General features: G+C 44.5%; 56 protein-coding genes, 1 tRNA gene and 1 pseudogene (2 of these 58 only partly in view). 36 read left to right on the forward strand and 22 right to left on the reverse strand.

The annotated features are described in order from the left end of the window. From OCV11_RS07385 to OCV11_RS07395, 3 genes are all read right to left on the reverse strand, one after another. Positions 1-1,923, reverse strand: partial view of a LuxR C-terminal-related transcriptional regulator gene (locus OCV11_RS07385; protein WP_261895998.1) — the 5' portion only. 438 nt of this gene lie to the left of the window's left edge; 1,923 of the gene's 2,361 nt are visible here — the first part of the coding sequence; the start codon lies at positions 1,921-1,923; the stop codon falls past the left edge of the window. Between the two features lie 136 nt (positions 1,924-2,059). Continuing rightward, positions 2,060-2,215, reverse strand: coding sequence for a hypothetical protein (locus OCV11_RS07390; RefSeq protein ID WP_261895999.1), 156 nt, complete (start codon positions 2,213-2,215; stop codon positions 2,060-2,062). Between the two features lie 4 nt (positions 2,216-2,219). Beyond that, positions 2,220-3,860, reverse strand: coding sequence for a sugar porter family MFS transporter (locus tag OCV11_RS07395; RefSeq protein WP_261896000.1), 1,641 nt, complete (start codon positions 3,858-3,860; stop codon positions 2,220-2,222). An 833-nt stretch (positions 3,861-4,693) separates the two neighbouring features. Here OCV11_RS07395 and OCV11_RS07400 point away from each other — a divergent pair. The 7 genes from OCV11_RS07400 (at position 4,694) to OCV11_RS07430 (ending at position 9,331) form a co-directional block, all read left to right on the forward strand. Then, entirely contained in the window at positions 4,694-5,719 is a 1,026-nt protein-coding gene (locus tag OCV11_RS07400; RefSeq protein ID WP_261896001.1) for a Gfo/Idh/MocA family protein, read from the forward strand. A gap of 164 nt (positions 5,720-5,883) precedes the next feature. Next, positions 5,884-6,675, forward strand: a complete 792-nt coding sequence (locus OCV11_RS07405) for a helix-turn-helix domain-containing protein (protein WP_261896002.1) — start codon at positions 5,884-5,886, stop codon at positions 6,673-6,675. 127 nt (positions 6,676-6,802) lie between these two features. Continuing rightward, entirely contained in the window at positions 6,803-7,378 is a 576-nt protein-coding gene (locus OCV11_RS07410) for an NAD(P)H-dependent oxidoreductase (RefSeq protein ID WP_261896003.1), read from the forward strand. Between the two features lie 156 nt (positions 7,379-7,534). Next, complete coding sequence (locus OCV11_RS07415; RefSeq protein ID WP_261896004.1) at positions 7,535-8,002, forward strand: GNAT family N-acetyltransferase; 468 nt, start codon at positions 7,535-7,537, stop codon at positions 8,000-8,002. Positions 8,003-8,227: 225 nt separating this feature from the next. Then, positions 8,228-8,710, forward strand: coding sequence for a DUF2127 domain-containing protein (locus tag OCV11_RS07420; RefSeq protein WP_261896005.1), 483 nt, complete (start codon positions 8,228-8,230; stop codon positions 8,708-8,710). A gap of 52 nt (positions 8,711-8,762) precedes the next feature. Next, positions 8,763-9,074, forward strand: a complete 312-nt coding sequence (locus OCV11_RS07425; protein WP_261896006.1) for a cupin domain-containing protein — start codon at positions 8,763-8,765, stop codon at positions 9,072-9,074. 181 nt (positions 9,075-9,255) lie between these two features. Next, positions 9,256-9,331, forward strand: a tRNA-Thr gene (locus OCV11_RS07430). A 115-nt stretch (positions 9,332-9,446) separates the two neighbouring features. Here the strand turns inward: OCV11_RS07430 and tyrS are convergent. Both tyrS and OCV11_RS07440 read right to left on the reverse strand, forming a co-directional pair. Next, positions 9,447-10,709 carry a tyrosine--tRNA ligase gene (gene tyrS / locus OCV11_RS07435; protein WP_261896007.1) on the reverse strand — a complete coding sequence of 421 codons (1,263 nt, stop codon included), beginning with the start codon at positions 10,707-10,709 and terminating at the stop codon, positions 9,447-9,449. An 81-nt stretch (positions 10,710-10,790) separates the two neighbouring features. Further along, positions 10,791-11,600 (reverse strand): helix-turn-helix transcriptional regulator, encoded by an 810-nt coding sequence (locus OCV11_RS07440; RefSeq protein ID WP_261896008.1) that lies wholly within the window; start codon positions 11,598-11,600, stop codon positions 10,791-10,793. A 308-nt stretch (positions 11,601-11,908) separates the two neighbouring features. Between OCV11_RS07440 and OCV11_RS07445 the strand changes: the two genes are divergently transcribed. Further along, on the forward strand, positions 11,909-12,700 hold the full coding sequence (locus OCV11_RS07445) for a class I SAM-dependent methyltransferase (protein ID WP_261896009.1): 792 nt from the start codon (positions 11,909-11,911) through the stop codon (positions 12,698-12,700). Between the two features lie 49 nt (positions 12,701-12,749). On the opposite strand, the gene OCV11_RS07450 is transcribed toward OCV11_RS07445, so the two are convergent. Further along, on the reverse strand, positions 12,750-13,652 hold the full coding sequence (locus OCV11_RS07450; protein ID WP_261896010.1) for a DMT family transporter: 903 nt from the start codon (positions 13,650-13,652) through the stop codon (positions 12,750-12,752). 132 nt (positions 13,653-13,784) lie between these two features. On the opposite strand from OCV11_RS07450, the gene OCV11_RS07455 reads away from it, so the two are divergent. Together OCV11_RS07455 and OCV11_RS07460 are read left to right on the forward strand one after the other, a co-directional pair. Continuing rightward, a complete protein-coding gene (locus OCV11_RS07455; protein WP_261896011.1) occupies positions 13,785-14,696 on the forward strand; it encodes a LysR family transcriptional regulator in 912 nt (303 codons plus the stop codon). Between the two features lie 380 nt (positions 14,697-15,076). Continuing rightward, on the forward strand, positions 15,077-15,454 hold the full coding sequence (locus OCV11_RS07460) for a hypothetical protein (RefSeq protein WP_261896012.1): 378 nt from the start codon (positions 15,077-15,079) through the stop codon (positions 15,452-15,454). A 123-nt stretch (positions 15,455-15,577) separates the two neighbouring features. On the opposite strand, the gene OCV11_RS07465 is transcribed toward OCV11_RS07460, so the two are convergent. Then, on the reverse strand, positions 15,578-16,354 hold the full coding sequence (locus OCV11_RS07465) for a ferredoxin--NADP reductase (RefSeq protein ID WP_261896013.1): 777 nt from the start codon (positions 16,352-16,354) through the stop codon (positions 15,578-15,580). 61 nt (positions 16,355-16,415) lie between these two features. After that, complete coding sequence (locus tag OCV11_RS07470; RefSeq protein ID WP_261896014.1) at positions 16,416-16,967, reverse strand: class I SAM-dependent methyltransferase; 552 nt, start codon at positions 16,965-16,967, stop codon at positions 16,416-16,418. Between the two features lie 503 nt (positions 16,968-17,470). On the opposite strand from OCV11_RS07470, the gene OCV11_RS07475 reads away from it, so the two are divergent. From OCV11_RS07475 to OCV11_RS07485, 3 genes are all read left to right on the forward strand, one after another. Beyond that, entirely contained in the window at positions 17,471-19,000 is a 1,530-nt protein-coding gene (locus OCV11_RS07475) for a DUF1593 domain-containing protein (RefSeq protein ID WP_261896015.1), read from the forward strand. Between the two features lie 426 nt (positions 19,001-19,426). Beyond that, entirely contained in the window at positions 19,427-20,086 is a 660-nt protein-coding gene (locus OCV11_RS07480; protein WP_261896016.1) for a restriction endonuclease, read from the forward strand. Positions 20,087-20,189: 103 nt separating this feature from the next. Further along, positions 20,190-20,966, forward strand: a complete 777-nt coding sequence (locus OCV11_RS07485) for a hypothetical protein (protein WP_261896017.1) — start codon at positions 20,190-20,192, stop codon at positions 20,964-20,966. 141 nt (positions 20,967-21,107) lie between these two features. Here the strand turns inward: OCV11_RS07485 and OCV11_RS07490 are convergent, their stop codons facing one another. Together OCV11_RS07490 and OCV11_RS07495 are read right to left on the reverse strand one after the other, a co-directional pair. Next, positions 21,108-21,410 carry a type II toxin-antitoxin system RelE/ParE family toxin gene (locus OCV11_RS07490; RefSeq protein WP_261896018.1) on the reverse strand — a complete coding sequence of 101 codons (303 nt, stop codon included), beginning with the start codon at positions 21,408-21,410 and terminating at the stop codon, positions 21,108-21,110. A 17-nt stretch (positions 21,411-21,427) separates the two neighbouring features. Next, on the reverse strand, positions 21,428-21,670 hold the full coding sequence (locus tag OCV11_RS07495) for a type II toxin-antitoxin system Phd/YefM family antitoxin (protein WP_261896019.1): 243 nt from the start codon (positions 21,668-21,670) through the stop codon (positions 21,428-21,430). A 213-nt stretch (positions 21,671-21,883) separates the two neighbouring features. Between OCV11_RS07495 and OCV11_RS07500 the strand changes: the two genes are divergently transcribed. Continuing rightward, positions 21,884-22,282, forward strand: a complete 399-nt coding sequence (locus OCV11_RS07500; protein ID WP_261896020.1) for a hypothetical protein — start codon at positions 21,884-21,886, stop codon at positions 22,280-22,282. 147 nt (positions 22,283-22,429) lie between these two features. On the opposite strand, the pseudogene OCV11_RS07505 reads toward OCV11_RS07500, so the two are convergent. Continuing rightward, a pseudogene (locus OCV11_RS07505) lies at positions 22,430-22,648 on the reverse strand (CcdB family protein); the annotation flags it as partial. A 213-nt stretch (positions 22,649-22,861) separates the two neighbouring features. Here OCV11_RS07505 and OCV11_RS07510 point away from each other — a divergent pair. Continuing rightward, complete coding sequence (locus OCV11_RS07510; protein WP_261896021.1) at positions 22,862-23,566, forward strand: hypothetical protein; 705 nt, start codon at positions 22,862-22,864, stop codon at positions 23,564-23,566. Positions 23,567-23,669: 103 nt separating this feature from the next. Here OCV11_RS07510 and OCV11_RS07515 read toward each other — a convergent pair whose 3' ends face one another. Continuing rightward, the gene (locus OCV11_RS07515) at positions 23,670-24,002 is read right to left on the reverse strand and encodes a winged helix-turn-helix transcriptional regulator (RefSeq protein ID WP_261896249.1); all 333 of its coding nucleotides are present in this window, start codon (positions 24,000-24,002) and stop codon (positions 23,670-23,672) included. Positions 24,003-24,022: 20 nt separating this feature from the next. On the opposite strand from OCV11_RS07515, the gene OCV11_RS07520 reads away from it, so the two are divergent. From OCV11_RS07520 to OCV11_RS07535, 4 genes are all read left to right on the forward strand, one after another. Beyond that, a protein-coding gene (locus OCV11_RS07520) for an IS3 family transposase (RefSeq protein ID WP_373332800.1) occupies positions 24,023-25,134 on the forward strand; the annotation gives its coding sequence in 2 pieces (ribosomal slippage) (positions 24,023-24,284 and positions 24,284-25,134; 1,113 coding nt in all). 208 nt (positions 25,135-25,342) lie between these two features. Next, positions 25,343-25,762 (forward strand): DoxX family protein, encoded by a 420-nt coding sequence (locus tag OCV11_RS07525; RefSeq protein ID WP_261896022.1) that lies wholly within the window; start codon positions 25,343-25,345, stop codon positions 25,760-25,762. Continuing rightward, positions 25,755-26,498, forward strand: a complete 744-nt coding sequence (locus OCV11_RS07530; RefSeq protein ID WP_261896023.1) for an SDR family NAD(P)-dependent oxidoreductase — start codon at positions 25,755-25,757, stop codon at positions 26,496-26,498. Before OCV11_RS07525 ends, OCV11_RS07530 begins: the two co-directional genes overlap by 8 nt. Before the next feature lie 65 nt (positions 26,499-26,563). Beyond that, positions 26,564-27,199: an NAD(P)-dependent oxidoreductase gene (locus OCV11_RS07535; RefSeq protein WP_261896024.1), complete on the forward strand. Its 636-nt coding sequence runs from the start codon at positions 26,564-26,566 to the stop codon at positions 27,197-27,199. 142 nt (positions 27,200-27,341) lie between these two features. Here the strand turns inward: OCV11_RS07535 and OCV11_RS07540 are convergent, their stop codons facing one another. From OCV11_RS07540 to yghU, 5 genes are all read right to left on the reverse strand, one after another. Next, the gene (locus tag OCV11_RS07540) at positions 27,342-28,085 is read right to left on the reverse strand and encodes an SDR family oxidoreductase (protein ID WP_261896026.1); all 744 of its coding nucleotides are present in this window, start codon (positions 28,083-28,085) and stop codon (positions 27,342-27,344) included. Between the two features lie 127 nt (positions 28,086-28,212). Continuing rightward, positions 28,213-29,379 (reverse strand): MFS transporter, encoded by a 1,167-nt coding sequence (locus OCV11_RS07545; RefSeq protein WP_261896027.1) that lies wholly within the window; start codon positions 29,377-29,379, stop codon positions 28,213-28,215. A 164-nt stretch (positions 29,380-29,543) separates the two neighbouring features. Continuing rightward, on the reverse strand, positions 29,544-30,701 hold the full coding sequence (locus OCV11_RS07550; RefSeq protein WP_261896028.1) for an iron-containing alcohol dehydrogenase: 1,158 nt from the start codon (positions 30,699-30,701) through the stop codon (positions 29,544-29,546). Positions 30,702-31,046: 345 nt separating this feature from the next. Beyond that, positions 31,047-32,201 (reverse strand): NAD(P)-dependent alcohol dehydrogenase, encoded by a 1,155-nt coding sequence (locus OCV11_RS07555; protein WP_261896029.1) that lies wholly within the window; start codon positions 32,199-32,201, stop codon positions 31,047-31,049. A gap of 72 nt (positions 32,202-32,273) precedes the next feature. Further along, positions 32,274-33,134 carry a glutathione-dependent disulfide-bond oxidoreductase gene (gene yghU / locus OCV11_RS07560; protein ID WP_261896030.1) on the reverse strand — a complete coding sequence of 287 codons (861 nt, stop codon included), beginning with the start codon at positions 33,132-33,134 and terminating at the stop codon, positions 32,274-32,276. 306 nt (positions 33,135-33,440) lie between these two features. Here yghU and OCV11_RS07565 point away from each other — a divergent pair, with 306 nt between their 5' ends. Next, complete coding sequence (locus tag OCV11_RS07565) at positions 33,441-34,322, forward strand: LysR family transcriptional regulator (protein ID WP_261896031.1); 882 nt, start codon at positions 33,441-33,443, stop codon at positions 34,320-34,322. A 52-nt stretch (positions 34,323-34,374) separates the two neighbouring features. Here OCV11_RS07565 and OCV11_RS07570 read toward each other — a convergent pair whose 3' ends face one another. The 4 genes from OCV11_RS07570 to OCV11_RS07585 all read right to left on the reverse strand — a co-directional run bounded on the left by OCV11_RS07570 (position 34,375) and on the right by OCV11_RS07585 (position 38,834). Continuing rightward, positions 34,375-34,956, reverse strand: coding sequence for an acyltransferase (locus OCV11_RS07570; protein ID WP_261896032.1), 582 nt, complete (start codon positions 34,954-34,956; stop codon positions 34,375-34,377). Between the two features lie 133 nt (positions 34,957-35,089). Beyond that, positions 35,090-36,307 carry an MFS transporter gene (locus OCV11_RS07575; protein WP_261896033.1) on the reverse strand — a complete coding sequence of 406 codons (1,218 nt, stop codon included), beginning with the start codon at positions 36,305-36,307 and terminating at the stop codon, positions 35,090-35,092. Between the two features lie 306 nt (positions 36,308-36,613). Then, positions 36,614-37,696, reverse strand: coding sequence for a LacI family DNA-binding transcriptional regulator (locus OCV11_RS07580; RefSeq protein ID WP_261896035.1), 1,083 nt, complete (start codon positions 37,694-37,696; stop codon positions 36,614-36,616). A gap of 31 nt (positions 37,697-37,727) precedes the next feature. Then, positions 37,728-38,834: an ABC transporter ATP-binding protein gene (locus OCV11_RS07585; protein WP_261896036.1), complete on the reverse strand. Its 1,107-nt coding sequence runs from the start codon at positions 38,832-38,834 to the stop codon at positions 37,728-37,730. A 343-nt stretch (positions 38,835-39,177) separates the two neighbouring features. Between OCV11_RS07585 and OCV11_RS07590 the strand changes: the two genes are divergently transcribed. From OCV11_RS07590 to codB, 8 genes are all read left to right on the forward strand, one after another. After that, entirely contained in the window at positions 39,178-40,356 is a 1,179-nt protein-coding gene (locus tag OCV11_RS07590; protein ID WP_261896037.1) for an extracellular solute-binding protein, read from the forward strand. 64 nt (positions 40,357-40,420) lie between these two features. Continuing rightward, on the forward strand, positions 40,421-41,725 hold the full coding sequence (locus OCV11_RS07595) for a sugar ABC transporter permease (RefSeq protein ID WP_261896038.1): 1,305 nt from the start codon (positions 40,421-40,423) through the stop codon (positions 41,723-41,725). 6 nt (positions 41,726-41,731) lie between these two features. After that, positions 41,732-42,580 carry a sugar ABC transporter permease gene (locus OCV11_RS07600; RefSeq protein ID WP_261896040.1) on the forward strand — a complete coding sequence of 283 codons (849 nt, stop codon included), beginning with the start codon at positions 41,732-41,734 and terminating at the stop codon, positions 42,578-42,580. Positions 42,581-42,611: 31 nt separating this feature from the next. Next, complete coding sequence (locus OCV11_RS07605) at positions 42,612-43,841, forward strand: glycoside hydrolase family 53 protein (protein WP_261896041.1); 1,230 nt, start codon at positions 42,612-42,614, stop codon at positions 43,839-43,841. Positions 43,842-43,852: 11 nt separating this feature from the next. Next, on the forward strand, positions 43,853-45,922 hold the full coding sequence (locus OCV11_RS07610) for a beta-galactosidase (RefSeq protein ID WP_261896042.1): 2,070 nt from the start codon (positions 43,853-43,855) through the stop codon (positions 45,920-45,922). 295 nt (positions 45,923-46,217) lie between these two features. Further along, positions 46,218-47,480 (forward strand): maltoporin LamB, encoded by a 1,263-nt coding sequence (gene lamB, locus OCV11_RS07615; protein ID WP_261896043.1) that lies wholly within the window; start codon positions 46,218-46,220, stop codon positions 47,478-47,480. A 318-nt stretch (positions 47,481-47,798) separates the two neighbouring features. Next, positions 47,799-48,797, forward strand: a complete 999-nt coding sequence (locus OCV11_RS07620; RefSeq protein ID WP_261896044.1) for a glycoside hydrolase family 53 protein — start codon at positions 47,799-47,801, stop codon at positions 48,795-48,797. A gap of 211 nt (positions 48,798-49,008) precedes the next feature. Then, positions 49,009-50,271, forward strand: coding sequence for a cytosine permease (gene codB, locus OCV11_RS07625; RefSeq protein WP_261896045.1), 1,263 nt, complete (start codon positions 49,009-49,011; stop codon positions 50,269-50,271). A gap of 172 nt (positions 50,272-50,443) precedes the next feature. Here codB and OCV11_RS07630 read toward each other — a convergent pair whose 3' ends face one another. Further along, positions 50,444-51,601 carry a XylR family transcriptional regulator gene (locus tag OCV11_RS07630; RefSeq protein ID WP_261896046.1) on the reverse strand — a complete coding sequence of 386 codons (1,158 nt, stop codon included), beginning with the start codon at positions 51,599-51,601 and terminating at the stop codon, positions 50,444-50,446. Between the two features lie 253 nt (positions 51,602-51,854). Here OCV11_RS07630 and OCV11_RS07635 point away from each other — a divergent pair, with 253 nt between their 5' ends. The 8 genes from OCV11_RS07635 to OCV11_RS07670 form a co-directional block, all read left to right on the forward strand. Continuing rightward, positions 51,855-53,258, forward strand: a complete 1,404-nt coding sequence (locus tag OCV11_RS07635; RefSeq protein ID WP_261896047.1) for a glycoside hydrolase family 30 protein — start codon at positions 51,855-51,857, stop codon at positions 53,256-53,258. Between the two features lie 281 nt (positions 53,259-53,539). Continuing rightward, the gene (locus tag OCV11_RS07640; protein WP_261896048.1) at positions 53,540-54,238 is read left to right on the forward strand and encodes an SDR family NAD(P)-dependent oxidoreductase; all 699 of its coding nucleotides are present in this window, start codon (positions 53,540-53,542) and stop codon (positions 54,236-54,238) included. Positions 54,239-54,282: 44 nt separating this feature from the next. Beyond that, positions 54,283-54,663, forward strand: a complete 381-nt coding sequence (locus OCV11_RS07645) for a nuclear transport factor 2 family protein (RefSeq protein ID WP_261896049.1) — start codon at positions 54,283-54,285, stop codon at positions 54,661-54,663. A gap of 124 nt (positions 54,664-54,787) precedes the next feature. Then, positions 54,788-55,258 (forward strand): 2TM domain-containing protein, encoded by a 471-nt coding sequence (locus tag OCV11_RS07650; RefSeq protein ID WP_261896051.1) that lies wholly within the window; start codon positions 54,788-54,790, stop codon positions 55,256-55,258. Positions 55,259-55,555: 297 nt separating this feature from the next. Beyond that, positions 55,556-56,296 carry an energy-coupling factor ABC transporter ATP-binding protein gene (locus tag OCV11_RS07655; RefSeq protein ID WP_261896052.1) on the forward strand — a complete coding sequence of 247 codons (741 nt, stop codon included), beginning with the start codon at positions 55,556-55,558 and terminating at the stop codon, positions 56,294-56,296. Continuing rightward, positions 56,271-56,891: an energy-coupling factor transporter transmembrane component T family protein gene (locus OCV11_RS07660; RefSeq protein ID WP_261896053.1), complete on the forward strand. Its 621-nt coding sequence runs from the start codon at positions 56,271-56,273 to the stop codon at positions 56,889-56,891. Before OCV11_RS07655 ends, OCV11_RS07660 begins: the two co-directional genes overlap by 26 nt. Before the next feature lie 3 nt (positions 56,892-56,894). Then, complete coding sequence (locus OCV11_RS07665) at positions 56,895-57,443, forward strand: biotin transporter BioY (RefSeq protein ID WP_261896055.1); 549 nt, start codon at positions 56,895-56,897, stop codon at positions 57,441-57,443. A 24-nt stretch (positions 57,444-57,467) separates the two neighbouring features. Then, positions 57,468-57,671, forward strand: partial view of a BPL-N domain-containing protein gene (locus OCV11_RS07670; RefSeq protein WP_261896056.1) — the 5' end (the start) only. Its footprint extends 543 nt past the window's final position; only the first 204 of its 747 coding nucleotides appear in the window; it begins with the start codon at positions 57,468-57,470; its stop codon lies off the right edge, out of view.

Genomic DNA, 57,671 nt, shown 5'->3' on the forward strand with positions numbered 1-57,671 from the left:
CTGCACCAAAAACTGAATTTCGTTGTATGGGTATTGAAATAACTCATTGTGCGGCAGATCGTTAGCGCCTTTGTGTTGGTGAATGCAGATAAGCCCAACTTGGTTGCGCCTCTTTAGCCACAGATGAAACAGGTGGTAGTTGCCAGCGACCGCATAGTTGCTTTGCGAAATGGCATCAAGATGTTGCTGGGCTTCAACCCAACGTTCCTGCTGCTGCAAAATCAGCACGGTGAGCAAGCGATAGAAGATAGTGGCATGGTCATCGGCAAAGTTAGAAAAATATTCGTAACGCAGCTCATCAAGCAATAACGCTGCGCCTTCAATATCACGGGTGAGTAATTTGGTGGTGATGCCAAATAGGTGAATCTGACTTAAAAACTCTGGCCATATTTCCGAGTGTTGGCGCAATACGCTGACCCGTTTCCAATCAACTTGAGCAGCATGAATGTCGCCTTGGTTTAGGGCAATCATGCCTTGAGCCAGCGTGACGAAGTTTAACTCGTAACTAAGATGTGAGCTAAAGGTAGTTCGTTTAAGGGCTATTTCGGCTTGTTCAACATGGTGCGCCGATTTTTGCGGATAACCCATGCGCAGGTTTAAGCGCGCCATATTGAAATGGCAAAAGAAGATCAAATAGGGCACTTTGTATTGGGTGGCGAGCAGCAGCTCTTTCTCTAGTAGTAGCGAGGCCTTAAACCATTCTCCAATGTTGGAGTGATAAATCGATAAGGTGCCGTAATAGTTCATCAGCGCACCAGGGTTGCTCGCCAGCCAGCTCTCTAATTGAGTAAATTGCTTCAGCTGCGCCGCCTCGGTATTGGAGCGAAAATAGGCAAAATATTTGCTTTTAATTAAGGTGAAAATGCCGCGCTCTTCATCGGATTCAAAATGCGTTTTGTTCTGCTGCGGCAGATGTTCGATAAAGCTGCGTGCAGCGAGAAACTTCTGACGTTTAAACAGCAAGATCACATTTGCCCACGCAAGGGAAAGTTCTTGATTAAGTAGCATGGTGGGGAAATGGCGCAGAATATCTTCGAGCTCATCAAAACCATGATGATAGCCGTACACACCACCGCCGCTTTCGTTAAACCAGCGCAACGCCAAATCAAAGTGGTTACTTTGCAGCGCGGTAGTGATGGCTTTGACTCGCTCGCCATTGAGATAGTAGTGCCGTGAGACTAACCGCATCGCGTCTTGATATAGGCGAGTCTCTTGTTTGGCAATGGTTTGTAAAATTGGGCGCAGAAACGGAACGCCAAGCGCAAACTCATTGTGTTGCGTGAGTTCGATGAGCGGCTCTAACGCTTCTAAATGCAAGGTGTCGGTCGTGATGGATTGGCGATGAATCGTGGTTTCAAAACCGAGCGCAACCAGTAGCCTTTGTTCGTGAAATGGCAGCAGCGGCATAATGCGGTTACGCACAAAATCGGTCCAAGAGTGCATGATGCGCTCTTCACCACGCTTTTCCCAGTTGGCGGCGAGCACTGCCCAGCCGCGGGTATCACGCCAAATTGTCTGAGCGTCACTGTGTGGATACGCTTCACCAATATCGTGTTCGGTCAGCATCAAATGGCGCTGCTCTACCAAGGTGATTTTTTCATAGAGTAGGGCGTTGGTCAGCCACTGCGTCTCCCCCACCCAAGCGGCGCTCATTATTAGGGTTTGGCTACGTTGCTCAAGGGCTGGAACCAAATCCATCACTTGCTGCAGATGCAGTTGAAAGCTTTGACCTGCAGGATCCCAAATCAATAGCTCGCCGACAGGAACATCGGCGGGATTGGGCAGAGTGCTAAACACCTGCTGGTGGCGCTGCTTGGCAAGTTGTTTTAGCAGCGTGGATTTGCCTGTGCCCGGCAAGCCGTTGATGATCACCACTGGTGTGTTTAAGGTGCTGATGCGATGCAGTAAAGAGAGTCTTAACATCCAAGTTGTTTCTGTATTACGTCCATGTGCCACCACGTTAACACGGATTCGCTAATATTGGGTATTCAATCAACACTCCGTATTAACAGGGTAGTTTTTAACAGAGTCATTGCGACGTAACGACTCATTAAGCGCTCTAACGTAAATCCGCGTCACTGTATTCATCCAATAAACGTTCACTGCCTTTAAACGGGCGCAGTGCCTGGCCTGATTGAGCGACCCAACCAAGAAGCGTTAAGCCCATTTTGATGGCCAGGTGTTTAAGCATGGTTTTGATGGTGTTCAACTTCATTGTCTTATTCTCCTGTGGTTAAACGGCTGCGTGATAAACGGCTTGCCCCATACCTTGGATTGGCGATGCTGCTTTTCGCTAAACGGCTATTGGCAAAGCCAGTACCTTTAACAGAGTGACCGTAATTGAGGCGATTTTTGCTCTCACGACTTGGCTTAGTTTTCGCAGTGCGTGGTTTGTAAGTGCCTTTATCCAGCTCTGGCGTGTTGGATGGGCGATGAAGATAGTTCATCACGTGCTCTTCCATTTTTTCTAACTGCACGCCTTTGGTTTCTGGTAAGAAACGGAAGGTAAAGAGCGTTGCTAGGACCATAATGGCGGCGAAGATCCACATTGGAAACGCGCCATGGAAATGAGAGGTTAACCACGCATTCTCATTCAGGATTGGGAATACTAAGCCAATGATAAAGTTAGTAATCCACATCATGGTGATCGCTAAAGACATACCGACGGCACGCATACGGTTCGGAAAAATCTCTGAGATAACAATCCATGCACCTAACCCCCAAGAGAGCGAGAAAAACAGCATAAAGACCAACATGCCCATCAAGGTGTAGTAACCGCTGGTTAAAGCGGCAGTGCCAGTTACACCACTGCTGTGGTACATGAAGTAAGAGGTGAGAAGTAAACCTATTACTGCACCGACCGAACCCACTTTAAGCAGTGGTAGACGGCCAATTTTGTCCATAAGCATAGAACCGATGACAGTACCAATCAGCTGGAACACACCAATCCAAATGGTTAAAAACATCGCGGTATCCGTGTTGCCCGTCACTTTTTCTAACACGACAGGGGCAAAGTACATCATCACGTTAACGCCACTGGCTTGCTGAATGAATGCTACCGTACAGGCCAAAAAGGCAAATAACCAAAAGCGACGTTGATGGAGCAAATGTTTCTTCTCAGCTTTGCTCTGTTTACTTTGATGGTCTTGTGTTAATGAATCTTCAATATTAGCGAGGGTTTGCTGCGCGTAGTGCGTCCCCCCAATTTTTTCTAAAATCGTAAAAGCTTCTTGCTGACGTTTTACTGCTACTAACCAGCGTGGTGATTCAGGGATGAACAGAACAAACAGACAAAAGGCGATGCACGGGATCACTTCAGAACCAATCATGACACGCCAGCCCATTGACGAGAGCCATTGTTGCGACGCGCCTTGCGCGATAAAAAAGTTAACGACAAAGATCACTACTTGCCCACCAACAATCGCGAAGTTTTGCATACTCAGTGCCCGGCCACGAATTTCTTTGGGCGACACTTCACTCATGTACATGGGGGATATTGCCGATGCAAGACCAACGGCTAAGCCACCCAGCATGCGATAGGCGATAAACCACGCAAAGGAATCAACTAATGCTGCACCCAGTGCAGAGATGGTAAAGAGGAGGGCGGCGATAACGAGCGCCTTTTTACGCCCCACTTTATGAGCTAATGAGCCTGAGGCAAATGCCCCGATAATACAGCCGATAGCGACGTTGGAAACTGCCCAACCCACACCAACGGAATCGAGATGAAAGTAGTGTTTGATGGGATTGATTGCGCCGGAAATGACCGCCGTGTCATAACCAAACAGTAATCCACCCAGTGCGGCAACGCCGCAGATCATCGATATGTACTTTAAATTGTAATGCTGACTGACAGACATAACTGACTCCTTATCTTGCTAGAGTTTTGGAGTAGATATGTTCGGAATGTATTGAAAAATCGAAGGTAAAAAACGCTATCCGAATATCTACTCTTGTAACCAACACCTCAAATAAGGCGCTAGTAGAACGGGATAATCAGAGAGAAAAGTCAAGAGTGTAAATAGGTGCAAATAAAACGAGAAAATGACCTGAAAATATCTAAGTTTGATGGTGTTTTAATTCTGTTGTGTTTATGCGTTCGAGAACTCAAAACAACACTCCTTTATTGATTTTGATGCAAGTAGACTAACATGAAATAGTGCGAGAAACAAATCGACAAGAAGTTTACGTATTTATTACTCAAGAGGTTCTTGCGGTATTTATATTATAACTCATTGATTTTTATGCAAAATATCTAAAATATTTAATTATTAATCAATGGGTTGTATTTGTTGTTTATGTCTGATTTTCTGACGTTGTTTCTGCCAGGATATAATCTGAATTTTTAGATAAAAATAGTAATTGTGATTCGATAATATATTCTTCATTATCCGTATTATATGAGCCTGAGTTAGAGAGGAAATAGTTTTCTTTGTTTCCATTTCATGAGTGGTATTATTCCTTAATCTTCATGTTTTTTGCTATAGATTATTTTAATTACTTCTTGTACGAAATAATTATCTTTTGTTATGCAGACTATCAACAAATGCTAAGGTGGTAATTACCTAGTTTGAGGTGTAGTCTGGTTTTACAACAACTTGTTGCAAAGCGTTAGTCATCCCCAATAACAACGCCAAAGAACAACACATGGCCAAAGGACGACAAAGGGCCAAAGAAAAAGGAGAGCTCAGTCATGCGAATTGGATTAGTCGGTTATGGTGATGGTGGTCGATACTTTCACGCTCCATTTATTGCAGCGGCCAGCAAAGTTGAGTTGGTTGGTATTGTGGCGCGTTCACCTGAAAAAATCGCCGCGATTGAACAGGATTTTCCTGGTACGCCCATCTTTGATAGCTTAACGAGCATGATCAAAGCGGGTAATCTCGATGCTGTGACCATCTCTACACCTCCCGATACGAGACGCGATTTAGTGTTAGAAGCGCTGGAAGCGGGTTTGCATGTGGTATCTGATAAGCCGTTTGCACCTAATGCTGAAGTGGCTAAGTCACTGCTTGATCAGGCTAAAGCGAAAGGGTTAGTTCTGTGTGCGTTTCATAATCGCCGTTTTGATACGGATCTGCGTACCATCCAAAAGGTGTTAGATTCCGGTAAGTTAGGCAAGTTATGGCGCATGCATGCAAGGTTGGAGTATGACGCCCCTCATACGCTTGAACCAGGACCTAAAGGCGGCTTACTGCGTGATTTAGGCAGTCATTTAGTGGATCAGGCGGTCTATTTGATGGGGCCGGTTGAGTCGGTTTATGCCCATATTGATGAAGTCGAATTGCCTGAAGGTCCAACCAATGCGAGTTTTGTTCTGACGTTGCAACACACCAGTGGCGTGACATCGTATCTGGCCGCCAGCAAGTTAAACCATGTTGAGATGAAAGAGTTTCTGATTTACGGGGATTTGGGGAGTTTGCATTCGCAAATGACTGATGTTCAGGCTCAAGCGGTGTTTGCTGGTCAGCGTCCAGTGGATGATCCAACACATTGGGGTTATGAAGTTAAGGAGCGTTGGCCGATCTTGAAAACAGCGGCAGGAGATGAAGTTATTCCATCTGAACAAGGCGCTTATTTCGATTATTATCAGCAGTTTGCTGATGCAGTCACTTTAGGTAAAGAACCACCAGTGAAAGGTGATGAAGTGATTCAAGTACTGAAAGTGCTTGATGCCGCCGTGATTAGTGCCAAAGAAAAACGCATTGTAATGATTTAAACAACTAAACTAAGATAAGACTTCCTAGTGGGTAAATCCCTCGCTGACGGTTAACTTTAGGGTTAATGTGTCGACGAGGGATTTATCTTTGGGGGAAACCAAGTGACCACCGCCACAAATAATCGCTATTCTTGGCGAATTATCATTAACCCAAGGGATGGAGTATGACTAAGCCACCTTATCAAGGCGAGCGAATGGAAGTGCCGAGTGAGTTACAAGGCATCTATACCCATTTCTATTTTGCGCAGAACGATTCAGACCAGGTGCTTGAGTTTACGTTTGTCCCGTCATTTCAAGTGATGTTGATTTTTAGTCTGGGTACGCCGATAAGTTTAGTGATTCATGATCAACCAGAAGTGGTCATAGAGCGCTATTTTATTATAGGGCCAGTAAAGCAAGCTTTTAATTACCGACTGCCACCGGGTGCCAAGGTGGTGGTGGTGAATTTTGCTAACGACGGCTTTCATCGCTTGTTTGGCGCAGCAACGGCTCAGTCGTCGCACTTTGAACAACTTGATGAAGACTGTTTTTCCGCCATTCATCACGCTCTGCAGCAACAGGATTCAGCGGCACAGCAGCGTGATTTACTGCTGGCAGTTGGTAAGGATTATTTGCAAAGCTCGGCTCGGCTTGAGCTTGATACGCAAGAGATGGTGCATCAAACGGTTCACGAGCAGGCCCAACTCAAAGGTAAACATGCTCGCACGTTGCAAATGCACTATAAAAATCGCTTAGGCTATAGCGTGAAAGAGTACACGAGGTATCACCGTTTTATGCAGATGATCACCTTAGTGCAAGAGAGCTTAGCTAGCCAACGAGAAGTGGATTGGGCCGATGTGGTGTTTACCTGTGGTTATTACGATCAAAGCCATTTGATTCGAGATTTTAAGCATTATCTAATGATGAGCCCTTCGCAATATCTCAAGCTTTCACAACAGATGTGCACTAGCCGTTAGTCATCCATTTTCATCAACGACTAAGCCACTAATACGCAGCAATGCTGTGATCCGTTTTCGTTTTCGTACAATCATCTTTTCTTCTAGCACGTTACAGTAGGCTCAACGTCTTAGAGGAAACATCATCATGAAACATCTTATTATTTTTGCCCATCCTAGCGAGCAGAGCCTTAACGCCAGCATCAAAGATCATTTGGTTAGCTCTTTGAGTGGTGAACATGAAGTAGAAATTCGCGACCTCAACCAAATGCAGTTTAATCCGGTACTTTCCCAAGAAGATATTGCAGGGCAGCGCCGTGGCGAGGTAGCAAACGATGTTAAAGTTGAGCAGAAATGGGTGCGCTGGGCCGATTGCATTACCTTCGTTTACCCAATTTGGTGGGTAGGGATGCCAGCGATCCTCAAAGGCTATATTGATCGTGTATTTAGCTATGGCTTTGCTTACCGTTATGTGGAAGGGCAGCAGCAAGGGTTACTGACAAACAAGCAGGTGGTTATCATCAATACGTTGGGAAAATCTCATCAGGAATATCAAACCCTTGGCTTTGATAAAGCGATAGCACTGTCAGTCGATAGCGGCATCTTTTCTTACTGCGGCTTAACCGTTAACGCGCACCTCTATCTTGACCGTGCTGAGCGCGCCACCGGCGAACGTGTGGTCGGGTGGAAAGCAGAAATAGAGACACTTTACGCTAAGCAATAACGTATGGTTAAGCTTCCTATCGGCCAAGTTAAATAAGAGTCCAAGTAAATTTAGGCATCAAGTAAAATCGGCTTTCCGTGCAGTAAGAGTGTGGTAACGTGATAAGCGTTGCCACACTTTTTGTTTAAGGCGAGTGGTTGTTGCTAAGGAATATGAATGAAGATTGATTGCAGAATGCTAAAACCAACAGATGCGCAAGATTACCGCCGAATTCGTCTAGAAAGTTTACAGTGTTTTCCCGAATGTTATGGGGCTTGCTACGAGCAAGAGAAGGACAAACCTGAGCTCTTTTTTGAGCAGAAGATTCAAGAGCAAAGTGAAGACGCCTTGATGCTGGGAGCATTTGTTGATTCGGAGCTAATTGGCCTTTGCGGCCTAATTGCCAAGGATTCAACCGAATATATTTTGGTGCAGATGTACGTCAAACCCGCCTATGCAGGCAATAGAGTGGGTCAACAACTGCTAGCTAAGGCAAAAGAGACACTTCGTCACCTCAGTGCCGCGACTTTGACTCTTACGGTCTATGACCAAAACACCGCTGCGATTCGCAGCTACCAAAAAGCAGGATTTATTGAGCGCGAGCGAGTCGCAAATGAAATTAGTATGGTGTTTAGCTTGAACTAACATAAGGCGGATAGAGTCTACTTTAACGACTACGCGCTTCACCAAGCCAAGGTTTTACCTTGGCTTTCTGCTTGTCGCATAGAATTAATTTGACACCTTTCACTGGCAACACCAGAATCGAAAGTAGTGCTATCTGCTTCTATTATCGATTATTAGCAGGTTAGCAACAGAGCTAGCCATGTTCTAAATGTCGGGCTTAACGCTGGATTAAGCTTGGGAGGTTACTTGAGCAAATCGACAAAAGGTTTAAAGGCAGTGGCTTCGCTTGAAGCGTGCAAAGGTGTGCTCTCCTTATTGGTCGGGCTCGGGTTACACGTATTGGCGGGTAAAAATCTCGAGCATGTTGCGGTCAGCTTGGTGCACCATGCGCATTTAAATCCAGCGAGTCATTATCCGAGTATCTTTATCCATGCAATGACGCAAGTGTCTGATGGTAAGATTAAATTGCTTGCTTTTGGCGCTTTGGTTTATGCATTAATTCGTTTTGTCGAAGCGTATGGTTTGTGGAAAGCGCTGGTGTGGACGGAGTGGTTTGCGCTGGTTAGTGGGGCCATTTATTTGCCATTTGAGCTGTATGAAATGGTCACTAAGCCGAGTCTTCTTGGTGTGGGCGTGTTTGTTATCAATATTGTGGTTGTCGCTTATATGGCCAGCTTGATTTTTGGAAAACATCATCTGCAAGAGACGGATAAAGCAAGTTCTGAATAACGCTGCCGCTTTGTTTTATCGAGAGAAATGATTATTTAACAGGATCATATGAATGGAAATCACCAGAAGCAAACAGTTCACAGCAGATAAAGCATGGGGTGCAAAACTCATCGCCAATATGGATGGGATCACCACGCGCTTGCACTGGACCAATGAACCGTATATCTGGCACATCAACGATGGACAAGAGGTGTTTGTGGTTCTCGATGGGGTGGTAGAAATGTGGTTTAAGGTCGATGGCTTGCCGCAATCAACGCTGCTCGAAGCGGGTGATATCTTTTATGCCAGTGTCGGAACTGAGCATGTTGCTCACCCACAAGGAGAGGCGAGGATTCTGGTGATAGAAAAAGAGGGCAGTGTTTAGCTTACCCTCGATGTTCATTTGGTACTTTGGTTGACTAAAGGCGTCTTTTTGACCGTTTCTCTAAAAAATCTTCGAATGATTTCATTGAGTTAGCGCAAAATATTTTTGCTTTTAATTAAATTGTTCGATTGCTATGGTGTCTCGCTGGATATAAAATGAGTTTCGTAATCTGAAGCGAGATGCCGACTTAGCTCAGTAGGTAGAGCAACGCATTCGTAATGCGTAGGTCATCAGTTCGACTCTGATAGTCGGCACCATGTATCTTCTCTTTATTGTCAGCCTTTCTTAGTCCTCATTTCACCTAAACGATCTCGTATTTTCAAATTGTTATCGTGTTATTGCTTAAGTTAACCCATCATAAGATGAGCGGTGTTACAGAGCTTTTCGCTTGATCAACACAAAATGCTTTTTACCACGTTGCACTAACCAGTAGCGATCAAATAGGGCAAAACTTGGCAGCATGTCATTTTCGGCTTTAACACCGTTGACGGTGATGGCATGTTGAGCGATCAACTCGCGAGCGATGCGTTTTGATTGAGCAAGACCACTTTCAATCAGCAGTTCTGGCAAGGGTTGCTCTACACTTTCAATGCAAGGTAAGCCGTCCAATTCTAATTGCTCCAATTCAGCTAAAGTCAGTTGCGCTACCTGTCCGTCAAATAGCGCTTGAGTAATGCGCTGCGCGCTCTCTAATCCTTGTGTGCCATGTACAAAACGAGTGACATGCTCGGCCAATATTTGTTGGGCAAGGGGTTTACCGCTGCTACGTTTATCTTTTGCTTCAATCTCGGCAATCTCTTCGCAACTTAAAAAGGTGTAGTAGCGTAACAAGTTGTAGACATCGCGATCGTCTGCAGACAACCAGAATTGGTAAAATGAGTAGGGCGACGTCTTGCTTGGATTAAGCCAAATTGCTCCGCTTTCTGTTTTGCCAAATTTTGTGCCATCGGATTTGGTGATGAGCGGTAAGGTCATCCCAAACACTTGCTCGCCATTTTGACGCCTTGTTAAATCAATACCACTCACGATATTGCCCCACTGGTCATTGCCACCAATTTGAATTCGGCAGCCATAACGTTGATTGAGCTGAGCAAAATCAAACGATTGCAATAGTGGGTAGCTAAATTCAGTAAAGGAGATGCCTTGGTCTGGACGCTGTAAGCGCTGTTTTACCGATTCGCGATTCATCATGGTATTGACGGAAAAATGTTTGCCTACATGACGAAAGAAGGCAATCACATCTATCCCTTGCAACCATTCGGCGTTATTGGCGACAGTGATGGGGTAGTGCTTCTCATCATCCATTAGGTGCGTGATTTGCTCGGTCAGATCCAACGCCCATTGTGCGACAGTGTGTTCGCTATTGAGTTGTCGTTCGACGGCTTTAAAGCTGGGATCGCCAATCATCCCGGTTGCACCGCCGATTAGGGCGATGGCGTGATGTCCTGCGTTTTGAAAGCGTTTTAACATCAGTAAAGGCACCAAATGCCCTATATGTAAGCTGTCGGCTGTGGGATCAAATCCGCAGTAGAGCGTTTGTGTACCGCTACTTAACAAGGATTCCAGTTGTGCCAGGTCACTTGCTTGAGCAATCAAACCACGAGCTTGCAGCTCGCTCATCAGTTCTTGAGTCATTTATCTTATCCAGTGAGTTGTCTCTTCTGAATTAAGACTACGTGGAGCGATGCACAAACGACATATCCCTAAAGGGACAGTTTATGATCTTGATAAGGTAATGAGATGATTGAGAAAAAGCTGAAACAATTCACTTAGTGACGCAATATTCAGCTGCGCATAAATGCGCTTACGGTGATTTTTGACGGTGCCTTCTGCTATGTCTAGACGTTTGGCAATGAGTTTCGTATCTAAGCCTTGCACCATCAGTCCCGCGATGGTTTGCTCACGATTGGTCAGTACGTCGCGGCCAAATGAGCTCAAACCATACTCGATAAGTTGACGCATTTGCCCTGAATAGGAGGTGACATCCAACAAGGGTTCGGCAAGGTGAAATTCGCTCTGACGCCAGTGCTGCTGACAGAGCGCTTGAATAATAGTGAAGTGGCTTTCAAGACGGCGGATAGACTCAGATGAAAAATGCTGTAGTTCATCCACATAACCCAAATAAAAAGCAACCCAACGGTCGGCTTGAATGTTGACCAACATACAGAGCTCATCTTTCCAGCCAGTTTGATGATAGAACTGCGTGCAGTAGTCTTGGAACAGGAGATTGTTTTGTGCCACCTCTTTAAGGGTATAAATCCCTTGCTCTTTTTTGGCTCTGAGTTGGGTATAAAACGGGTCATGTTTAAACGAAGAGACCAGATAGCTCTGAAACAACAAGTCACGATGATTCTTAATTGAATCATAAAGATAGATTGGATGGTGCTCAGCATTAAATCCCATCACCACCGCGCAATCAAAAGGGCAGAGCAGCTCAATAAGATGCATCAAATGGGATGTAAACCTTGGCGAGTTGATGGCACCAATTGCTTCGGCAAGCGGTGTATTTAGTGAAGTCTCTGTCATAACCGATGTCAGTCTATCTGAGTGACCCGTATCTTAACGTATGTATCTTATGGGTAGAAGTATCGGTTTAGCGTTTACTTTATGGTGATTTGAAATCTGTAAGGCCAACGTGTTGGTAATACGTAGCAAGCCCGTTAGCATTGGCTCGCTCTGCACTTTGATATTTTAATGCTCCAAGTAATGATAAAAACGGTGTAATAGCTTTTCGTTCATTGGCAATCATGATACTAATAAATCTAATCTATTTTATTGAATATAATCATTTATTTTTCATGATCGGCACGTTTTACCGACTAGGGATAGGCATAATGGATGCACTGATAGCACAGTACACTGGGGCGGATGAAGATTCGCGTTTAACTCGTCAATATATTGCTCAAATTGAATTTGATACCACCATGGTGAAGTTAAAACCCTATTTAAAGCCTGGTTGCTACGTGACAGAACTTGGCGCTGCGACCGGTCGTTATTCATTAACATTTGCCCAAATGGGGTTAACGACGACTGCGGTTGAATTGGTGCCAGATCAGGTTCGTATCCTCAAAGAAAAAGCGGCGCAACAGAATCTTGATTTGGCCATTTACCAAGGCGATGCTTGTTACGTGCCATTTATTGACGATCACTCGCAAGACGTATGTGTCATTTTGGGGCCGCTTTATCACTTACAATCCCAAGAGCTGCGCGAACAAGCAATCGCCGAAGCCCGTCGTATTTTAAAGCCGGGCGGCATTGTTGCGGTTGCCTACATCTCACGCTTCTTCATTGCTGGCATGTTTACCCAGAAATTTCCTGAATTGGTCACGCCCGACGTTTATAGCAAATTACTCAATGAAGGTGTGGTTACCAGTGCCGAGGCTGACCGTTTCTTCCAAGTGGGCTATTTCGCTACGCCTAAAGAGATGGAAGAGTTAGTCGAAGGGCAGGGGTTTAAACTGGTTAACCATATTGCCACCGATACGTTTAGTCGTTATATCGCTGATGGCATCAACCCTATGACACCAGAGCAATACCAAGCATGGTTTGAATATCACTTGCAAACCTGCGCTGAGCCAACCCTTCTCGGCAGCAGTAACCACGGTTTAGTTATTGCTCAGTGTTAAATAGGTTAGTGGCGAATAACCTATCTGCCTTGTATATGAACGCATCGCTTTAGCGTTTGATCAACGAAGTTAACACCACGCTCATTAAAATCAGTCCAGCGCCAATCATTTGAGTCAGCGATAGCCATTCTTGTAACCATATTGCAGCGAATAGGGCGCCGAACAGGGGCTCGCTGCCCATTAAAAGTGCGACTCGGGTTGGCGTTGTTTTACGCAGTGCATGATTCTGAATATAGAAAGCGCAGAGGGTGCAGCAGATCACCAAATACGCTAACGTCAGCCAGAAGTGAGGCGCCGTGGGGATATGGAATGGCTGGGTTGAGTTAAAAATCAATGCGACAAACAGTGCAACCAGCGCGACAGTTAATGATTGAAATGCCGTTAACGTTGCGGTTGTCACCTGCTTGGTATCGACTACGCGTTTGGTCAATATGGTCATTAACGCGCGCAGCATCGCACCACCTAAGATGATCATATCTCCCTGATTAAATGAGAATTTGCTACTTACTATCTCAGTAAGTAACGCAACACCGATCACGCTGGTGGACACCAAAGCCAGTAAACTTTTGCTCACCGATTGCTTGGTTATCAAGAGCTCTAACAGGGCAGTAAAGATAAGAGAGAGGCTGATTAAAAAGGCCGCATTGGACGCCGAGGTTTTCGATACACCAAACACTTCACAAAAGAAAATTGCCGCTAACAGTAAACCAGTGGGGATAGTCACCGGCCAATCTCGATTCCGCCCATGACGAAAATCTTGAATCACAATCGGTAACATGCACAAGAAGGTCGTGGTAAAGCGAAGGATCAAAAAGGACAACACGCTGGTGTAGATTAAAGCACTTTTGGTGAGCCCATAACTTGTGCCCCAAAAAATGGCGACCAGCAGTAATAACAGCTCAGAGGTGGGAAGTTTAAAACGTTCATTGTTAGGCAGAGTTAATGTGGTCACTGCGTGCTCCTCTTTAAGTGAATAACCAAGTAAAACGAGAGGTTACCACTGAGTAAAGTTGATTGACGCGCTAAGTATCTATTAGTAGCTTCAGTGAAACAATTGGGGTTAAATGCAAAGGATTTTTGCGTTATGGATATGAATAAGCTCATTCCACTTTTGTCTGAGATGGCGATATTCGTCAACGTGGTTGAAAGCGGTAGTTTCTCAAAATCAGCGTTGAAACTGGGTGTCGCGCCATCATCGGTCAGCCGTTCTATTACGCGTTTGGAAAATGCGTTGCAGCAAAAGTTGTTAGAACGAACCACGCGTCAAATGCGCTTAAGCCCTGCTGGGCAAGAAGTCTATTCCCTCTGTTGCGATATGCTCAATTCGGCGCAATTGGCTGTCTCTTCTGCACAGGTGAATACAGAGGACATCACTGGAGTGTTGCGGGTGGCTGCGCCTAAAGCCTTATCTAAGCAAGTGTTGATGCCGATGCTGCTGGATTTTATGGCGCTGTATCCCAAAGTGGAGTTACAGCTTAAGGTCTCTGATCGCTATCTTGATCTTGTCAGTCATGAAGTGGACGTGATTATTCATATTACCGAGACGCCTACTCAAGGGCTTATTAGCCGAGTATTAGCACCGTGTCGTTTACTGCTTTGTGCCACTCCGGACTATTTGATGAAGCAGGGGATTCCTACTCATCCACAACAATTGATTGACCATAACTGCATCTGTTTAGGGGAAAGCCCTAAAGATCGCATCTGGATATTCAGTCAAGAAGATAAAAAATTGTCGATACAAGTGAAAGGGACGCTCACCGTGAATCACAGTGAAATTCGCCGCGAAGCGGTGTTAAGAAGCATGGGAATTGCGGTATTTCCAGATTTCTCGATTCAAGAATGGCTCGATACAGAGCAAGTACAACAAGTGCTACCGGACTGGACACTGGGCGGGCATTACCAAGGTAACATAGTGGCTCAATATGCCTATTCGAAATTTATCCCTAAGCAGATCAAAACCTTGGTGGATTATCTGCAGACGTGTTTTCAATCTTAACGCTGTCACTAGATGAGTTGTTTATCCATTCAATACATAGACTAAGTGGCGGTTTTAATGATATCGATTTGTCACGGCGCCGATGACTTTTCAATATCAGAATGCGTTAGGCATTGTGTCGATAAATCTTACTCGTTAATGATCTCTGGTCTTGTTTATTAAAAAATATCTGCGCAATGGTGGGGTGGATGGGGCATTTTTACATGGCATAGGAAGAGAAATACCAAGTCGCTATCTTGTCCTTTTGTGCCATTGCTGGGCTTAACTAATAGGCTTAGCTAAACGTGCCAAAGTATTAAAGAGATTGTTGGTTATTGGTGTGGAAATTTCCATAAAAACGCGCATAATCCTCCACTTCAACACTTACAGAAGACATTACCATGGCTGACTTTCAATATTACTTTCATCCACTACCTTGTTTTGACTGCAAAAGCACAGCAGTAAGTACCGACCTTGGTTGGTTAACGACTGCGATGAAAGACGACGTGATCGCACAAGTTGCCGCGATGAGCGAGCAAAACGAACTCGAAGCTGATATTGCGGTAAACGTGACTTGTACTAAAGACGAAGCGCGTGACTACCTACTGCTTAACTTCTACGGCTACTCTGTAGAAGAACTTGCAGATCAAGTAGAAGCGGATGATGAGGAAGAAGTCGCAAAAGAGATTGCTGAGCTATTAGAAGAAGGCAAGGAACTTGTTTTCGAACACGAAATCGCTCTGCAAAGCTGCAATGAATGCGATATTGAAGAAGAGTAAACACTCAGAATTCTCAGTCGATCATAAGGCTATGATGGGCTAATTATCAAAGGCGCTCGCTGATAAGATTGGCTAGCGCCTTTTTTCATTGTCGACATTGATGCTGAGAGCATCAGCAAGCTATTACCAATAATTCTCGCTACTGACATGCCCAGGTTTACGACGTAAATGTTTGGTTAATCCCTTGTCGTTGAGGGCAATTTTGGCGTCTCGTATCATCTCTGGATTACCGCACAGATACACAAAACTCTGATTTGGATTAAATGAAACCGATGCGGCTTGTTCCAGCTCTCCGCTCGCAATGAGCGCAGGAATTCTGCCTGATAAAGCACCTTCAACACGTTCACGAGAAACTATGGGGATGTATTTCAATCGTCCTGCATAACGTTGTAATTGATCTTCGATGTGTTGCCGATATACCAGATCAGGTTGGGTTCGCACTGCGTGTACTAACACTATGGTGTCGAAAGGTAAGCAAGGTCCAGAGAGCATTGAAAGATAAGGGCCGATACCCGTGCCGCTTGAGATAAGCCAGAGCTCTTTAGCGTATTCGGGGATTTCGTCCAAGGTCATAAAGCCTGCGGCTTGTTTTCCCACCCAAACCGTATCACCAACATGGAGTCGATGCAGTTTGGGCGAAAGCTGCCCATCCTTAACGTGAATGATCAAAAATTCGATTTGACTCGCCGCCGGTTCATTCGTCTCCAGATGAATGTCTGGACTATTTACGATGGAGTACGCTTTTCTTATCCAATCGCCTTGCTCATTTTGCAGTGCCAATTTAGTAAATTGACCGGCTTGAAATGGCGCAACCTCAGCACTAACGGTGATTGAGAACAGAGTGCTCGTCCAGTCATGGCGACCAACGACGGTTCCTTTGACTAAATCGTGCGGGATCATAAAACCTCCGATGCATCAAGACAGTGTTTGATAACCTAATCGTAAGTCTATTAAGACATACTTACTCGGTTTTGCAAAATGTCATCACATAGTGATCTGGACAGCCTGTTGTGTCCATTGAAGAGACGTTGAATCCGGCTTGTTCTACTTCATCCCTTGCCATCTGTGGCGATACTCGCGCGTTGTCTCCCTTGTAATCGACAAACACCAATCGAGTTTGGCAGGAGACTTGAGCGCGTAAGTGATGCAAAAACGTTGGACGATCGGCAATAAATCGATAGGTATTAGCAACAAACACCAAATCGACGCCATGAGGAATGGATGGATTCGTTGGCGTTGATTGCGTCACCAGCACATTGCTTAACGCCGCATCTGAAAAGCGCTTTTGCATGTAACTCACCATATTCGGCTCACAATCGATCGCGTGAACGGTTTTGGCAAGCCCTGAAAAGAGATTGGAGAAATACCCTGTGCCAGCACCAACATCGGCCACCGTCATGGTTTTATTCAGGTTAAGACATTGCAAGATGTGAGAGGTACGTTGCCAATCTTCACGATTGTCCGCATCAAAAATCAAAGTCAGCTTTTCTGGTTCTGCGAAGCTAATTCCCATTTTATCCTCATTCAAAATCAATCAATGGTGAGACAGAGCGCCGCTGTTGGGTGTGAATAATCAACCGTTCTGCGGTCGTGCCATTACGTCTTATTCTGTCAATTTGGATAGCACAGGGTATGCCAATTTATAATCTATTGAAAAATAATAAATAATTAATTTTTTGAATCGGTTTTGGTGTTGTTTTGACATGATGGAATTTGGTCATAATGACAAGGTTAGTGTCAATCTAACAAAAGGGAAGGGCGGGGCTTACGGTTGGTTAGGAAAAGCATAATCACTTATGAATGATGGTGATTGATTTGCAGTTTCTGCCTTCACTCAACACCACGGTTTGGTTAAGTTGTGATAACGCTAAATGTTTAATGGAACCGGTTCTATTATGTTAACGCGATAAGAATTCGTTTCTATTTCTGCCAACTGCATTAGGCGAGATTATGTGCTTAATCAGAGCGATGGCGAATTCTGCATGTTTCTTATTTCATAACAATAAAGTGAATTTCATGAACCCTACACATCACTCGCTAAAACTTGGCCTGCTTACTCTGTCGATCGGTGGATGCTTGCTAGCTAACTCCGCAATGGCTAACGTTCAATACCAGACTGTCAACACGCCAGAGCCAAGAACCATTATTACCACCGATCCTGAATTAGATGACTTGAACTCGATGCTGCGAGTTTTGCTCTATTCCAATGAGATTCATATTTCTGGTTTAGTGCTCTCATCAAGCCGTTACCATTTTTCAGGGGATAAAGCGCAGGGTATTGAGCCGCATCGTTGGTACGCACCGAACAGCCCATCGCATATTGAAATGGCATTAGATGCCTATTCTCAGGTGTATCACAACCTCAAACAGCATGATAAAAACTACCCATCACCTCAATCCCTGACGGCTCTGTATCGCATCGGCAATATTAAAAATGTGGGTGATATGGAAGAAGACACTCCCGGATCAGACCTGATCAAACAAGTGTTGTTGGATGATCAAAAGGGACCGGTTTTCTTGCAGGCGTGGGGCGGGTTAAACACCATCGCTCGGGCGCTGGCATCGATTCAACAACAATACGGAAAGTCGGCAGATTGGCCGGCAATATACAAAAAGGTGAGCGAAAAGGCGATCATCACTAGCTTTGGTTTACAAGACGCGACTTACGATAACTACCTGAAACCAAACTGGCCAGATATCCAAACCCGCGAAGTCAGCACCAATATTTGGGGTTATTTCGCAAGAAAAACTGTGTTATCAGAAGACAAAATCTATCTCTCTAAAGATTGGACGCAAACCCACGTTTCCAACATAAAACCGATGGGAGCTGAATATCGCGTCTGGGGCGATGGTAAACAAATGGCTGAGGGCTTTGATAAAGAAGACTATTTTGGACTATCCAATCTTTCCAAAGAGCAACTTGAGGCGAAGGGATACATGGTTTGGATGCCACCTCAAGAGCAAGGCAGTTTTGTGTCTGAAGGGGACTCATCCAATTTTGCATTACTTATCAATAATGGTTTAGAGAGTTGGGCAGACCCGCGTTGGGGCGGCTGGGGTGGCCGACAATCGATTGTCGCAGCGGACAAAAATCACTGGAGCAACGCAACCAGTAAAGATAAAGCGCCAGATGGTTCTTATCCTAATGATTATCCAGCCTCGCGCTGGTGGGGCGATATTCAGCGTGATTTCGCCGCTCGTTTACAGTGGTCAGTAACCTCAAACTACCAAGAGGCCAATCATGCTCCGTCAGTTAAAGTGAAAGAAGGCAATCGTGTCACAGGCGCTGCCGGTGATGCGGTGATACTGACGCCAATCACAACCGATCCCGATAGTAATTCAGTCACCACGACGCTTTGGCAATACCCAGAAGCGGGCACCTACAACGGCTTAATTGCACTCGCTAAAACGGAATCGGGCCAATGGCGCTTTACCATTCCTAACAACGCGAAGCATGGCGACACCATTCATATCATCGCTCAAGCAAAAGATGATGGCTCTCCAGCCATGACCCATTATCAACGGATTATTGTTACTGTTAACTAGCTAAAAGCTTCGGTTATCGCGTTAAACAAAACTGTGAGTGCGGATAATCAGAATGATTATCCGCACTTTGGATTATGCAGTATCGTCGAGCATGAATGACTCGAACTCTCCAATAAAGTGTGAAGCTCTGAGCTGATTTTTGTCTCAGTATTGCTTTTACTATGACGAGGTTTTGCCCTCAAAACTGTTTATCTCAAGATTCCTGACCACTTTCTCATGCCAGTTCTTGACCTACATTTACTAATAACAGATTATGAGCCTAGTTGAGCACTCAAGGTTATACAGACATGTTCTGCAATTTGTGAGTGCAAGGAAGGATAAGAACGAAAGAACAGTATCTTGCTGGTAGAGTGTCTTTATTTCCTGACAATATGATAAAGACAATGTCTGCTGAAAAGATGCTGTTAAGTTTCTAATTGAGGACGTATGAAAAATAAACATATTGCAGATTGGAAACAATATGAATGGCTTGTCACTAAGATTCTCCATGATGAGTATTCTTCTCCTACAGTAACTGTATTAGGCGATTCTCGTATAACTGGTGAATATTCAGAAAGATCACGTCAGATCGATATCTTAATTAGAAATGGTACGGTGACAACAATTGTAGAATGTAAACACTACAACAAGCCAGTAGATGTAAAAGCAGCCGAAGCATTTATGAGTATGATGAATGATGTCGGTGCTAACTTTGGAATTCTCATATCCTCAAATGGTTTTACATCATCGGTGTCCAAAAGAATTAGAGAGTTTGGCGATCGTATAAAATTAGAAAGTCTTAACTGGATTGATGCGTATAAAACATCTTTTGTTGAAGAATCATACGGTAAAATGACAGATATTTGTCCACATTGTTTTGAACCTAAAGATAAGGGGCGAGCTGTTCCTGGATTACTATGTTGGCAACATGGGTTGGGCATAATTCAAAATGGTAAAGTATCGATAGGATCAGTAGGTAAATGCTTAAAATGTGGTTGTCATACTGTTTATTGTGATTCGTGTGGTTGGGTAACAGTAGCTGAACATGAAGAACCATGTTGCGAATTAAGGGACATATTTTTCGAGTATGGCGCAAAAGAAACTTAACAATGCGTTCCAATTGACAAAATAACTGTCACGAATTTTGCTTCGCAAAATATAGTGCCAGCTATTTTGAAACTGAACTTTGCGTTATAAATTTAGGTGAGTTATGAATGCTGAAATTATTAATTGGATTATATCTGGTGGACTGGGCGGAGGAATTGTATCTTTTATTCTTAAATCATGGTTTGAAACTAGATTAAAAAATAGTATCAAGCATGAGTATGATACTCAGTTAATCGCTCTTAAAGCATCAATAGATAATGAATCTCAGTTAGTAGCTACTCTTCAAAATAATTTTATTCATAAAAGCCATATTAGCCATGAGCGTATACTTCTATCAATTGAATCTCTGTGGTCTGGTATTTTATTGGTTAAAAAGAATCAACCGAGCATCTTAACTTATGTCGATGTACTGGTAGAAAAAGAATTCGGTACTGATTTTGGAACAATGAGAAATAGAAATTTAATTGATATTAAAGATTCAGATATGACTGTATTATTCTCAGATGAACTGAATAGAAAGGATCATGACAGACTTTATGCTGGAGAGTATCTGTGGTCGTTGTTTTTTTGTTATAGACAATTAGTCGGTCGAATTTGTATTGTAATTAAAAAAGGACGAGAGGCAAAAAATGTTCCTTTATGGTGGGAAGATAGAATATGTAAACAAGTAATTAGCTCTATTTGCTCTAATGATGAACTAAATAAATTTAACAGTCTCAAATTTAGTCGTATTAATTGGATTCTCAATCATATTGAGCAGAAGTATTTACAAGCATCAAATAAAATAATCACTGGAGAGTCATCAATTAGTATAGATGCGGATTTGGCTCAAAAGGTTTTGAAGGCCGTAGAAAACGCTCCAGTCGATAAAAATTTATAACAAGAGACTATGGTGTCAATAATTAAATTTAGCCCAATTTTGGTTCCCAAAATGTAGCGCCAGCTATTTTGCAACTGAGCTTAGCGTTAGTTTACTTAATCAGCATCATCACCTCCAAAATGAAAGTCAGAGGCGAGTTCGTTATGAATGTAGATGTTTCTGAGGAAGTTGGGATTGCCCCAGTATTGCAACTATGAGGATAAAGCCATCTTCTTTTGTATAGTAAGCGGTATGCTTACCTACATGAAAGTAGAAGCCGTTGTGGTAGATGTCATCACAACTTTTCCCTAATTCAGGGTTATTAGCTAAAGTTTGAAAAGCAGTAAGTAAAGCCGCTTTATATTTAGTCCATTGCGTATCTGAAAAATTTTCTACGGTGTAATTTTTAATTTTAAGCAAATGTTCTTGAGCTAGACGGCTCAATTTATATGACTTTTTCAGCATATCGAGGTCAAGCTAAGTTAAAGAGAATTTAGGAAGTTTTCACCATCAACGATGTTTCCGTTGGCTAAATCTTTTTGTGCAGATTCAAAACAGTGTTTAAGGTAATCAGCTTTCATCGCTTCAAGTTCTTCGAAATCTTGAATGGAAATAACAACAACAGCGTCTTTGCTGTTTTTGCTAATTTTTACGGGTTCACGTTGGGCACTCAAAAGGAGTTCTCCGAAGTTTCGTTTGGCGTCATTGGCTGTTAGTGTGCGCATAAGCAGAGCTCCATGTTTGCATATGTTTTAGATTATAACCTGTGGTGCGAATTGGTCAATACGATTAAATCGTGCGATTTAAGCGAAAAGTAAACTAACAAGAAATTGAAATGGATGCATAAGACGTCGGCATTCTTGGTTTTTAGTTACTTATTCTTTTTAAAAATGGTGTTTATGCACTGTTGAATTAGACGTTATACATAAGGTTGATTAATGGAAGATAAAGCAAAAATAATTGAATTATTAATGGTTGAGGCGCTAGACCGGATAGTGATGATCGCTCGTTTGGTAAAGGAGGTAGAAGTTTTAGATGGGAATAAGAATGTTCAGCGCGTGGGGCGTGCTATTTGTGAATTACACGAAGTGAGAAATGAAATTTATTCTATATACCCTCAACTGAAGCCAGCGATCGCTAAAGAAGTTGAAGAGTTAGGTTATGAGTTGTTTGGAGAAAGACAACAGGAAATCGAAGCTGCCTATCTTGCAGAAAAGGCAGGAGATATCGAAAAAGCAAAGACATTGTTTCAATCGATTTTAGAAAAATACCAATCAGGTACTTTTAGAATGCAGGCTGAAGCGGGTTTGTATAGGTGCAGCAAAGCAAATTTGTAACAAGTTTGTCAGCAGGATATTTTATTCTACGCTCCGTTTTGCGGCGGTTTCGTCACTTTGCCGCAAAACTCCACTACACAAAAAATGCCTGTGACAAAGGCGTTATATGCCAGTGATCAGAAAGTCAATTGCAGTGATAATTTCGTCTTAGAAAGTACCTAGATCCTCAACGGGAATAGATAAAAGTTTCACTGGAACATTAGCCATCTGATAAGTGAGTAAAACGAAATCCCCTTCAGAAATACTAATGGTAGGACATAGATGGCTCGGAGCTTTTTGGTCTAAAAGTTCAAGTGGAGTCAGAGGAATAACCAAACGCAAATTAAGTGAATCCAGTAATTCACTCTGAACATCCACAAAGAATGGAGAGCGAACACTGAGACAAAGTCATAACGAGAAATTCCAATGGATTCATGTAACGTATGGCATTCTTGGTTTTAAGTTACTTGTTTGTTGTAACAATGGTGAATCGTGCCACTAAAATCAACGTACTTTTAAAGGTGCATATTAACAAGGCAATTGAAAAGTATTCTCATTAAGTATAGTGTAAGCGCCTATTTTTATAATGAGATCAGATAGATGGACTTGTATAAAGCCTATAGGGATGCTGAAGAGGCACTCAATAATCAAGATTATGAGAGTGCGCATAAGCAGTATGATTGGTTGTTTGAACATGCAGAAAAGATCGAGCCTAGTTATCGTGGTGTGCGGCTTTCTTATGGTCTTGCCGGTTGGTTGGAAGTGGCTAAACACTATCCTCCCGCGATGGAGCGACTTCTAGAACTGCAGCAACTAGCACTGCAGCGTTATTATCAAACCAGTGAGTGTAAGGCATTTCGTGATTTCGCCAGACTTTCTGATTATCTTGAAAAGCAAGCCGATGTACTGAAAGAATTTGAACGCGTTGCACAAAGCGATACGTCACAGGCAAAGGACGTTTTCTACTGGGCTTACAATGACCTCGTTGCCGATAAACAGTGGCTCACTTGCGCACAATACCTAGATGACGAGATGATCAGTGACAAATATGATTTAACGTTATTGTGTTTTGACAATCTAAAAAAAAGAGATGAGTCTGTTGTCGACAGCTTAACCGATGAGCAACAGAATGAGTCAATACGAATCAGGAATGAAATCATTACACGGGATCTGGTTAATCTGTTTCACTGCTTAGCAGCAATGCCAACTGAAAATCAACTTATTGAATATAAGAATAAAGCCAAACAAGATCTGACTGAGCGGGAATTATCTCAATTATTAGAGCAATTAGAACAGATCAAGTAAGGCCTAAAATTGGGTGATATCACCTATAGCTAAGGGAAAATAGGTCTCTGCCTCGGCCTATTTTCGCTATATGTCTCGATAAAACACTTGGATTCGAGACTTGTCAGCCATTGGGCTTGCGACCTCTGGTCTCATTTCTCAGTGGCAGTGAATCACCGTATTGTTCCCACCATTTGGTCAATGCTTCCATCGTTGGCCCTAAGCCGCGCGCTTTGTCGGTAATCTCATATTCGACTCGTGGTGGTACCTCAGGATAGATGGTACGAGAAACCAAACCATCGGCTTCCAATTCCCTAAGCTGAGTTGTCAACATGTGCTGAGTTATCCCAGGGATCGCTTTACGTAGTTCACCAAAGCGATAAATGCGTTGATTGAGCATGTAATCACCCCCTAAAATAGTGGCATACCATTTTAGAGTTCTTCTGCATAAACTGATTTAATCAGGGAGAACTCGCTATGAAGAAATCACGCTATACCGAAACACAAATCGTGAAGATTTTGAAAGAAGTAGAAGGTGGTCGTCTTATCAAGGAAGTTTGCCGTGAATACGGCATATCAGAGGCAACCTACTACAACTGGAAGTCTAAATACGGGGGTATGGAAGCCTCTGACGTCAAACGTTTAAAAGAGCTAGAAGATGAAAACCGTCGCCTTAAATCGATGTTTGCAGAACTGAGCCTAGAGCACCGTATTCTCAAAGATATCATCGAAAAAAAGCTGTGAAGCCAGCGATTAGACGTGAATTTGTTGACTATGCACGGCGAGTGCACAAAGTCAGTTTACGTCTTGCTTGTCGCGCAGTTGGCATCAGCGACTCAGTTTATCGATATCAGCCTAAATTGAACGATGACCAAGAGGTTATTAGTGAGCTACAAAAGGCCGCTGAGCGCTATCCAGCCTATGGCTTCAGTATGTTACTTAAGATCCTTCGTCGGTGGGGTCATACATGGAATCATAAGCGAATATATCGGATTTACTGCGAGCTAAAACTGAATAAACGCCGTAAAGGGAAAAAGCGTCTACCAAGCCGTAACCCTGAGCCGCTGAGTGTACCGCTGTCAGAGAATCAATGCTGGTCTATCGACTTTATGAGCGATAGCTTGCAATGCGGACGTCGGTTCCGAACCTTCAATATTGTGGATGATTTTAATCGAGAAGCGTTAGCCATCGAAGTCGATCTCAGCCTACCAGCTCAGCGAGTGATTCGAGTACTTGAGCGGGTCATTGCATGGCGAGGATACCCAGAGAAACTCCGAATGGATAACGGCCCTGAATTTATCTCTACAACATTGGCAACGTGGGCAGAAGAGCACGATGTTCAGTTGGAATTTATCCAGCCAGGGAAACCGACTCAGAACTCGTACGTTGAACGATTTAATCGCACATACCGCACTGAAATCTTAGATATGTACGTCTTCAAAACACTAACGGAAGTTCGAGAGTTAACAGAGGACTGGCTCAGAGAATACAACGAAGAACGACCTCATGGTGCACTGGATGATTTGACACCATGGGAATATTTAATGAAGCATGAAAAGGCTGAAAACTCTAATTATGGGTGTAACTAATTAGGGGAGGTTTACAAGCAGCCACATAATCTCCAGCTTCCACTTTCCCGATAACAGCGAAAATGCTCTGCGCATTTCTTCGTGCATATTGCGTTGATTTTGTTCATTAGTCATATAAATGATACCAACCCATTGAAATTCATCCTACTTGTTAATTTTTCTATTACATAACATTATCGCTGCAAAGTCGAACAGCTTAAGGCAATTTATGACCACGATATACACCTATTGGATAAGCACCACCTTGCTCTCATTGCTGTATTTAGCATCAGCAACCCTTTACACAATGAAAACCAATTGGGTAAAGGAGCAGTTCACGGCGTTTGGCTATCCGAGTTATCTAGTAAAACCGTTGATCTTTTGTAAGACGTTAGCCGTGATTGTGGTGATTTCTCGGTTTAACACCAGCTTAACGGATTTCACTTATGCGGCGATGACATTGCATTTGATGTTAGCCATTGGAGCGCATTGGGGGGTGAAAAAGCCCAAAGAAGCGTTACCAGCCATAGTGGGCGTTCTGCTTATTGCGGCGTCATTTACGACCCAGAATGCGGCACGAAACTTACCGTCAGCCAATAGTGCTGGAGCCTCTTTCATTACTGAAACTGTAGGAAAAAATCATGAATAGATTAATTGGAAAAGTAGCCATTGTTACGGGTGGTAGCAAGGGCATTGGTCGTGCAACGGCCAAACTGTTTGCGGCTGAAGGAGCGTTAGTTGCTGTGGTTTCTCGTTCTCAACACAATGTCGATGCAGTAGTAAACGAAATTGCAGCAGAAGGTGGTCAAGCTATGGCAATTGCCTGCGATATTAGCGACCCAACTCAAACCAAGGTCGCAATACAACAAGTGGTTGATACCTTTGGTGGCATCGACATTCTGGTGAACAATGCGTTTGATCCTTCTGCGCCATTTTCTTCCGTGCTTGAACTCTCGGTTGAGCAGTTACAACGTAATTTTGAAATCGGTCCAATTGCCTATTTACGTTGGATGCAGGCCGCTTACCCGTATTTGAAAAAGAGTGGTTCGGGTCGAGTAATCAACTTTGGGTCGATGGCTGGCGTCACTGGATTAACTGGGTATGCTCCTTACAACATGGCTAAAGAAGCAGTGCGAGCGTTAACTCGTACCGCCGCTCGCGAGTGGGCGGTAGATAACATCACCGTAAATAATATGATGCCAGTCGCCAAAACATGGGGCGATGATGTAGAGCTTCCGCCGCCTGCTTGCCCGTTGGGACGTTATGGCTCACCCGAGGAAGACATCGCACCTGTGGTGTTATTCTTAGCGAGCCAAGATTCACAGTATATGACCGGATACAGTATGACACCGGATGGTGGCTTGCTCATCGATAGTGCTCGATAACCTTGCCCAAGAGCCCAAATATTTCGGGCTCTCTAAACCCATTGGTTTGATTATTGGAATGTATTATGAATATTACGCTGTTTGGGGCGACTGGAAAAACGGGGCCTTATCTTATTGAAGAAGGATTGAAGCGAGGCCATGAGATTACGGTATTTGCGCGTCAGTCCAGTCGCTTTGACTACAAAAATGTGCGTATTGTACGCGGCGATTTCACTGATGCTATTGCGCTGCATGAAGCGATTAACGGCGCGGATGCTGTGCTGTCAGCGCTGGGTCCAACGCAATTTCCTCATCCGAAAGGCGAGCCGATTGCTCATGCAACGCAAGCTCTGATAGATATCATGGCGCAAGCGCAGGTGAGGCGCTTGATTGCCGTTTCGACTGGGACAGCGGCTGACCCTGATGATCGCTATGATATGAAGATTCGTCTGCCAGCCATTTTGATTAAGTACCTAATGCCGAGTATTTACCAAGATATCGTGACACTGGCTCAGGTGATTCGCCAATCCGATCGTGATTGGACAATGGTGAGAGCGGGTTTCTTAACGAACCGAAGTAATTCAAAAGGCATTAATGTCGGCGTGTATGGCAAAACTCGTCATCAACTTGCGCTTAGTCGCTTAGATCTTGCCAAATTTATGTTTGACCAAATTGAGAGCGATAGCTATCTAGCCAAAGCTCCGGGTATTAGTTCTTGTTAGTTTCTTTTTTCTGAGAAGGAAAACAAAAGCAATGAATAAATTGAGCATATTCGAGACGAGAAAAGGGTATCCCGGGCAAGGCGATACCCTGTATTATTATGTGGATTATTTATTCAACAGCTAAGCGATTGAATGATGTCTATTATTCCGGCTGCGCCGTTGGGCGGAACAAGATTTCTGACACATCGACTTCATCAGGTTGTGAAATCGCAAACGCCACCATACGCGCAAAGGCATCAGGAGAAAGACCAAATTCACCGACGATTTTCTTCACGGTTTCTTGGATGTCTTTCTGACTGATATGCTCAAGCAACTCAGTATTGACCGCTCCAGGAGAGATGATGGTGGTGCGCAGGTTGTAAGGTTTCACTTCTTGACGAAGGCCTTCTGAAATCGCGCGAACTGCCCATTTAGTACCGCAGTAAACCCCCGCACCTTGAGAGACAATGTGACCATATACAGACGAAACGTTGATGATGTGACCGGATTTTTGCGCTTGCATGTGTGGCAACGCGGCAGCAATACCGTTCAGAACGCCTTTAATATTGACATCAATCGTCTCGTTCCATTCCGCAATTTGTAAACGTTCAAACGGAGCGAGTGGCATCAACCCCGCATTGTTAAGAAGAACATCAACGCGACCGTAGTTTTCTACTGCAGTGTCGACCAGTTTTTTAACCTCTTCATGGTTTTTGACGTCAGTGGTTACCGCTGTTGCAATGCCGCCAGCATCAACAATTTCTTTTACGATAACCTCAAGCTTTTCTGCGCGGCGAGCGCCAAGCACCACTTTTGCGCCTTCAGCGGCGAGCAATCTCGCGGTCGCTTCGCCCAGACCAGAGCTAGCGCCAGTGATGACAACGACTTTATCTTTAATATTTTGCATAGATACCTCTATTGATAATGAATGATGGTTAATAAACGGTTTCACATTGACGCGAATAACCAGAGTGTTCCTCTTAATCTTGTATAAGAAGGTGAAACCGAGTGGGTATTTGTCGATAAAAACTGCCTTATCGACGGTGAGGAAACGCGTACGTCGAATTGATTTTTACAATCAATAAACTGACGAACAGTAGCCCAGCTAACGTCACTGGTAGTGATGATGTACCATAGAATTGCAGCAGCACGCCGCCTACGATTCCGCCAAGGGAAATGGCACTATTCCAACTCACTACGGTTAAGGACATAGCAAGTTCAGCCCATTCACCTGCCGCATCAGCTAATGCGGTATTCAGTAGAGTGGCTGCGCCGCCGAAGGTTAATCCCCAGATGGCGGTTCCAATCAGAATGACATCGGAACTTTTGATAAATAGACTGAAAATGACCGCAACAAGGAAGAAGCACAGCAGTGAAATCAACACCATTTTGCGCAAGTATTTGTCGATCAATTTCCCAGTGATAACAATGCCGACTAAAGAGGTGAGACCAAAGATCATCAAGACCCACTGCACATGGCTATTCATTCCCGATGGCTGAACAAATGGCGCGATATAGGTATAAAGGATGTTATGCGCAAGCATCCATGTCATTACCACCGCCAGTACAGGTTTGACCCCTTTAATATGCAGTACCTTGCTAAATTCCAGTTTCATCTGTTTTGATTGTCCTGGGACATTTGGTACATACGCAGCGATCCAAATCATCAGCAATGCAGAAAGAATCGACATTGCATCAAAAGTTAATTTCCAACCCAAAACTTGCCCAAGCCAAGTGCCTAAAGGAACACCAGCGGAAAGAGCAATCGGAGTGCCCACCATAGCGATCGCCATCGCTTTGCCTTGTTGATATGGCTCGACGATGCGGCGTGCATAACTGGCCAGTAAGCTCCAAGCTAATCCCGCACAGGCTCCCGCTAAAAAGCGGGCGGTGAAAGTGAGCACTAAGTTGGTTGATAGTGCCGTTAAGGTATTAAATAGAATAAAACCAAGCACGGTGGTGAGCAGAACATTTCGGCGTGACCACGCGCGGGTCGCAATGGTTAACGGAATAGCGGCAAACAGTGAGCCTAACGCATAGGCGGTCACCCACTGGCCAGCTGTCGATAGTGGAATCGCTAAGTCATGGCTTATCTCTGGAAGCAAACCTGCTGGGATAGTTTCTGTCATAATGCAGATAAAACCCGTCATGGCAAAGGCGAGCAACGCCATATAAGGCATTGGTTTTTCATGTTTTGTCATGGATATCTCGAAAATTGGTAATGGTGTTTTAAAGAGCATGGCAATCCATGCGCTGTGACTTGTCGCTGAATATGGGTGGATTTTAGAGGTGGTATACCGCTTGTTTTTATGTGAGATAAGGAGCGTTCAGCACTCTTATCACTGAACGCTTCTTGCTCTTAAGATTACAGAGCGAGTTTAAGGATCTCAGCTGCACTTTCAGCGGTGATGGATTGGTTTTCACCAATATTGACATGACCGTGTTCTTCCAGTTTTGCCACGACGATCGGGATGATTTCTTCACCTAATCCATAGTCGGATAGATGGGTTTTAATCCCCATGGATTCAAAGAACTGAGTAGTGCATGCAATCGCTTTTTCCGCCATCGCCAGTTCATCTTGCACTGGGATGTCCCATACACGAGCTGCGTATTGGGCAAGCTTCGCGGATTTCTCTTTTTTGCAGAAAGTCCACAGCGCAGGCAACACGATCGCTAGCGTTTGGGCATGATCAAGTCCATAAAGCCCCGTGATTTCTTGACCGATCATGTGTGTTGCCCAGTCGGCAGGAACGCCTGTGCTTAGCACGCCGTTTAATGCCATGGTGGCAGACCACATAATATTGGCGCGCGCTTCATAGTTATCAGGTTGGGTCAGCGCTTTTGGTCCATCTTCTTTTAGCGTATTAAGCAGACCTTCTGCGATACGGTCAGGAATTTTGGCATTAACCGGGTAGGTGATGTACTGCTCCAGAATGTGGATAAATGCATCCACCACACCATTTGCGGTCTGATTTTTAGGCAGCGTAAAGGTAATTTCTGGCTCTAAAACCGAGAATTTTGGCAGTACGTAAGGAGAGCCAAAGAACAATTTGTCTTTGGTTTCCGCTTTGGTGACTACAGCCACGTTATTCATCTCTGAGCCTGTTGCTGCAATAGTTAACACACAGCCAATCGGCAGCGCATCTTGCACAACATTGCCGTAGCTTTTGACTATTTCCCAAGCATCGCCTTGATATTTTGCTGCAGCAGCAATGAATTTGGTTCCGTCAATAACAGAGCCACCACCGACAGCAAGCAAGAAGTCGATATTTTCTGATTTTACGATCTCAACGGCACGCATCAATGTTTCGTAATGAGGGTTCGCTTCAACACCGCCAAATTCGAAAACAATGTCGTTTTCTAATGCATCTTTAACGCGTTGCAGAACACCTGTTTTCACCACACTGCCGCCGCCATAGACAATCATGACACGTTTGTCTTGGGGAATTTCGTTATTAATTTGTGCGATTTGATTTTTGCCAAACAGCACTTTAACCGGATTATGAAAGATGAAGTTTTCCATTGAGTAACCTTTTGACACTAAGAAAATAAAAAGCAAAGAGGCTTCATAAACATCGTATTTGCCTTCGTTGAGAAAGACTTTACCAAGCAAGCGTCGAGGAATTAATAGCTACAAATTTGATTTATTTGTTAGTGAAATTCACAAATACCAGTGGCACGTAGCATCAGGGAAAAATGATTTTGAATGGAATTATTGGGTTAAAAAGTAATGGGCTTTGTAACGAATAGCAGGCGCAGTGGTGATTAACCGAGATGTGATTATCGATTCCGCCCGAATCACGCAAAATCAAAAGCTTTGGTCATAAAAAATAAGGAAGACTCCCTGTCTTCCTTATTTTCTAGCTAACTAAAAAGTGCTCGCATCAATGACATATCGATAGCGGGCTTTTTTATCGACAACGTTTTCCCATGCTTGGTTGATTTGGTTAGCGTTGATCATCTCAATATTCGGCAGCACATTATGGCTGGCGCAGTAATTCACCACTTCTTGGGTTTCTTTCATGCCACCAATTAATGACGCATTGAAATTAACGCGGGAAAAGGCCAAATAGAGTGCGCTCATGGTGACTTCTGAATTGATCGGCATCCCAACTTGCGTAAATGTTCCGTACGGTTTCACCACAGCTGCATAGGCAGCAACGTTAAAGTCGTAAGGGATAGTGGAGATGACATAATCCAGTTGACCATGGTATGGCTGGAGTTTGGCGAGGTCGTCAACCACGATGGCTTCTTTGGCGCCGAAGGCAAGAATGTCTTTGACTTTGGTTGGGCTGGTGGTGAACGCGTACACTTCCGCACCTTTAGATACGGCGATTTTCACGGCAAGATGGCCTAAGCCACCAATCCCCGCGACACCCACTTTCATGCCGGGTTTAATGTCGGCACGCATCAGTGGTGAGTAGGTGGTAATGCCTGCGCAAAGTAGCGGCACGGCTTCTTGAAAGCTGACACTTTGCGGAATGTGTACCGCAAAATCTTCTTCGACCACGATATTGTTGGAGTACCCGCCTTGAGTGATGCCAGTCGGCGAGCGATCGTCAGGGAAACCATAGGTAAATAGAGTATCAGCGTTGTATTGTTCTTCATCGGTATCATGGTGGTGATAGTGATTTCCGCACATACAACCCACACCAGCCCGATCACCCACTTTGAATTTTGAAACGTTTTTCCCTACCGCAGAAACAATGCCGACGATTTCATGGCCGGGCACTTGTGGGTATTGCTGTTTACCCCAGTGCCCCTTTTCTTGGTGGATATCGGAGTGGCAAATACTGGCGAACTTGATGTCGATAAGAATATCGTTATCGCCCACTGGTCGACGTTCAAAGGTCCAAGGTTTTAGCACCCCAGATTCATCAAATGCAGCGTAACCGCGCGATGGAATACGCCGATTCGGCTCACTGGCGAAGACATTGAAAGGGCTTGAGAGCATTGCACCAATGCCTATCGCTCCTGTGAGTTTTAATACTTTTCTTCTCTGTTTATCTGTCTCTTCATTCATGCCCATTTCTCCATACTGGGTTATCAATAATAGTGACCAATAGATACCGTGTTTCTGCGTTGTGATGACCGCCTATTGAGGCTTTTTGCTTAACACTTGGTCAATATCCGAAGCTGAGTGCCTTTCGGTCAGTTTTTCCCACTCTTCGCCCATCAAGCGATTTACAATACGTCCTCTTTGCACGGCTGGTCGTGAATTGATCATCTGGGCCCATTTCAAAAGATGTGGGTAATCATTGACTTGCAAAAATTCAGTCGCATTATATAAATTGCCTAAAACGAGGTTGCCAAACCAAGGCCATATCGCAATATCCGCAATGCTATAGTGCTCGCCCGCTACATAGGGGTGTTTGGCTAATTGCTTATCCAGAACATCCAATTGGCGTTTGGTTTCCATGGTGAAACGATTAATCGGATACTCCAGTTTCTCTTGAGCAAAATAATAAAAGTGGCCAAAGCCGCCACCAACGTAGGGGGCCGATCCTTGCAACCAAAATAGCCAGTTCAACACAGTAGTTTTTTCCATCAAATTGCGAGGGAGCAAACGGTCAAATTTTTCGGCGAGATAAAGCAAAATATGGCCTGATTCAAAAATAGGAATCGGTTCAGGTTGTGAGTAGTCAACCAATGCAGGGATTTTCGAGTTGGGATTGATATCGACAAAGCCTGAGCCAAATTGATCTCCCTTACCAATCGCAATTAAGAACGCATCATATTCCGCTTGGTGAATCCCCAGCGCCAGTAGCTCCTCAAGCATAATGGTGACTTTCTGCCCGTTCGGCGTTCCCATTGAGTAGAGCTGTAATGCATGTATCCCTTTGGGCAGCGGTTGCTCAAATCGAGCCCCTGAAGTTGGGCGATTAGCTGCGCTGATTGTTTTGTCATCATCGAGTTCAATCGACCAAACTTGGGGTGGAATATAGTGTTGAGCCATAGTGTTCCTCTGCAGTGTTGTTAATTAGACGTTGATGATTCGGATGCAAACAAAAAAGTTAAGCGATTTTAGGTGACGATTTAGCGAGATTTTTTTGGTGAATTTAGAATTAAGGTATTGAAAAAATTAACTATATATTCTGTAAGGTATTTCTGTTTTTTGCTGATCATTGAGTAATTTACCAAATAGAGAGCGGCAGATTAATAGTCTAAAATTTCATTCATTTGTTAGTAATATTCATGAATCACGAGGTCTCGATAGCAATATCGAATGCTATACTTCGGCGACGAAAAAAGGAGAGCTAAGTTGGATGAATTAAAAGCATTTCTTGTGATTGCACGTCACGGCAGCTTAACCAAAGCCGCTGCCGAACTCGGAGTTACCCCATCGGCTTTAAGCCATACACTGAAAATGCTAGAAGAGCGGTTAGGGGTGAGGCTATTTGCTCGAACCACTCGAAGCGTCTCGCCAACCGAGGCGGGGACGCAGCTCATTGACGACTTAACACCTTTGTTTGAGAAGGTCGATGATGCCATTCTAAGGCTCAATGAACTCAAAGATAAACCTGCGGGCAATATTCGCATCACCGCTGCAGATGATGCTATACAGTATATTCTCCAGCCTAAGTTGCCTCGTTTTTTAAGCCGATATCCCGAGGTTAACATTGAGATTTCAGTGGATTACACCCTGACCGATATTGTGAAAGATCGCTTCGATGCGGGCATTAGGTTAGGTGAAGACCTCAATAATGACATGATTGCTGTAAAAATCAGCCCAGATTGGCGACAGGTTGTGGTGGCTTCTCCGCAGTATCTACGTAACCACAGTGCACCTAAAAAACCAGAAGATTTGCTAAGTCATAACTGCATTAATATTCGCTACTCAGATAAAAGTGGTTTATACGCATGGGAATTTCAAAAAGGGGATAAGAAGCTTAATTTAAAAGTGAAAGGTCAATACACTGCGAACAGCAATCCGCATGTTCTCGCTGCGGCTTTAGATGGGATAGGGATTGCCTATTTGCCAGAGTATTATGTCGAGGAGTACTTACAGCAAGGAAAACTGGTCGCTTTTCTGCTCGACTGGTGTCCTTATTTTGATGGTTACTATTTATATTATCCACACCGCAGGCAGGATTCTCCGGCTTTTCATGCATTGGTAAACACACTTCGTTATCAGGGAAAGTAACCCCTGTTTTAAACAGATTTAGGGCTCAGCATGCTAAGCCCTTTGGCATCGATCAAAAATGCTCTGCGCTCTCAACTGTTTTGAGTACTTTGGCGGGAACACCACCGACGACGGTATAAGCGGGGACATCTTTGGCTACAACTGCACCTGCAGCAATCACCGCCCAATCACCGATAGTGACGCCTGGCAACACGGTGGCATTTGAGCCTATCCAGACGTGTTGCCCAATGTGGATCGGGGCATAGTGATTTATTCGGTTATTGGTTGGGTTGAGATCATGATTGATGGTTGCTAGCACCACTTTATGCCCAATCAATGAATGATCTCCGATGGTAATCCCGCCCTGATCTTGAAAATGACAACCTGAGTTAATGAAAACATCCGTGCCAATCGAGATGTTTTTTCCAAAGTCGGTGTAGAACGGGGGAAACAAACGAAATGACTCATCAACGGGTTTACCGGTTAAACGTGACATGATGGTGATCAGCTGTTCTGGCGTGTGGTATTGGCAATTGAGTTCCATGCAGATTTGAATGGCTTCTTGAAACAGTTGGTTGGCGAATGCTTGTCGCTCTGGTGTGTCTAATTCGCGGTTGGTAAACCCCTCAATGACGTGTTGAATAGTGACTGACACCGTATTCCCTCTCAAGTGGATAAAATTAGAAAATAGAATTTGATTGACGCCAGCCTATCAACCTAATCACCAACCGATAATAGCCAATATTTTCATTCATTATTGAGTGATGCTCATTAATCAGGTTCACAGCCTACTTGTCATGCCCCGTCACCGTGCTCAGCCATTTTCGACTGCTGGTCACCAGAATCAACGCGACGATCAATGCGCTAAGACAGGTGAGTGTTAATGTTTTCCAGCCGCCGTTATTCCAGAGCAGGCCAGCAAGAGCGGAACCTATTGCGCCGCCAACAAAGTTGCAGGAAACAAAAGCGGTGTTGAGGCGATTTCTTGCATGCGGCGCGATGGTCAGCAGGCGTGTTTGGTTGAGGACGTTGAGCATTTGAATGCCTACATCGAAGACCAAAATAGCCACCAATAGAACGTAGATAGAGTCCGGACGAAAAAACGTCATAAGCAGGGCAAAAATCGCCAATCCTAAACCGATAAGTAAGCCTTGATAACTCTGACCTCGGTCGTGTAATCCTCCCACTTTGCGAGCAACTAAGGCCCCAGCAAGTCCTACTAAACCGACCATGCCGATTTGACTTAATGAATACTCAAACGGTGAAGCGCTAAGTAAAAAAGTGATGCCGGTCCACAGGGTTGAAAAGGCAAAGAAAGACAAAGCACCAATCAGCAAGGTGATCTGAGCAGCGCGGTAGGTGCGAACGGTGGTGATAACCGAAACCAATAAGGAAAAATAGGCAACCTGGGGTTTGGGCTTTTGCTGCGGTATTGCCCGATAAAGGGCGATGGAGAGTAGTAGCATAGTGAGTGCGGCGGCGAAATAGATAGCCCGCCAACCAAAAACATCCGCGACCAAACCGCTAATCGATCGCGACAACAAAATGCCTGTCAGTATACCGGATACAATGATTCCAACGATGTTGCCTCGTTGATCCGGTGGTGCTAATTCGCTGGCAAGCGGTGTGATTAATTGACCAGACACCGTAGTCAATCCCAGTAACGCCATAGCAATAGCCAACGAGATAAAACTATTGGCGCTGGCGCATAGAAGAAGCGCCACAACAGAGCACAACATGACCGAGGGAATCAGCCGCTTGCGGTTCAGTGAGTCGCCTAAAGGTACTATCAGTAAAATCCCGAGGGCATAACCGATTTGTGTGGCGGTAATTAATCCCCCCATCAATTGCACTGGAGCGTCGAGAGTGGCGGCAATGGTTACCAGCAGTGGTTGTGCCCAGTAAAGATTACCGACCGCAAGCCCGCCAGTGATGGCGAACAGTAAAATTTTGCCTAGCGAGAGCAAATGGTGTGGTGCGTCGACCATTGTGTCAGAGCGGGACATAAATCAGCCAAATCCTCTTGGTTTATGTTATGGCGCAGCAGTGACGCTTCAATCGTTATCGGCGCGTCCTGCTATCGAAAAGACATTATCGAGGTTAGCCATAGCAATGATAATGGAAGGTGAGCTCATATCACCTATGAGGTCTGGGTTGATAATCTAAGATGCGTTTTCAATGTGGCGAGTGACTTTAGCTGGGTTTGTTATTGTGTACATGAGGTGAGATTTGCCAAACATGCTCTCGCTCTATCGTACAGAGCAAAAAGCATGCATTGGCAAATTCTCTTTAAGGTATTGATAACTGGAGACTTAAAAACTCTCCCGCTGGATAAAATCGTAGCCAAGATGCACCATCTTTTTCACTTTTCTACCGTGGATCAGTTCAAGAAACAGCTCAACGGCGGTTTCGCCCATTTCCATTGGGTAGAGTCGCATGGTTGATAAGCTAGGATTCATGTGCGCAGAAGTGGAAATATCGTTCATTCCCACCACTTTGATATCGTTAGGAATACTCAACTCGCGCTCATAAATAGCTCGATAAACCCCCATGGCAACCACATCGGTTGCGGCAAACACCACGTCGGGCTGATGCTCGGTATCCAATATTTGCGACATGGCTTGATAGCCAGATTCAATACAAAACTCTTTGCTCACCACACAGTGCTCAGCGTGATAAAGGTTGCGCTCTTGCATTAGCTGGCGAAACACATGCAGCCGCGATTCATCATTACCAATAAATGCCGGGTATTTAGCGCCACTGGCGATGATTAAGTTGACTAACTCACGTGCGGCGGCATAGCGGTCAAAAAGGACGGAATCGGTTTTGATTCCAAGTGGATTTGAATCAACAAAAATCAGGTTCTGATTGTATTGATAGAGCAGCTCTATTTCGCGCTGATTGAAATGGCCAACAGCGATAACCGCTTTGGGTTTACTCAACAAATGAGCACTTTTTTCAATCATATCGCGGCGAATGGTACGCACGGCAATTTTGTTTTTGAAACAGGTATTTTCAATCCCCACACGAATGGAGGTGAAGTAGGGATCGGAAATTTCGCGCACTGGGTCGAGAAAATTCACCATTACCAATTCGAGCGGATGGGCGCTGTCGTCGCTGGTGTGCAACTGTGGATCCGCCTGCTTGGCTTTGCGTTGCTTTGGCGAAACGTAGCCAAGTTTTTCCACTGTGGAGAGAATTTCATGCCGCTTTGCCTCAGAAATAGACAAAGTTTGGTCTTGGTTAATGACCCGAGAGATCGTAGACGTCGAGACATTGGTACGAATGGAGATATCTTTTAGCGTGGTCAAAGGTAACCCTCTATACAAATAAACCGTGATGTTCAGTAAACGGTACAACTTTTGGTCACTGAGGGAGGTTAGGATAGGTAACATACCCTAACCAATTCCCTTAAAAAGCGATGAGTTAGCCAACTTTACTAAATTTTTTCTCCACCAAAGCTTGACCCTCTTTATCAAAGAGATGGATTTGATCGGCTGAGGTATAAAGTGCCAATGTGGTATTGGATTTAAAGGTGCAATCCCCTTGGCAAAGGAACTTAAAGTTATCGATGCCGCAACACTGGCCAAACACATACGTACTGCTGCCTAGGCGTTCAATCACTTCGGTATCAAACGAGAACTTAATCTGATTCTCTTCTTGCGATAGATGCTCGGGACGAATACCTAGGGTGATGGGTTCACCTGGGTTCATTGGTGCAACGTGAATCGGTAAGGTCATGTGGGCATTGCCAAATCCGGTATCGAGCACCAGCGCATCTTCATGCCAACTAACACATTTCGCGTTAATGAAGTTCATTTTGGGAGAGCCAATAAAACCAGCGACAAACAGGTTTTGTGGATGATAGTAAAGCTCCATTGGCGAACCCACTTGTTCAATGCGTCCATCGCGTAATACCACGATTTTATCCGCTAAGGTCATCGCCTCAACTTGGTCGTGAGTAACGTAAACCATAGTGGCTTTCAAATCATTGTGCAGTTTCGCAATGTGCAGACGCATTTCAACGCGCAGCTCTGCATCTAGGTTGGAGAGCGGTTCATCGAACAAAAATACTTCAGGATCGCGAATGATGGCGCGGCCAATAGCGACACGTTGGCGCTGACCACCAGAAAGTTGCGCGGGTTTTCTATCGAGTAGGGCTTCAAGTTGCAGCGCTTTAGCTACCAGTGCTACCTTTTTGTCGATCTCGGCTTTAGGCATTTTTTTTACTTTGAGCGAGTAGCCCATGTTGTCTTTCACCGACATGTGCGGATAAAGCGCATAGGACTGAAACACCATTGCGACACCACGCTGTGAAGGGGGAACATCGTTCATCACTTGGCCGTTGATTTTCAGTTCGCCGCTGCTGATATCTTCCAGACCAGCAATCATTCTTAGTAGGGTCGATTTGCCGCAGCCAGAAGGGCCGACAAACACCACAAATTCACCGTTTTCAATCGCAAGGTTTACGTTATGAATAGTCTCTGTATCACCAAAACGTTTGGTGAGTTCAGCAAGATTGATAGAAGCCATAGTATTACCTGTTGTCGTTATGCTGATAGAAAAATTGATTTATAAATAAAAAATCCTCAATTTGTGATTTATTTATCATTGACTAGTAAATATTTACTTAATTTCTAGTAAACCAATCACAAGCAGCGTGTTTAGTATTGATTAAGATCACAAATACTTAGCAATTTGGTAGTGAATGGGATTTGCTAAGGATTATTTTATACAGCGAACGGGACAACTTATTTAGTAAATTTAGTTTAGCTGCTACCAATAACGTAAAGCAAGAGGAAATATGAAAAATAACAACAAACTAAGAAGAAAAAACAATATTATCAGCTATTCTGTGATATTTGCATCTTTATTCATGACTTCATCTGTTTTCGCCAAAAATAAGTTACTGATATGGGAAGATATTCAAAAGTCCAAAGGTAACGAAGAGGCAGTTAAATTATTTGAACAACAAAATGATGTCGATGTTCAAGTAAAAGAGCTGCCTTATGGTGGTCAGATTGAAGCATTACGTATGGATGGCCCAGCAGGCACTGGCCCAGATGTCATCCTTATTCCTAATGACCAGATTGGTGGTGCGGTTATTCAAGGTTTAATTACCCCACTGACCGTACCGCAGAAGGTGTTAGATACCTTTACCCAATCGTCACTAAATGCTCTGACGTACCAAGGCAAACTGTATGGTATTCCAAAATCAGTGGAAACCATCGTAATGATATACAACAAAGACTTAGTGCCTAAATTGCCCGATAGCATGGATGGCATTTACGATTTGTCGAAGAAATTTGTAGCCGAGGGTAAATACGGTTTTATCGCGAAATGGGATGAGCTCTATTACACCTATGGCATTTTAAATGGTATGGGCGGCGATGTGTTCGCGAAGAAAGCCGATGGCTCATACGATTCTGAAAAGATTCTGCTTAATACCAAAGGCGCGGTAAAAGGTGCTGAATACATTCAGAAATTTTACCATGATGGACTATTCCCAACCGGGATTGTGGGCAACAACGGCTTGAATGCGATTGACTCGTTGTTTACCTCAAAACGTGCTGCCATTGTTGAAACTGGGCCATGGTCGTTCAAACCGTATGAAGAGGCAGGTATCAACTATGGGGTAGCGCCACTGCCAATGTTGCCTAACGGCAAGCCGATGGGGTCATTCATGGGCGTGAAGAGCTACAGCATTTCTTACTACTCTAAAAACAAAGAGTTAGCAGAGAAATACATTGAGTTCATCAACAACTATGACAACGCGAAACGTCGTTTTGTGTTAACCGGTGAAGTTCCTGCGCTCAAAGCCTTGGTGGACGATCCTGTGATCAAAAATAACGAAGGTGCTCGCGCGGTGGCAATTCAATCCGCTCGCGCTACCTCAATGCCATCGATTCCAGAAATGAATGAAGTTTGGAACCCAGCCAATAATGCGTTGCAGTTAATTGCGACTGGCAAACAGGCACCAAAAGCGGCATTAGATGGCGCAGTGAATGCCATTAATATGCAAATAGAGGCTAACCACGCCATGATGGGGAATTAATTTCCCCGCCATGATTCAGATTACTATGTTTTATTCGCACAGCGTTTAGACGCGGAGGTTGGTTATGTCTGAGTTATATGGAGATTCCTCTACACACGGTGAGAGGGCAAGCTCTCACCGCTTTATTGCCGCGTTATTGGGTGTTATTCCTGGCTTTGGTCAGTTTTATAATCGTCAATTTGCGAAAGGTGGAGCCTTCTTTATATTTTTATTCAGTTTTGTTGGGGTAAGTCATGACTTTTTACAGCATGGGCTGTGGGGTCTGATTACTCTTGGCGAAAAATTGCCCGAGGATAACTCAATATTCCTTCTGGCTGGCGGGATTATTTCCGTCATTATTGGGGCGTTTGGGTTATTAATTTATGCTCTGAGCATTATTGATGCTTATCACAATGGTAAGTTGCGTGATGAAGGGCAAGAGCTGAATTCTGTACGCAAGCAGTTTCGTAATATTGTGGAAGCTGGCTTCCCATATTTGATGACAACGCCCGCATTTATTTTGTTGGTATTTGTGGTGGTTTTCCCGATTATTTTTGGCTTTGCAATCGGTTTCACTAACTATAACTTGTACAACACGCCACCAGCGAAATTGGTCGATTGGGTGGGGCTTAAAAACTTTATCAATATTTTTAAAGTCAATTTATGGCGCAATACCTTTGTGGATGTATTGCAATGGACCGTGGTGTGGACGTTATTAGCCACCACGTTGCAATGCTCTGTCGGGATATTATTGGCGATTTTGGTCAACCAAAAAGATCTGAAATTCAAGCCACTGATTCGCACGATTTTTATTTTGCCTTGGGCTGTTCCTGGCTTTGTGACGATTTTGATTTTTACTGGGATGTTTAACGACACCTTTGGGGTCATCAATAACGTTATTTTGCACTTCTTTGGCATCGATCCTAAGCCTTGGCTGACCGATCCATTCTGGACTAAAACGGCGTTAATCATGATTCAAACGTGGTTGGGTTTTCCGTTCGTGTTTGCCATGACCACTGGGGTGTTACAAGCGATTCCTGGCGACTTATATGAAGCTGCCACCATGGATGGCGCGAGCAAGTTCCAACAGCTGCGCACCATTACTTTGCCTTTGGTTTTGTACTCAATTGCGCCGATTTTGATCACTCAATACACGTTTAACTTCAATAACTTCAACATTATTTATCTGTTTAACAATGGTGAGCCAGCGGTGATAGGCAGTAATGCAGGTGGTACGGATATCTTGGTCTCTTGGATTTACAAACTGACCATGTCTTCATCGCAATATTCGATTGCTTCGGCCATTACTTTGTTGCTCTCCATCTTTGTGGTCGGCATTGCGTTGTGGCAGTTCAGAATGACCAGCTCATTTAAATCAGAAAGAAGGTAAGTCGTGATGAATACGAGTATTAAACGCAGTAAGCGAATTCGGTTGACCTTAAGTTACTTACTGATTTTTGTGGTGTGCGTGATCATTATTTATCCATTGATTTGGACAGTTGGTGCATCGTTTTATCCCGGTAACAGCATTATGGGGGATTCGATTATCCCTGAGCATCCGACCTTGGCGCACTACGCCACCTTGTTTGCCAATGATCGTGTGGCGTATCTGCAGTGGTATTGGAACAGCTTAAAAATCAGCGTGTTGACCATGGTTCTTACCTTGATAAGTGTTTGCTGTACCGCGTATGCCTTTTCGCGTTTTCGCTTTAAAGGCCGTGAAAATGGACTGATGCTGTTTTTATTGTTGCAGATGATTCCACAGTTCTCGGCGTTAATTGCGATCTTTGTGTTGGCGCAGATGCTGGGGTTGATTAATAGCCATCTTGCGTTGGTATTGGTTTACGTAGGCGGCATGATTCCAATGAACACCTACCTGATGAAAGGCTACTTAGATGCCATTCCCAAGGATTTGGATGAGTCAGCCAAAATGGATGGAGCAGGGCATTTTCGCATCTTTATCGAGATCATCTTGCCAATATCCAAACCGATTATTGCGGTGGTTGCGCTGTTCTCTTTCACAGGACCATTGGGTGACTTCATTTTGGCGACCACAATATTGCGCTCGCCAGAAAACTACACCTTGCCCATCGGGCTGTATAACTTGGTCGTGGAAAAAATGGGCGCGAGTTACACCACGTATGCTGCAGGCGCAGTGCTCATCTCCATCCCAGTGGCGTTGCTCTATTTATCATTGCAAAAATATTTCGTTTCAGGACTGACTGCCGGCAGTACCAAAGGTTAAGTCGTACTTGAGGTTTATAAGGAATTACATCATGAAAGTATCTCATTTAGCGTGGGCAGTATTGGGTTTAAGTGTTGTGCTCACCGGTTGTCAATCGACGGAGGTTGGCAACGCAAATCCAGCAGCAGAGACCAACAGTTATGTGATTGCTCCAGCCAAAGTTCGTCCTGATTTCATCAAGGGGATGGATGTGTCGATGTTGCCTGAATTGGAAGCGTTAGGCGCCAAATATTATGACCAAGGCAAGCAAGAAGATGCGATCACCATTATGCAGGCGCACGGCATCAACTACATCCGTGCTCGTTTGTGGGTGAATCCACAATCACTAGACCATAAAGCGTTTGGCGGCGGTAACTCCACCTTAGATCGCGCTATTGAACTGGGCAAACGCGCTCATGCCCATGGAATGAAATATCTACTCGATATTCATTACAGCGACTTTTGGACCGACCCAGGCAAGCAGATGAAACCACAAAGTTGGGAAAAACTGCCATTCGATAAGCTGGTGACCAAGGTGTATGACTACACCGACCAAGTGATGAAAGCCCATCGTCAGGCGGGGGTTGTGCCCGATATGGTGCAAGTGGGTAACGAGCTCAACAGTGGCATGTTGTGGCCAGATGGTAAGAGTTGGGGCGGCGATGGCAAAGAGTTTGATCGTCTAGCGCAGTTGCTTAAAGCGGGGATCAAAGGGGTGCGTGATAACACGCCAACGGGCGACACCATTCCCGTGATGCTTCATCTAGCCAAAGCAGGTGATAACGGTGCCTTTCGTTGGTGGTTCGATGAAATTACCAAACGCCAGGTGCAATACGATGTGATTGGTATGTCTTATTACCCGTTCTGGCACGGTCCGATGGATAAAGTGCAAGAGAACTTAAACGATGTGATTGCCCGTTATCACAAACCGGTAATGCTGGTCGAAACTTCGTTCCCTTTTACCAGCAAAAACGGCGATTCATTAGCGAACGGTTATGCCGAAAGTAAGCCGATTGAAGGGTATCCGATCTCGGTTAACGGCCAAGCGCATTTTATCAATGACATCATGATGATGCTTAACAATCTCCCGAACAAAATGGGGCTTGGTATCGTGTATTGGGAGCCTGAATGGCTACCAGTAAAAGGGGCAACTTGGGCAACCAATGCTGGGATGGATTACATCCAAGACCATTGGGCCGAAGGTAACTCTTGGGAAAATCAGGCGTTATTCGATTTTCAAGGCAACACATTACCCTCTATGCAAGTATTTAATTCACATTAAGGAAGAACTTCATGTCGCAGTTCAGTTCAGTGATTCCAAATGTCCACTCTTTCCTCCACGGAGCGGATTACAATCCGGAGCAATGGCTTGATCGTCCGGATATTTTGGAACAAGACATTCAACTGATGAAGCAGACGCATTGTAATGTTATGTCTGTGGGTATTTTCAGTTGGGCAGCGCTAGAACCCAAAGAAGGTGAGTTTCACTTTGAATGGTTAGATGGCGTGCTTGATCGCTTCGCGCAAAATGGGATTTCGGCCTTTTTGGCAACGCCAAGCGGGGCGCGTCCGGCATGGTTGTCACAGCGTTATCCCGATGTGTTACGTGTCGATAAAAACCGGGTAAAACAGTTGCATGGTGAACGTCATAACCACTGTTATAACTCACCTAACTATTTGACCAAAGTTGGCATTATCAACCGTAAATTAGCTGAACGTTACAGCCATCACCCTGCGGTGATTGGTTGGCATATCTCCAATGAATACGGCGGCGAATGCCATTGTGAGACCTGCCAAAGTCATTTTCGTGAATGGCTAAAAGCACGTTATGGCACGTTGGATAATCTGAATCAGCAGTGGTGGACGGCGTTTTGGAGTCATACCTTTAGTGATTGGTCGCAAATTGAATCGCCATCGCCAAAGGGAGAAAACTCTTTGCATGGCTTGAACTTGGACTGGAAACGTTTTCGAACCGATTGTGTTGTCGCGTTCTGCCAGCATGAAATCGAGCCACTGAAAGCGTGTAATCCCGACTTGCCGGTGATCACCAACTTTATGGAGTATTTCTACGATTACGACTATTGGAAACTCAAAGACGTCATCGATGTGGTCTCTTGGGATAACTACCCACTGTGGCATCGTGATGCTGATGAGTTGGAGCTAGCGAGCTACACGGCTATGTATCATGACTTGATGCGTACCATGAAGCAGCAACCGTTTTTATTGATGGAGTCGACGCCAAGTCAAACCAACTGGCAGCCGATCACCAAACTCAAGAAAAACGGCATGCACATCTTGTCGTCGCTGCAGGCGGTCGCGCACGGTTCTGACTCAGTGCAGTATTTCCAATGGCGTAAAAGTCGTGGCTCGGTGGAGAAATTCCACGGTGCAGTAATCGATCATGTTGGTCATGCGGATACTCGTACGGGGCGTGAAGTGACCAAACTGGGTGAACAACTGGCCGCGCTGGGTGACGTGTGTGGCAGTCAAACGCAATCGCAAGTGGCGATCGTGTTTGATTGGGAGAGCCGTTGGGCGATGGATGATGCCTCTGGCCCGCGTAATCAGGGGCTCTACTACGAGCAAGTAGTGTCTGAGCATTATCGCGGCTTTTGGGAGCAGGGGATTAACTGCGACATCATTGAGCAGCTGAGTGATTTCACGCCTTACAAAGTGGTGGTCGCACCGATGCTTTACCTCATTAAGCCCGGAGTGGCAGAGCGTCTGGAAAGCTTTGTTAAGAGCGGTGGTGTGTTGGTTGCAACCTACTGGACCGGCATCGTCAACGAAACAGATTTGTGTTTCCTTGGCGGTTTCCCGGGTGGCAGTGACAGTCCTTTGCGCCGTACTTTTGGTATTTGGGCGGAAGAGATTGATTCACTCTATGATGATGAGCGAGTGGATTGCCAAACGATCTCTGGCAATGCATTGAATTTGCAGGCTCATTACCAAGCTAAACATCTGTGCGAACATCTGCACTTGGAAACGGCGCTAGCGGTGGCGAATTACCAAAGCGATCTGTTCGCAGCAACGCCTTGCTTAACCGTAAATCAACATGGTCAAGGCAGCGCTTATTATGTGGCAGCACGCCATGATGTGGAGTTCTATCGGGCGTTTTATCGTCAATTGGTGTTAACCCACAATATTGCGAAGCCTCTTGATGAGGTGCCGTTAGGTATTTCGATTACCACGCGTGAGCAAGGTAATAAAGCGTATCTCTTTGTCATGAACTTTTTAAATAGCGAGCAGAGTGTTGCCTTGAAACAACACCCGTACGTTGACCTGATTCATAATAAAGTAATCACAGACAACTTATTGGTATTAAAACCTTACGAAGTTGTTGTGTTAGCGCAAGAGAAATAGCCGCCATTATTATTTGTCTTGTGTGGCAATGTTGATAATGGTGTGAAGGGAAATTTTATATCAAGTAGTTGTGTATCAAAAAATAGGAATATTCAGATAGTGAAGTAAAAAAGTAAAAGCGCCCCTCTCCAATTATTTTGTTGAACTCTATTTCGTCGATAGGAGCAATACTGCCTCCCTGTTTGCTCTCGACTGAAATAATAAGTTATGGAAATCGAGATAATTCTTGAGGGACCGCTTTACCCATGATTTACCCAATCATTAAAAGCAATAACGATAACAAAAGGAAAATAACATGAAACAAAAATGCAGACCTCTCTATCTAGCACTGTGCGTGGCCATGGCTTCAAGCTCTGCTTTCGCTGTCGATTTTAATGGCTATGTCCGTGCTGGGACAGGGATTGCAGGCAGTGGTGGTGGCCTACAACGTGGTGATGAATTTCACAAAAATTTATTAGGTCGTTTGGGTAACGAGTTTGATACTTATGCAGAAATTGGTTTAGGCCAAGAGCTGTTTAACCAAGATGACCACAGTATGTATCTCGATACCATGTTTTCAATGGAGTCGGATGGCAACATGGAAACCGAGAAAACTTCCGGTTCTGATTCTGGTGAAGCGGAGTTTGGTATCAAACAAGCGGCTTTGAAAATCAAAGGTTATATCCCTGATGCGCCAGAGGCGACCATCTGGGCGGGTAAACGCTTTTATCAACGCCAAGATTTGCACATTATCGATACCAAATTCTTGAATATTTCTGGCTATGGCGCCGGTATTGAAGGGCTAAATGCGGGTCCTGGTACGGTGTCACTTGCCGTGGTGCGTGGTGATGATGACATTGATGACGCGGTTTCTAGCGATGATCTCAACATCTATTATCTTGATGCGCGTTACTCAAACTTAAAACCATGGGATGGCGCATGGGCAGAAGTTGCGCTAGCTTACGCGGTGGTCAATCCTACTGATGAGCAAGACGATGTCGACTCGCTTGATTTCGATAATGGTTTTATGTTCACCGCACAATTGAGCCAAAGCTTTAATCGTGGTTATAACAAAACCGTATTCCAATATGGTACTAAGGGCCTAGCGCAAAATATGATTTCGCAAGGCGGTGGCTGGTACGATGTTTGGAGTGGTGATGTGAACAGCGCTAAAGGTTACCGCTTAATTAACACCGGTGATTTTAAAGTAACTGAGAACTTCTTGATTGACCACGTTATTACTTACGGTTACGCGCAAGATCACGGTGATTACGTCGACGATGAAAACCTATTATCGGTTGTGATGCGCCCAACTTATAGCTGGTCAAACTACAACAAAACCATGTTAGAGCTCGGCTATTTTAAAGATAAGAAATCGTGGACCAGTGGCAGTGAAACCAAAACTGGTGGTGAAAAAATCACGTTGGCTCATGCCTTTACCATTGGTAAAGAGTTCTTATCTCGCCCAGAATTACGCTTCTTTGTCTCTTATTTTAAAGATGAAGAAGGTACCTACTTTAAAAATAGCACCAAAGATAATGACATCTTTTACGGTGCGCAATTTGAAGCTTGGTGGTAATTCTTTCGCATTAAGCTTTTTCAATCCTAATCTCAATGAAAGCACCCACTGCCATGGGTGCTTTTTTATGATCGATTTTTCATGGCTGCTTTTTGTGATCGCGCAAAAGAGAATGAGTAAATATTTACTATGCGTTATTGATGTTGATTTAAAAATAAAAAACTCAATTACGTTGGCTGATGTAATTGTGAGGTGAAATCTGACGCTCAAAATGGGATGAGATAGGGTTATCAGGCAAATAAGTGATATTGAAAAATCATAAATTAATGGCCGGATTATTGAGTCTAGGTTATTTCATTCAGTCTGAGGATGTTCACCATGAATAAATACATAAAATGCGCTTTATTAGCGAATTTGATTGCGGTTGCTACTCCAACGCTTGCCTTTGTAAAAGGAGCTGATATTAGCTGGTTAACACAAATGGAAGACAGCGGTTATACCTTTTATAACGATTGGGGATATAAACAAGATGTGCTGTCGATATTACGTGATCACGGGATGAACGCAGTGCGACTGCGGGTGTGGGTTAATCCGAGCGATGGTTATTATAATTCGCTTGCGGATGTCATCACTAAAGCGCAGTGGGCCAAGGCGGCGGGAATGGACGTGATGATCGATTTTCATTACAGCGATACGTGGGCGGATCCCGGCAATCAATGGAAACCAGACGCGTGGAGCAGTCTCGATTTCAATAGCTTGATGGACCGTGTTTGGTCTTACACTCGCGATTCGCTAGAGCAGATTAAGGCTGCGGGAATCACTCCTAAATGGATTCAAATTGGTAATGAAACCAACAATGGTATGTTGTGGAACGACGGCATGGCATCGAGCAACATGCGTAACTTTGCGTGGTTATTTAATAGCGGCCGTAATGCCGCAAAAGAGGTCTTTCCTAACGCCAAGATCATTGTGCATCTGGCTAATTGCCAAGATAACAGCGTATTTCGTTGGATCTTTGATGGGCTAAAAAACAATGGCTCGCAATGGGATGTGATTGGTGCTTCGATGTACCCGCGTAGCGTGACCAATATGACGTGGCAGCAGGCAACCGCTGCTTGCTTATCTAACCTTAACGACATGGTAAGCCGCTATGGTTCCGAAGTGATGATCACCGAAGTCGGCGTGCCATGGGATGATGCTGAGGCCAAAACCATTGTCGCTGATGTAATCAAAAAAGTGCGCAGCGTGAAAAGTGGCAAAGGCATTGGCGTGATGTACTGGGAACCAGAAGCCTACAACTGGCAAGGTTACACATGGGGTGCTTGGAATCCCAATACTAAGCAACCGACAGAAGCGTTAGACGCTTTCCTCGAGTAAGGCTCAAAAGTGCAGGTGAGGTGTTAACCCTAAACCTTAAACTGTTCATCATCTGCACTTCACCAAGATGAATCAATAAGCACCTAGATGCACTAAATTGGTTCGTCGTTGTGGAGTTTTTTCCCCGAAGCTCCCGTTTTGACCCTGATTGGGATTGGCATACTCTTTGTAACTAGGTTGCATAATCTATATATGCGCAGGAGCGTTGACTATGCACCAAGACACGGATTTTCCATTAAGTGAAGTGCCGAATAACCATCGTAAAGGGATGTTATCGATGGCCGTGATTCTACTCGGATTCACTTTTTATACCGCCACCATGTGGGCAGGAGGCAGTATCGGTACCGCTTTTTCATTTGATCAGCTGCTGCTGATTATTGTGGTGGGTAACCTTATTTTGGGCATCTACGCCGCAGCATTAGGGTGGATCGCGTACAAAACAGGGTTAAATACGGTGTTATTGGGCCGCTACTGTTTTGGTGAAAAGGGCAGCCGATTAGCGGATTTTGTGTTGGGATTTACTCAAATTGGTTGGTATGCGTGGGGTGTGGCGACCATCGCGATTGTTCTGACGACGCTGTTGAATCTTGATAAATCTTGGCAACTTCCTTTAATGATTCTGTTTGGCTTTGGTTTCTGTATCTCTGCGTTTATTGGCTATCGAGCGATCGATATTCTTTCCAAAATATCGGTGCCCTTGATGCTGATTTTTATCGCGATCAGTTTCTATCGCGGCTTAGTCGATGTAGGCGGTTTGGTCGCGCTGTTTGGTATCGAACCTACCTCTGGTATGACAATGAGCGCCGCGGTTACCGTGGTGATTGGCACCTTTATCAGTGGCGCTACCCAAGCGACCAATTGGAGCCGCTTTGCCAAATCGGGACGAGTAGCCGTGATAGCAACGTTAATCGCGTTCTTCTTGGGTAATGGGCTGATGGTCTTTATTGGCGCGTATGGCGCTTTAATCTATCAACATGCGGATATTGTTGATGTGCTGGTGGCTCAAGGATTTCTGTTCTTAGCTATCGCCATGCTGTTTACCAATCTTTGGACGACCCAAGACAACACCATTTACAACTTTGCAGCTGCGGGCTGTAATTTGCTGCGCAGTGACAAAAGACGCACCATTACCCTTGTCGGCGCGGCAATCGGTACCGTCTTGGCTGTGCTCGGTATGTATAACTATCTGATTCCATTTCTGGTTTTGTTAGGCACGTTTATTCCGCCGATTGGCGCGGTCATCATGACATCCTATTGGTTTGTGTATCGCGGCGAGCTGCCAAAACTGGCGAGTGTCACGCTACCTAATTATCACTGGGTGGGTTTAGCGGCTTATGTTATCGGTTCAACCTGTGCTTATCTTTCCCCATGGATGCCACCGCTGGTGGGCATCATTGCTACCAGCGTCAGCTACATCGTTTTGGCTCAGGTCTTTGCCTTGCGAACTAAAGCGACCCAGGTTGGTGTGATGTAGCCCAAAAGAGAATATCTATTAGGTTCTTGTGAGCGAAGGATTACTCATTGAATCCATTCTATAAAACCCCCTCTGTTGCTTTGTGATAGAGAGGGTTTTGTTTTTTTAATGGCGACAGTCGAGGAATAAAAATGGTCGATTTCTTGCCTCAGATACCCTAGTTATTGTTCAGCTATTCTTCGCGAAAGCTATTTGGGGTTCGATCAAATTCTTTTTTAAAGATGGCATACATATATTGCACCGTAGGGTAGCCGGAGGCTTTACTGATTTCCGCAATACTGAGCTTAGTGTGGTTGAGCAGTTCTAACGCTTTATTGAGTTTGTTGGTGTGAATTTCGTGGTGAATGGAATAGCCCAGTGCTTGTTTAAACTTATTATCTAAATGCGAGCGGGACACGTGCAGATAGTCCAACACCTGTTCGACTTTGAGTCCTTTGCTGGCATTGAGGCGAATATAGTGTTGTGCCCGAATCACATCAGGGTCTTTCACTGAGCGATAGTCACTTGAAAGGCGCGCATGGACTTTCTCTGGCGGCACGATCACTCGGTCGTGCTCAAGTGGCTCACCATTGAGTAGGGTGTCGAGCATTTGCGCTGCTTGGTATCCCATAGTGCGAACGCCTTGTTCAACCGATGAGAGCGGAATGCGCGAAAGGTAACGGGTGACTTCCTCGTTATCAATGCCGACAACCGCAAGGTGTTCTGGGATCGGAATGCCTAATTCATCGATTACTTGCAAAAGTTGTCTTGCTCTTGCGTCGGTGGCGACAATGATTCCGGTAGGTTCGGTTAACGATTTCAACCAGTTAGCCAAGCCTTCTGCGGCAGCTTCCCAATGGCAATTTAGCGGGGCTAAACCGCGATAGATACTGTACTGCATGCCTTCTTTTTCAATCAGCTCCACGAAGGCTTTTTCACGTTCGACTGACCAACGCCAATGTTCACACACGGGAAAACCGTAATAGCCAAAGTGCAGTAATCCTTTGTCTTTTAGATGCTCGTAAGCTTGCTGGATAATTTTACTGTTGTCTGTCGCAACGTAAGGAATGGACGGATAATCATCACCATTGTGATAAGAGCTACCAATGCCGACAATAATCGACTCTGTTTGTGATAAATAGTGCGGAGTCTCTGGATTGTCGTAATCGGCAATAATGCCATCGTATTTAGTTAAATTAATACTTTTGTTATCTGAGTAAAAGTCCTCTTCAATATAGACATCCCACCGACAAAACGACGATTGAATATATTCTCCAATGCCGGAAATTAACCCGCGGTCATAGGCTTTATTGGCATTCAGTAGGATGGCGACTTTATTTTGTTTTTTCATTATTAGCGCTTCGATTCAGACCTTTGACCAGATAATACACGTGCATTAGCAAAAGACAATGTGCTTGTAAAACAATGAGTTTACCATTTTTTATTCTGCCATTATCGGATCTCGTTTTTCAGAGGTGCCCTTCACATATCCCTGTTCGATACCTAGACAGAGTTCGCTCTGATGGAGAAATAATGCCGCACCTTTTCCAATACACCGTTAAGGCTTTTGGGCTGTAACGGACTCATTCTAATAAGGAACCTCTATGTTTAAGTTATCCTCATGTTTTATCGCGGTCGGTGCTGTACTTTCGTTTGGTGCTAATGCGACATCGGTTGAGTGGATTCAATCAGGTTGGAATAACGTATCCAATGATGTGGTGTATTGGCAGCAAAACGCTGCGCCCCAAGTCGTGAATAAAGATCACACCGATTATCGTGTTGTCTCGATTGATCCAAGCAAAACATTGCAAGTGATTGATGGATTTGGCGCGGCAATTAATGAGAAAGGTTGGGATGCCATGTCGGGGCTAACCCCTGATGCGCGCGATAAGATCGTAAAGAGCTTATTTGGTGACGAAGGGTTAAATCTCACCATCGCGCGTATCCCCGTTGGCGCAAATGATTTCTCTATGGATTATTACTCATTAGATGATGTCGCCGGAGACTATGATCTTAAGCATTTCTCTATGGAACGTGAACATAAGTACCTGATTCCTTATCTACAAGCGGCAATGAAATACAAACTGAAGTTGGATGTATTAGCGTCGCCATGGACACCGCCTGCATGGATGAAAGCCAATCAATTTTATGGCTGTCGCGGCTCTGAAAAAGACGCCCATTTAATCTGGGATAAGAAAACGCAAACGGCGTACGCTAAATATTTATCTAAGTTTGCGACTGAATATCAGAAAGAAGGAATTAACCTAACACAGATTCATCTACAAAATGAGCCAGCGGCTTGCCAAGATTTTCCTTCCAGTAAATGGACTGGGGTTGAGATGCGCGATTTCTTACGTGATTACCTTGTTCCCCAATTTAAAAAAGACAAACAAAAAGCCCAAGTTTGGCTGGGCACCATTAACTATGGTGACTATGAAGCCTATGCCAAACCTGTGCTGACAGATCCTAAATTAAAAGGCAAGATTGATGGTGTCGGTTATCAATGGGATGGCAAATACGCTATTGCTGAAACCCATAAGCGTCACCCTGATATCAAATTAATGCAGACCGAGTCAGAGTGTGGTGACGGCAAAAACGATATCGCTGCTGGTTTATATACCTTTAGCCTGATTGAAAAATATCTGGCGGGTGGCGCGAATGCTTACGTGTATTGGAATATGGTGCTGGACTCAACAGGAAACAGTACTTGGGGCTGGAAACAAAATTCGTTGATCAATGTTGACCGCATGGCTGGCGGAAAAGCGACATATAACTTTGAATATTATGTCATGAAGCACTTCAGTAATTTGGTCAAACCTGGAGCGCATTTACTCAGCGTTAATACAGAAGAAGACGTACTGGCATTTAAAAACCCTGATAACTCGATCATTGTGGTTTCAGGTAACCCAAGTTATTCCAACAAAAATATGACGTACACATTGGGTAATAAGATGTTTAAAGCGACATTGCCTATGATGTCGGTGAGCAGTTTTATTATTACTCAATAAAATAACTCGGCTTTTTCTTGATATCGCTGGCTTAGAGAATAGGTCAGCGATTTTTATTTATGAGAAGGTTGATTGAATGAGATAGGGGAGATGCTGCCTATCTTCAAAGGTTTTTACGCATTTTTGCGAATTGCCTAAAATCATCTGCTAGAGTGACCTCATAAATTAAGACTTATCTCTATGGGTTATATTTATTTGCGAAGTCGCCGTACTCATTGTTAACGTACCAATCTCAGAGCGTTTGTGTTAGGTTCCTTATTCAAAGCAATGCATTAGGGAAGATGATGAAAAACGTTTTAATAACAGGCGCTAACCGCGGTTTGGGATTGGCTCTAGCCCAACAATTTGCTCAAGACGATTGCGCTCTGTTTTTGGTGGTGCGCTCGGAAACTGCACGGCAAGAACTCAATAAGAGACTTCCTTACGCCAAGGTGCTGGTGAGTGATGTAAGCGAAGACGAACATGAAGCAAGGCTTGCAACGTTTCTTGCTGATAATGTGTTAGATGTCGTGATTAACAACGCGGGTTCGGGCACCAAAGCCCCCAGCTTAGAGTCCACGCAAGTAAGTTATCTTCGCAAAGAATTTGATACCAACTGCGTGGGCGTGCTCACTACAGTGAAAGGTTCGCTTGCCGCGTTAAAACGTTCCAATGCTCCACTTATCATCAATATCAGCTCGCGCCGTGGTTCTCTGGGTTTACAAGCAGAAGGAGCCGCAAAAGGGTCGGGCTGCTCTTATTCCTACCGAATCAGTAAAGCTGCACAAAATATGCTCACACTCTGTTTGGCGGATGATTTGGAAGACTTCGGTATCACCGTTGCGGCAATACATCCGGGACGCCTTTTGACTACGATGGCGGCTAAAGATGCCCATATGACACCGGAAAGTGCAGCGCAACAAATAGCGGAATTGGCAATGCAAAATCGGCTTAACAATCGCGATTTCATTAGTTTGGAAGTGGGACGCTTACCTTGGTAGGTTGATTGAGGTTACTTGGGTATAACAGTGAAAAAGGATCAGTGATGACCCCAAAAGAGGTGGTACTTGGTTTTTGGACGGCGATGCAGAGTAATGATTTTGCCAAAGCCAGTGAGTGGTTAACCGAAGACTATCAAGGTCAGTGGCCGCAAAGTAATGAATTGATCGTGGGACGAGCCAACTTTGTTGCGATAAATAGTGCCTATCCGGCAGATGGCGTTTGGACTTTCGAGATAAACTCTGTGGTGTGTGAAGGGAATACGGTGGTAACGGATGTGTCGGTTTCTGATGGCGTGAGGCACGACCGCGCGATTACGTTTCATACCGTTAAAGAGGGCTTAATCTGCTGCCAACGCGAATTTTGGCCAGAGAGTTATCCAGCACCTGAGTGGCGTCAAGCATGGGTAAAACCGCTTAATGGCTAATCAATAATTTCTGTGTAACTTATTGAAATTACGTCACTGTCACCTAGATGTCGCCTGTTTGTCGTCACTTTGTTCGACCGAGTTTTGTTACTGTTTTTGGCGAAGCAGCAGAAAGGAAGAGATCATGATTGTGAGAAAACTTCGACTGCAACGTGGTTGGTCGCAAGACCAATTGTCGCAGTTATCTGGATTGAGTGTGCGGACGATTCAGCGTATTGAGCGCGGTCAAAAGCCTGGTCTAGAGTCGTTAAAATCACTGGCTGCTGTATTTGAAATTGACGTTAACGATCTTCAAATGGAGCCCGAGATGAACAACAGTAAAGTACAAGTCACCGACGAAGAGAAAATTGCGCTTGAGCAAGTGAAAGACATCAAAAGTTTTTACACCAACTTAATGACTTATGTGATCGTGATTGCGATGCTCTTTGTCATTAATTATCTCACTAATCCTGGTTATATATGGGCATGGTGGCCGGCACTGGGCTGGGGAATTGGTGTCGTAAGCCACGGTTTGAGTGCGTTTGAGGTGGTGAATTTGTTTGGCCCTGAGTGGGAGAAAAAACAGGTTGAAAAGCGTTTAGGTCGCAAGTTATAGCGTTATTTCTGTTCAGCGCTATTTCGATTTAATAGAGGACGTTGAATAGCGCCAATCTTGGTGAAACACGAAAAGCAAAGCCGATGCGATGGCTTTGCTTTTTTTGTTGGTTGCATACTAAGATGTCAACCACACATTTTGTTTTACGTTGACATATTGCTTTACCCATTTTATGCCGCTTGCTAACATGTCAACCATTGTTAATATTGTTTGGTTTACATCTCTTTAAATCTATTACGATGATTCTGTAGGGATGTTTGGCTCTTTCTGTAAAGAGCGTTTGGGTAAAAAAATAGCATGACTTTTCATAATGATAATGGCGCAGCCATTTCCCTTAGCGATGTGTGTCTTGATATCCGAGGCAAACGAATTTTAAACCGACTCTCTTTTTCTACTTCGGCACAACGTTTGGGTATTATTGGCCGTAATGGTTCGGGAAAATCGACCTTATCGCGTGTGCTCTCTGGCTTGGTTGCGATTGAATCGGGCACGCTTCAGGTGGCGGGGATTAATCCATTTAAAGACCGTAAAGGGGCGCTACGGGAAATTGGTTTACTGTTTCAAAATCCCGATCATCAAATCATTTTTCCTACCGTGCTTGAAGAAGTGGTTTTTGGCCTACGTCAGCTAGGACAAAAAAAGGCACTCGCTGAGCAAAACGCATTCGCAACGTTGGAAGCGTTTGGTAAAACCCACTGGAAAGAGGTGCACACATCGGCTCTGTCTCAAGGGCAAAAACATTTGGTGTGTTTAATGGCGATTGCGGCGATGCAGCCCAAATTGATCATTTTGGATGAACCTTTTGCGGGCTTAGACATTCCGACCAAACGCCAATTGCAGCGTTATCTGGATCGTTTCCCCGGGCGTTTGATCCATATTAGTCATGATCCCGCAGATTTAGCACATTACGACCAATTGTTGTGGCTCGAAGCCGGCGAAGTCAACGCCATCGGTTCGCCTGATGACGTATTACTCGCCTATTTGGCAGAAATGGATAAATTGGGAGAGAGCGATGATATCTCTAACCTCACCAATTGAAACTCGTGCGCACCGCTGGCCTGCTGGCCTAAAACTGGCGGCGCTCTGTTTAACCACGGTTGGGCTGTTTTTTGTTCATCAATTGCCGCTGCAAGGTGTGTTTCTAGGATTGGTTGCAGTGCTCTATGCGTTGCCGGGAAAACTCTTTTTTTGCTATGGGCTACGACAAATCTCGCTGCTGTGGCCATTTATTACGCTTGTTGGTCTGTGGCATGGCGTTACTGGTGAGTGGGAGCAGGGCGGCATCATCGTTTTGCGTCTACTCTCAACCGTCGCGCTTGCCAATTTGGTTACCATGACGACCCGTCTTTCCGACATGATCGATGTGGTCAATTGGCTGACTCGGCCATTAAAACGCCTTGGTTTAAATACTCGCGCGCTAGAACTTTCTATCGCACTGGTAATTCGAATGACTCCGGTATTGGTCGGGAAAGGCCAATCACTCTCTTTAGCTTGGCGAGCACGTTCTAACCGACGTTCTGGCTGGCGAATTATCTTACCTTTTACGGTATTAGCTCTTGATGATGCAGACCATGTCGCCGAGGCATTACGCGCTCGCGGTGGTTTGATGAACGATGACGAACAGATGGACTAAAAAATGGAAAAAAATGTCACTTATATCGCCTTGTTTGCCGCTTTAATTGCTGCGTTGGGTTTAGTACCGAAAATCGCGCTCGGTTTTGGTGTGCCGATTACGGCGCAAGGCTTGGGGATTATGTTGTGCGGCACTATTCTGGGTGCAAAACGTGGCGCTCTAGCGGTTCTACTGTTCTTACTTCTTGTGGCGATGGGTTTGCCACTTCTTGCTGGTGGTAACGGTGGTTTAGGAGTATTTTTCGGTGCGACCGCCGGATTTCTTATCGGCTGGCCAGTTGCGGCTTTAGTGATTGGCTGGATCGTTGAGAAGTGGCGTCATCACAATCTCACCATGGTGTGCATTGTTGCGTCCATTTTAGGTGGCATCGTTGTGATGTATGCTTTTGGTGTCGTGGGTATGTCGATTGTGCTTAAGAAAAGCTTAATGGAATCATTAGGGTTAGTGCTGATCTTTATCCCTGGTGATATTGTGAAAGCGGTGATAGCTGGTGTATTAACGGCATCAATCGCTAAGGCGCGTCCTGCTAGTGTCCTGTCACGCTCACTTTAATAAAAAGTGAAAGGGAATTCGCTCATGACGATTTTGATTTATACCGATAACGTGTCAAACAACCATATTCTGTATTACGCGTTGGGGCGGTTACGCGGCAAACGAAATGTTTTTTTCGTTAATGCCAATGAGGTCCTAAATGGCGCTCTAACTCGTGACGTGGATTTATTGGTGATGCCCGGTGGTGCGAGTCGGTATAAATCGGCCAAGCTCAATGGGCAAGCCAAT

This window comes from Vibrio porteresiae DSM 19223, from assembly GCF_024347055.1.
GTDB lineage: Bacteria > Pseudomonadota > Gammaproteobacteria > Enterobacterales > Vibrionaceae > Vibrio > Vibrio porteresiae.

Bases quoted from the DNA above. Each gene is read 5' to 3' on its own strand.
- OCV11_RS07485 (WP_261896017.1), top strand. From the start codon at position 20,190: ATGAATGCTGAAATTATTAATTGGATTATATCTGGTGGACTGGGCGGA.
- OCV11_RS07415 (WP_261896004.1), top strand. From the start codon at position 7,535: ATGAAGATTGATTGCAGAATGCTAAAACCAACAGATGCGCAAGATTAC.
- OCV11_RS07650 (WP_261896051.1), top strand. From the start codon at position 54,788: ATGATTGTGAGAAAACTTCGACTGCAACGTGGTTGGTCGCAAGACCAA.
- OCV11_RS07525 (WP_261896022.1), top strand. From the start codon at position 25,343: ATGACCACGATATACACCTATTGGATAAGCACCACCTTGCTCTCATTG.
- OCV11_RS07655 (WP_261896052.1), top strand. From the start codon at position 55,556: ATGACTTTTCATAATGATAATGGCGCAGCCATTTCCCTTAGCGATGTG.
- OCV11_RS07595 (WP_261896038.1), top strand. From the start codon at position 40,421: ATGTCTGAGTTATATGGAGATTCCTCTACACACGGTGAGAGGGCAAGC.
- OCV11_RS07395 (WP_261896000.1), bottom strand. From the start codon at position 3,860: ATGTCTGTCAGTCAGCATTACAATTTAAAGTACATATCGATGATCTGC.
- OCV11_RS07495 (WP_261896019.1), bottom strand. From the start codon at position 21,670: ATGCGCACACTAACAGCCAATGACGCCAAACGAAACTTCGGAGAACTC.
- OCV11_RS07445 (WP_261896009.1), top strand. From the start codon at position 11,909: ATGGATGCACTGATAGCACAGTACACTGGGGCGGATGAAGATTCGCGT.
- OCV11_RS07665 (WP_261896055.1), top strand. From the start codon at position 56,895: ATGGAAAAAAATGTCACTTATATCGCCTTGTTTGCCGCTTTAATTGCT.
- OCV11_RS07585 (WP_261896036.1), bottom strand. From the start codon at position 38,834: ATGGCTTCTATCAATCTTGCTGAACTCACCAAACGTTTTGGTGATACA.
- OCV11_RS07640 (WP_261896048.1), top strand. From the start codon at position 53,540: ATGATGAAAAACGTTTTAATAACAGGCGCTAACCGCGGTTTGGGATTG.
- OCV11_RS07620 (WP_261896044.1), top strand. From the start codon at position 47,799: ATGAATAAATACATAAAATGCGCTTTATTAGCGAATTTGATTGCGGTT.
- lamB (WP_261896043.1), top strand. From the start codon at position 46,218: ATGAAACAAAAATGCAGACCTCTCTATCTAGCACTGTGCGTGGCCATG.
- OCV11_RS07535 (WP_261896024.1), top strand. From the start codon at position 26,564: ATGAATATTACGCTGTTTGGGGCGACTGGAAAAACGGGGCCTTATCTT.
- OCV11_RS07630 (WP_261896046.1), bottom strand. From the start codon at position 51,601: ATGAAAAAACAAAATAAAGTCGCCATCCTACTGAATGCCAATAAAGCC.
- OCV11_RS07510 (WP_261896021.1), top strand. From the start codon at position 22,862: ATGGACTTGTATAAAGCCTATAGGGATGCTGAAGAGGCACTCAATAAT.
- OCV11_RS07555 (WP_261896029.1), bottom strand. From the start codon at position 32,201: ATGAATGAAGAGACAGATAAACAGAGAAGAAAAGTATTAAAACTCACA.
- OCV11_RS07550 (WP_261896028.1), bottom strand. From the start codon at position 30,701: ATGGAAAACTTCATCTTTCATAATCCGGTTAAAGTGCTGTTTGGCAAA.
- OCV11_RS07590 (WP_261896037.1), top strand. From the start codon at position 39,178: ATGACTTCATCTGTTTTCGCCAAAAATAAGTTACTGATATGGGAAGAT.
- OCV11_RS07500 (WP_261896020.1), top strand. From the start codon at position 21,884: ATGGAAGATAAAGCAAAAATAATTGAATTATTAATGGTTGAGGCGCTA.
- OCV11_RS07545 (WP_261896027.1), bottom strand. From the start codon at position 29,379: ATGACAAAACATGAAAAACCAATGCCTTATATGGCGTTGCTCGCCTTT.
- OCV11_RS07610 (WP_261896042.1), top strand. From the start codon at position 43,853: ATGTCGCAGTTCAGTTCAGTGATTCCAAATGTCCACTCTTTCCTCCAC.
- OCV11_RS07405 (WP_261896002.1), top strand. From the start codon at position 5,884: ATGACTAAGCCACCTTATCAAGGCGAGCGAATGGAAGTGCCGAGTGAG.
- OCV11_RS07465 (WP_261896013.1), bottom strand. From the start codon at position 16,354: ATGATCCCGCACGATTTAGTCAAAGGAACCGTCGTTGGTCGCCATGAC.
- OCV11_RS07480 (WP_261896016.1), top strand. From the start codon at position 19,427: ATGAAAAATAAACATATTGCAGATTGGAAACAATATGAATGGCTTGTC.
- OCV11_RS07575 (WP_261896033.1), bottom strand. From the start codon at position 36,307: ATGTCCCGCTCTGACACAATGGTCGACGCACCACACCATTTGCTCTCG.
- yghU (WP_261896030.1), bottom strand. From the start codon at position 33,134: ATGGCTCAACACTATATTCCACCCCAAGTTTGGTCGATTGAACTCGAT.
- OCV11_RS07400 (WP_261896001.1), top strand. From the start codon at position 4,694: ATGCGAATTGGATTAGTCGGTTATGGTGATGGTGGTCGATACTTTCAC.
- OCV11_RS07460 (WP_261896012.1), top strand. From the start codon at position 15,077: ATGGCTGACTTTCAATATTACTTTCATCCACTACCTTGTTTTGACTGC.
- OCV11_RS07540 (WP_261896026.1), bottom strand. From the start codon at position 28,085: ATGCAAAATATTAAAGATAAAGTCGTTGTCATCACTGGCGCTAGCTCT.
- OCV11_RS07490 (WP_261896018.1), bottom strand. From the start codon at position 21,410: ATGCTGAAAAAGTCATATAAATTGAGCCGTCTAGCTCAAGAACATTTG.
- OCV11_RS07470 (WP_261896014.1), bottom strand. From the start codon at position 16,967: ATGGGAATTAGCTTCGCAGAACCAGAAAAGCTGACTTTGATTTTTGAT.
- OCV11_RS07475 (WP_261896015.1), top strand. From the start codon at position 17,471: ATGAACCCTACACATCACTCGCTAAAACTTGGCCTGCTTACTCTGTCG.
- OCV11_RS07455 (WP_261896011.1), top strand. From the start codon at position 13,785: ATGGATATGAATAAGCTCATTCCACTTTTGTCTGAGATGGCGATATTC.
- OCV11_RS07425 (WP_261896006.1), top strand. From the start codon at position 8,763: ATGGAAATCACCAGAAGCAAACAGTTCACAGCAGATAAAGCATGGGGT.
- OCV11_RS07605 (WP_261896041.1), top strand. From the start codon at position 42,612: ATGAAAGTATCTCATTTAGCGTGGGCAGTATTGGGTTTAAGTGTTGTG.
- OCV11_RS07635 (WP_261896047.1), top strand. From the start codon at position 51,855: ATGTTTAAGTTATCCTCATGTTTTATCGCGGTCGGTGCTGTACTTTCG.
- OCV11_RS07645 (WP_261896049.1), top strand. From the start codon at position 54,283: ATGACCCCAAAAGAGGTGGTACTTGGTTTTTGGACGGCGATGCAGAGT.
- OCV11_RS07530 (WP_261896023.1), top strand. From the start codon at position 25,755: ATGAATAGATTAATTGGAAAAGTAGCCATTGTTACGGGTGGTAGCAAG.
- OCV11_RS07600 (WP_261896040.1), top strand. From the start codon at position 41,732: ATGAATACGAGTATTAAACGCAGTAAGCGAATTCGGTTGACCTTAAGT.
- OCV11_RS07440 (WP_261896008.1), bottom strand. From the start codon at position 11,600: ATGACAGAGACTTCACTAAATACACCGCTTGCCGAAGCAATTGGTGCC.
- OCV11_RS07660 (WP_261896053.1), top strand. From the start codon at position 56,271: ATGATATCTCTAACCTCACCAATTGAAACTCGTGCGCACCGCTGGCCT.
- OCV11_RS07390 (WP_261895999.1), bottom strand. From the start codon at position 2,215: ATGAAGTTGAACACCATCAAAACCATGCTTAAACACCTGGCCATCAAA.
- tyrS (WP_261896007.1), bottom strand. From the start codon at position 10,709: ATGACTCAAGAACTGATGAGCGAGCTGCAAGCTCGTGGTTTGATTGCT.
- codB (WP_261896045.1), top strand. From the start codon at position 49,009: ATGCACCAAGACACGGATTTTCCATTAAGTGAAGTGCCGAATAACCAT.
- OCV11_RS07580 (WP_261896035.1), bottom strand. From the start codon at position 37,696: ATGTTACCTATCCTAACCTCCCTCAGTGACCAAAAGTTGTACCGTTTA.
- OCV11_RS07410 (WP_261896003.1), top strand. From the start codon at position 6,803: ATGAAACATCTTATTATTTTTGCCCATCCTAGCGAGCAGAGCCTTAAC.